The sequence below is a fragment of the Ensifer sp. ENS10 genome (assembly GCF_014852025.1).
GTDB lineage: Bacteria > Pseudomonadota > Alphaproteobacteria > Rhizobiales > Rhizobiaceae > Ensifer.
In genome coordinates, this window is sequence record NZ_JACVAS010000006.1 from 115344 (window position 1) to 169990 (window position 54647).

At 63.1% G+C, this 54647-nt stretch carries 60 protein-coding genes and 1 tRNA gene (2 of these 61 cut by a window edge); 37 read left to right on the forward strand and 24 right to left on the reverse strand.

Features of this window, described 5'->3' with window-relative positions:
* The 4 genes in view from IB265_RS21025 to sdhC are tightly spaced (at most 18 nt apart) and all read right to left on the reverse strand, a layout consistent with a single transcriptional unit that may run on beyond the window.
* Positions 1 to 276: the 5' portion of a succinate dehydrogenase iron-sulfur subunit gene (locus IB265_RS21025; protein ID WP_057254998.1), read on the reverse strand. The gene continues 504 nt to the left of window position 1, outside the view; only the first 276 of its 780 coding nucleotides appear in the window; its start codon is at positions 274 to 276; its stop codon lies beyond the left edge, outside the window.
* Positions 277 to 294: 18 nt separating this feature from the next.
* Positions 295 to 2136, reverse strand: coding sequence for a succinate dehydrogenase flavoprotein subunit (sdhA, locus tag IB265_RS21030; RefSeq protein WP_057254997.1), 1842 nt, complete (start codon positions 2134 to 2136; stop codon positions 295 to 297).
* Positions 2137 to 2143: 7 nt separating this feature from the next.
* Entirely contained in the window at positions 2144 to 2524 is a 381-nt protein-coding gene (gene sdhD, locus IB265_RS21035; protein ID WP_057254996.1) for a succinate dehydrogenase, hydrophobic membrane anchor protein, read from the reverse strand.
* Positions 2525 to 2542: 18 nt separating this feature from the next.
* Entirely contained in the window at positions 2543 to 2935 is a 393-nt protein-coding gene (gene sdhC, locus IB265_RS21040; RefSeq protein ID WP_034802580.1) for a succinate dehydrogenase, cytochrome b556 subunit, read from the reverse strand.
* Positions 2936 to 3240: 305 nt separating this feature from the next.
* On the opposite strand from sdhC, the gene IB265_RS21045 reads away from it, so the two are divergent.
* Entirely contained in the window at positions 3241 to 4074 is an 834-nt protein-coding gene (locus IB265_RS21045; protein ID WP_057254995.1) for a hypothetical protein, read from the forward strand.
* A 29-nt stretch (positions 4075 to 4103) separates the two neighbouring features.
* Here IB265_RS21045 and IB265_RS21050 read toward each other — a convergent pair whose 3' ends face one another.
* The 6 genes from IB265_RS21050 to tsaD form a co-directional block, all read right to left on the reverse strand.
* Positions 4104 to 4511: a DUF1761 domain-containing protein gene (locus IB265_RS21050; protein WP_057254994.1), complete on the reverse strand. Its 408-nt coding sequence runs from the start codon at positions 4509 to 4511 to the stop codon at positions 4104 to 4106.
* Positions 4512 to 4560: 49 nt separating this feature from the next.
* Entirely contained in the window at positions 4561 to 5226 is a 666-nt protein-coding gene (locus IB265_RS21055) for a methyltransferase (RefSeq protein WP_057254993.1), read from the reverse strand.
* 61 nt (positions 5227 to 5287) lie between these two features.
* Positions 5288 to 5719 carry an EVE domain-containing protein gene (locus IB265_RS21060; protein ID WP_057254992.1) on the reverse strand — a complete coding sequence of 144 codons (432 nt, stop codon included), beginning with the start codon at positions 5717 to 5719 and terminating at the stop codon, positions 5288 to 5290.
* A gap of 6 nt (positions 5720 to 5725) precedes the next feature.
* Positions 5726 to 6019 (reverse strand): YciI-like protein, encoded by a 294-nt coding sequence (locus IB265_RS21065; RefSeq protein ID WP_057254991.1) that lies wholly within the window; start codon positions 6017 to 6019, stop codon positions 5726 to 5728.
* Positions 6020 to 6097: 78 nt separating this feature from the next.
* Positions 6098 to 7099, reverse strand: a complete 1002-nt coding sequence (locus IB265_RS21070; protein ID WP_057254990.1) for an NAD(P)H-dependent glycerol-3-phosphate dehydrogenase — start codon at positions 7097 to 7099, stop codon at positions 6098 to 6100.
* Between the two features lie 23 nt (positions 7100 to 7122).
* Entirely contained in the window at positions 7123 to 8217 is a 1095-nt protein-coding gene (gene tsaD / locus IB265_RS21075; protein ID WP_057254989.1) for a tRNA (adenosine(37)-N6)-threonylcarbamoyltransferase complex transferase subunit TsaD, read from the reverse strand.
* A 74-nt stretch (positions 8218 to 8291) separates the two neighbouring features.
* Here tsaD and hemC point away from each other — a divergent pair, with 74 nt between their 5' ends.
* The 6 genes from hemC to IB265_RS21105 all read left to right on the forward strand — a co-directional run bounded on the left by hemC (position 8292) and on the right by IB265_RS21105 (position 14375).
* Positions 8292 to 9221 carry a hydroxymethylbilane synthase gene (hemC, locus tag IB265_RS21080; RefSeq protein WP_057254988.1) on the forward strand — a complete coding sequence of 310 codons (930 nt, stop codon included), beginning with the start codon at positions 8292 to 8294 and terminating at the stop codon, positions 9219 to 9221.
* A gap of 4 nt (positions 9222 to 9225) precedes the next feature.
* Entirely contained in the window at positions 9226 to 9939 is a 714-nt protein-coding gene (locus tag IB265_RS21085) for a uroporphyrinogen-III synthase (RefSeq protein WP_057254987.1), read from the forward strand.
* Positions 9940 to 10095: 156 nt separating this feature from the next.
* Complete coding sequence (locus IB265_RS21090; RefSeq protein ID WP_057254986.1) at positions 10096 to 11364, forward strand: mitofilin family membrane protein; 1269 nt, start codon at positions 10096 to 10098, stop codon at positions 11362 to 11364.
* A gap of 122 nt (positions 11365 to 11486) precedes the next feature.
* Complete coding sequence (locus IB265_RS21095) at positions 11487 to 13124, forward strand: heme biosynthesis protein HemY (protein ID WP_057254985.1); 1638 nt, start codon at positions 11487 to 11489, stop codon at positions 13122 to 13124.
* 26 nt (positions 13125 to 13150) lie between these two features.
* A complete protein-coding gene (locus IB265_RS21100; RefSeq protein WP_057254984.1) occupies positions 13151 to 13633 on the forward strand; it encodes a TerB family tellurite resistance protein in 483 nt (160 codons plus the stop codon).
* 1 nt (position 13634) lies between these two features.
* On the forward strand, positions 13635 to 14375 hold the full coding sequence (locus tag IB265_RS21105; protein WP_057254983.1) for a glutamine amidotransferase: 741 nt from the start codon (positions 13635 to 13637) through the stop codon (positions 14373 to 14375).
* Positions 14376 to 14435: 60 nt separating this feature from the next.
* On the opposite strand, the gene IB265_RS21110 is transcribed toward IB265_RS21105, so the two are convergent.
* Positions 14436 to 15677, reverse strand: coding sequence for an MFS transporter (locus IB265_RS21110; RefSeq protein ID WP_057254982.1), 1242 nt, complete (start codon positions 15675 to 15677; stop codon positions 14436 to 14438).
* A gap of 135 nt (positions 15678 to 15812) precedes the next feature.
* Between IB265_RS21110 and IB265_RS21115 the strand changes: the two genes are divergently transcribed.
* Positions 15813 to 16106, forward strand: a complete 294-nt coding sequence (locus IB265_RS21115; RefSeq protein WP_093233116.1) for a YggT family protein — start codon at positions 15813 to 15815, stop codon at positions 16104 to 16106.
* Positions 16107 to 16108: 2 nt separating this feature from the next.
* The gene (locus IB265_RS21120) at positions 16109 to 16426 is read left to right on the forward strand and encodes a DUF167 domain-containing protein (RefSeq protein WP_057254980.1); all 318 of its coding nucleotides are present in this window, start codon (positions 16109 to 16111) and stop codon (positions 16424 to 16426) included.
* A gap of 2 nt (positions 16427 to 16428) precedes the next feature.
* Here the strand turns inward: IB265_RS21120 and ppa are convergent, their stop codons facing one another.
* Entirely contained in the window at positions 16429 to 16962 is a 534-nt protein-coding gene (gene ppa, locus IB265_RS21125) for an inorganic diphosphatase (RefSeq protein WP_057254979.1), read from the reverse strand.
* A 161-nt stretch (positions 16963 to 17123) separates the two neighbouring features.
* Here ppa and IB265_RS21130 point away from each other — a divergent pair, with 161 nt between their 5' ends.
* Complete coding sequence (locus IB265_RS21130; protein ID WP_057254978.1) at positions 17124 to 17726, forward strand: hypothetical protein; 603 nt, start codon at positions 17124 to 17126, stop codon at positions 17724 to 17726.
* A 131-nt stretch (positions 17727 to 17857) separates the two neighbouring features.
* On the opposite strand, the gene IB265_RS21135 is transcribed toward IB265_RS21130, so the two are convergent.
* The 3 genes from IB265_RS21135 to IB265_RS21145 all read right to left on the reverse strand — a co-directional run bounded on the left by IB265_RS21135 (position 17858) and on the right by IB265_RS21145 (position 22160).
* Positions 17858 to 18364 (reverse strand): GNAT family N-acetyltransferase, encoded by a 507-nt coding sequence (locus IB265_RS21135; protein ID WP_057254977.1) that lies wholly within the window; start codon positions 18362 to 18364, stop codon positions 17858 to 17860.
* Positions 18365 to 18566: 202 nt separating this feature from the next.
* Positions 18567 to 20393, reverse strand: a complete 1827-nt coding sequence (typA, locus tag IB265_RS21140; RefSeq protein WP_057254976.1) for a translational GTPase TypA — start codon at positions 20391 to 20393, stop codon at positions 18567 to 18569.
* Positions 20394 to 20594: 201 nt separating this feature from the next.
* A complete protein-coding gene (locus IB265_RS21145) occupies positions 20595 to 22160 on the reverse strand; it encodes an alkaline phosphatase (protein WP_057254975.1) in 1566 nt (521 codons plus the stop codon).
* 262 nt (positions 22161 to 22422) lie between these two features.
* Here IB265_RS21145 and IB265_RS21150 point away from each other — a divergent pair, with 262 nt between their 5' ends.
* Entirely contained in the window at positions 22423 to 23733 is a 1311-nt protein-coding gene (locus IB265_RS21150; RefSeq protein WP_057255099.1) for an amidase, read from the forward strand.
* 486 nt (positions 23734 to 24219) lie between these two features.
* Here IB265_RS21150 and IB265_RS21155 read toward each other — a convergent pair whose 3' ends face one another.
* Complete coding sequence (locus IB265_RS21155) at positions 24220 to 24381, reverse strand: hypothetical protein (protein ID WP_192495158.1); 162 nt, start codon at positions 24379 to 24381, stop codon at positions 24220 to 24222.
* 241 nt (positions 24382 to 24622) lie between these two features.
* On the opposite strand from IB265_RS21155, the gene IB265_RS21160 reads away from it, so the two are divergent.
* The 6 genes from IB265_RS21160 (at position 24623) to IB265_RS21185 (ending at position 30014) form a co-directional block, all read left to right on the forward strand.
* A complete protein-coding gene (locus IB265_RS21160; protein WP_057255098.1) occupies positions 24623 to 25132 on the forward strand; it encodes a hypothetical protein in 510 nt (169 codons plus the stop codon).
* A gap of 160 nt (positions 25133 to 25292) precedes the next feature.
* A complete protein-coding gene (locus tag IB265_RS21165; RefSeq protein ID WP_057254974.1) occupies positions 25293 to 26426 on the forward strand; it encodes a PspA/IM30 family protein in 1134 nt (377 codons plus the stop codon).
* Between the two features lie 5 nt (positions 26427 to 26431).
* Positions 26432 to 27061 carry an OB-fold-containig protein gene (locus IB265_RS21170; RefSeq protein ID WP_057254973.1) on the forward strand — a complete coding sequence of 210 codons (630 nt, stop codon included), beginning with the start codon at positions 26432 to 26434 and terminating at the stop codon, positions 27059 to 27061.
* Positions 27062 to 27082: 21 nt separating this feature from the next.
* Positions 27083 to 28756, forward strand: a complete 1674-nt coding sequence (locus IB265_RS21175; protein WP_057254972.1) for a flotillin family protein — start codon at positions 27083 to 27085, stop codon at positions 28754 to 28756.
* Positions 28757 to 29107: 351 nt separating this feature from the next.
* Positions 29108 to 29371 (forward strand): hypothetical protein, encoded by a 264-nt coding sequence (locus tag IB265_RS21180; protein WP_057254971.1) that lies wholly within the window; start codon positions 29108 to 29110, stop codon positions 29369 to 29371.
* Positions 29372 to 29576: 205 nt separating this feature from the next.
* Positions 29577 to 30014 (forward strand): hypothetical protein, encoded by a 438-nt coding sequence (locus tag IB265_RS21185; RefSeq protein WP_309140417.1) that lies wholly within the window; start codon positions 29577 to 29579, stop codon positions 30012 to 30014.
* Between the two features lie 126 nt (positions 30015 to 30140).
* On the opposite strand, the gene IB265_RS21190 is transcribed toward IB265_RS21185, so the two are convergent.
* Positions 30141 to 30230 (reverse strand) — tRNA-Ser (locus tag IB265_RS21190).
* Positions 30231 to 30524: 294 nt separating this feature from the next.
* On the opposite strand from IB265_RS21190, the gene rplU reads away from it, so the two are divergent.
* The 4 genes from rplU to IB265_RS21210 all read left to right on the forward strand — a co-directional run bounded on the left by rplU (position 30525) and on the right by IB265_RS21210 (position 32542).
* Complete coding sequence (gene rplU, locus IB265_RS21195) at positions 30525 to 30899, forward strand: 50S ribosomal protein L21 (protein WP_057254969.1); 375 nt, start codon at positions 30525 to 30527, stop codon at positions 30897 to 30899.
* Between the two features lie 33 nt (positions 30900 to 30932).
* Positions 30933 to 31202: a 50S ribosomal protein L27 gene (gene rpmA / locus IB265_RS21200; protein ID WP_037470908.1), complete on the forward strand. Its 270-nt coding sequence runs from the start codon at positions 30933 to 30935 to the stop codon at positions 31200 to 31202.
* A 126-nt stretch (positions 31203 to 31328) separates the two neighbouring features.
* Positions 31329 to 31961: a GNAT family N-acetyltransferase gene (locus tag IB265_RS21205; RefSeq protein ID WP_034802649.1), complete on the forward strand. Its 633-nt coding sequence runs from the start codon at positions 31329 to 31331 to the stop codon at positions 31959 to 31961.
* Complete coding sequence (locus tag IB265_RS21210; RefSeq protein WP_057254968.1) at positions 31958 to 32542, forward strand: GNAT family N-acetyltransferase; 585 nt, start codon at positions 31958 to 31960, stop codon at positions 32540 to 32542. The genes IB265_RS21205 and IB265_RS21210 overlap by 4 nt, the downstream gene beginning before the upstream one ends.
* Before the next feature lie 39 nt (positions 32543 to 32581).
* Here IB265_RS21210 and IB265_RS21215 read toward each other — a convergent pair whose 3' ends face one another.
* Positions 32582 to 33442: an endonuclease/exonuclease/phosphatase family protein gene (locus IB265_RS21215; RefSeq protein ID WP_192495159.1), complete on the reverse strand. Its 861-nt coding sequence runs from the start codon at positions 33440 to 33442 to the stop codon at positions 32582 to 32584.
* Between the two features lie 85 nt (positions 33443 to 33527).
* On the opposite strand from IB265_RS21215, the gene obgE reads away from it, so the two are divergent.
* The 10 genes from obgE to IB265_RS21265 all read left to right on the forward strand — a co-directional run bounded on the left by obgE (position 33528) and on the right by IB265_RS21265 (position 43913).
* Entirely contained in the window at positions 33528 to 34550 is a 1023-nt protein-coding gene (gene obgE, locus IB265_RS21220; protein ID WP_057254966.1) for a GTPase ObgE, read from the forward strand.
* A gap of 1 nt (position 34551) precedes the next feature.
* Entirely contained in the window at positions 34552 to 35721 is a 1170-nt protein-coding gene (proB, locus tag IB265_RS21225) for a glutamate 5-kinase (RefSeq protein ID WP_057254965.1), read from the forward strand.
* Positions 35714 to 36997: a glutamate-5-semialdehyde dehydrogenase gene (locus IB265_RS21230; RefSeq protein WP_057254964.1), complete on the forward strand. Its 1284-nt coding sequence runs from the start codon at positions 35714 to 35716 to the stop codon at positions 36995 to 36997. The genes proB and IB265_RS21230 overlap by 8 nt, the downstream gene beginning before the upstream one ends.
* A gap of 16 nt (positions 36998 to 37013) precedes the next feature.
* Positions 37014 to 37622, forward strand: coding sequence for a nicotinate-nucleotide adenylyltransferase (locus IB265_RS21235; protein ID WP_082616199.1), 609 nt, complete (start codon positions 37014 to 37016; stop codon positions 37620 to 37622).
* A gap of 102 nt (positions 37623 to 37724) precedes the next feature.
* Positions 37725 to 38156, forward strand: coding sequence for a ribosome silencing factor (rsfS, locus tag IB265_RS21240; protein WP_057254963.1), 432 nt, complete (start codon positions 37725 to 37727; stop codon positions 38154 to 38156).
* Positions 38157 to 38416: 260 nt separating this feature from the next.
* Positions 38417 to 38899 (forward strand): 23S rRNA (pseudouridine(1915)-N(3))-methyltransferase RlmH, encoded by a 483-nt coding sequence (rlmH, locus tag IB265_RS21245; protein ID WP_057254962.1) that lies wholly within the window; start codon positions 38417 to 38419, stop codon positions 38897 to 38899.
* A gap of 163 nt (positions 38900 to 39062) precedes the next feature.
* Positions 39063 to 40460 carry a murein hydrolase activator EnvC gene (locus IB265_RS21250; protein WP_057255096.1) on the forward strand — a complete coding sequence of 466 codons (1398 nt, stop codon included), beginning with the start codon at positions 39063 to 39065 and terminating at the stop codon, positions 40458 to 40460.
* A complete protein-coding gene (locus IB265_RS21255) occupies positions 40450 to 41772 on the forward strand; it encodes a S41 family peptidase (RefSeq protein WP_057254961.1) in 1323 nt (440 codons plus the stop codon). Before IB265_RS21250 ends, IB265_RS21255 begins: the two co-directional genes overlap by 11 nt.
* Before the next feature lie 352 nt (positions 41773 to 42124).
* The gene (locus tag IB265_RS21260; protein WP_057254960.1) at positions 42125 to 43333 is read left to right on the forward strand and encodes a divergent polysaccharide deacetylase family protein; all 1209 of its coding nucleotides are present in this window, start codon (positions 42125 to 42127) and stop codon (positions 43331 to 43333) included.
* Between the two features lie 52 nt (positions 43334 to 43385).
* On the forward strand, positions 43386 to 43913 hold the full coding sequence (locus IB265_RS21265; protein WP_057254959.1) for an RNA pyrophosphohydrolase: 528 nt from the start codon (positions 43386 to 43388) through the stop codon (positions 43911 to 43913).
* An 87-nt stretch (positions 43914 to 44000) separates the two neighbouring features.
* Here the strand turns inward: IB265_RS21265 and bfr are convergent, their stop codons facing one another.
* Positions 44001 to 44492 (reverse strand): bacterioferritin, encoded by a 492-nt coding sequence (bfr, locus tag IB265_RS21270; protein ID WP_034802698.1) that lies wholly within the window; start codon positions 44490 to 44492, stop codon positions 44001 to 44003.
* A complete protein-coding gene (locus IB265_RS21275) occupies positions 44458 to 44718 on the reverse strand; it encodes a (2Fe-2S)-binding protein (protein ID WP_245295996.1) in 261 nt (86 codons plus the stop codon). Before IB265_RS21275 ends, bfr begins: the two co-directional genes overlap by 35 nt.
* On the opposite strand from IB265_RS21275, the gene IB265_RS37800 reads away from it, so the two are divergent.
* Positions 44617 to 44841 (forward strand): hypothetical protein, encoded by a 225-nt coding sequence (locus IB265_RS37800; RefSeq protein ID WP_244495724.1) that lies wholly within the window; start codon positions 44617 to 44619, stop codon positions 44839 to 44841. The two genes, IB265_RS21275 and IB265_RS37800, sit on opposite strands and share 102 nt — an antisense overlap.
* A gap of 298 nt (positions 44842 to 45139) precedes the next feature.
* Here IB265_RS37800 and IB265_RS21280 read toward each other — a convergent pair whose 3' ends face one another.
* Together IB265_RS21280 and IB265_RS21285 are read right to left on the reverse strand one after the other, a co-directional pair.
* Positions 45140 to 48499, reverse strand: coding sequence for an error-prone DNA polymerase (locus IB265_RS21280; RefSeq protein ID WP_057254957.1), 3360 nt, complete (start codon positions 48497 to 48499; stop codon positions 45140 to 45142).
* Positions 48496 to 50118 carry a DNA polymerase Y family protein gene (locus IB265_RS21285; RefSeq protein WP_156414738.1) on the reverse strand — a complete coding sequence of 541 codons (1623 nt, stop codon included), beginning with the start codon at positions 50116 to 50118 and terminating at the stop codon, positions 48496 to 48498. The genes IB265_RS21280 and IB265_RS21285 overlap by 4 nt, the downstream gene beginning before the upstream one ends.
* 968 nt (positions 50119 to 51086) lie before the next feature.
* Between IB265_RS21285 and IB265_RS21290 the strand changes: the two genes are divergently transcribed.
* Positions 51087 to 51521 carry a metallopeptidase family protein gene (locus IB265_RS21290; RefSeq protein WP_057254954.1) on the forward strand — a complete coding sequence of 145 codons (435 nt, stop codon included), beginning with the start codon at positions 51087 to 51089 and terminating at the stop codon, positions 51519 to 51521.
* Positions 51522 to 51743: 222 nt separating this feature from the next.
* On the opposite strand, the gene IB265_RS21295 is transcribed toward IB265_RS21290, so the two are convergent.
* Both IB265_RS21295 and IB265_RS21300 read right to left on the reverse strand, forming a co-directional pair.
* Entirely contained in the window at positions 51744 to 51950 is a 207-nt protein-coding gene (locus IB265_RS21295; protein WP_057254953.1) for a DUF1737 domain-containing protein, read from the reverse strand.
* Positions 51947 to 52852 (reverse strand): CoA ester lyase, encoded by a 906-nt coding sequence (locus tag IB265_RS21300; RefSeq protein ID WP_057254952.1) that lies wholly within the window; start codon positions 52850 to 52852, stop codon positions 51947 to 51949. The genes IB265_RS21295 and IB265_RS21300 overlap by 4 nt, the downstream gene beginning before the upstream one ends.
* Positions 52853 to 52977: 125 nt before the next feature.
* Here IB265_RS21300 and IB265_RS21305 point away from each other — a divergent pair, with 125 nt between their 5' ends.
* The 4 genes from IB265_RS21305 to IB265_RS21320 all read left to right on the forward strand — a co-directional run.
* The gene (locus IB265_RS21305) at positions 52978 to 53232 is read left to right on the forward strand and encodes a hypothetical protein (RefSeq protein ID WP_057254951.1); all 255 of its coding nucleotides are present in this window, start codon (positions 52978 to 52980) and stop codon (positions 53230 to 53232) included.
* Between the two features lie 188 nt (positions 53233 to 53420).
* A complete protein-coding gene (locus IB265_RS21310) occupies positions 53421 to 53852 on the forward strand; it encodes a glyoxalase/bleomycin resistance/extradiol dioxygenase family protein (RefSeq protein WP_057254950.1) in 432 nt (143 codons plus the stop codon).
* A gap of 154 nt (positions 53853 to 54006) precedes the next feature.
* Entirely contained in the window at positions 54007 to 54612 is a 606-nt protein-coding gene (gene leuD, locus IB265_RS21315) for a 3-isopropylmalate dehydratase small subunit (protein WP_057254949.1), read from the forward strand.
* A gap of 8 nt (positions 54613 to 54620) precedes the next feature.
* A protein-coding gene (locus IB265_RS21320; RefSeq protein WP_057254948.1) for a RidA family protein crosses the window boundary here: on the forward strand, positions 54621 to 54647 show its 5' end (the start). It continues 354 nt past the right edge of the window; the window shows 27 of its 381 coding nt (coding positions 1-27); it begins with the start codon at positions 54621 to 54623; its stop codon lies beyond the right edge, outside the window.

Below are 54647 nucleotides of genomic sequence, written 5' to 3' on the forward strand. Positions count from 1 at the left end.
GATGTTCATGGCGCAGGAGCCGCAGATGCCTTCGCGGCAGGAGCGGCGCAGCGTCAGCGTCGGGTCGATCTTGTTCTTGATGTAGAGCAGACCGTCGAGCACCATCGGGCCGCAATCGTCGACATCAATGTAGAAGGTGTCGATGCGCGGATTGGCGCCGTCATCCGGGTTCCAGCGGTAGATGCGGTATTCGCGAACGTTGGTCGCGCCCTGCGGCTTCGGCCAGACCTTGCCTTCCGTCATCTGCGAGTTCTTGGGGAGAGCGAGTTCAACCATGTGGCTTATTCCTCAAGATCAGTAGACGCGCGCCTTCGGCTCGATCTTCTTGGGATCGATGCCGTCGGCAATCAGGTCGGTATGAACGGGGCGGTAGTCGAGCTTGACGTCGCCGGCTTCGTTGACCCAGGCAAGCGTGTGCTTGCGCCAGTTGACGTCGTCGCGGCCGCCGAGAGCGCCTTCGGTGAAGTCCTCGCGGGCGTGCGACCCACGGCTCTCCTTGCGCGCTTCGGCGCCGTAGATCGTCGTGATGGCGTTGGCCATGAGGTTTTCGAGTTCCAGCGTCTCGACGAGGTCGGAGTTCCAGATCATCGAGCGGTCGGTGACCTTGATATCAGGCAGCTCCTTCCAGATCGCCGAGATGCGCTTGCAGCCCGATTCCAGCGATTCCTGGGTGCGGAACACGGCCGCGTCTTCCTGCATGGCGCGCTGCATCTTTTCGCGCAGCACCGCCGTCGGCGTGCTGCCATTGGCGTTACGCAGACGGTCGAAGCGGTCCATGATCCGGTCGCAGGCGGCCTTGTTGAGCTCCGGCACCGCCTCGTTGCGGTCGATCACCTGGCCGGCGCGGATGGCAGCGGCGCGGCCGAAGACCACGAGGTCGATCAGCGAGTTGGAACCGAGACGGTTGGCACCGTGCACCGAGGCGCAGCCGGCTTCGCCGACGGCCATCAGGCCGGGCGCGATGCGCTCCGGGTTTTGGGCATCGGCGTTCAGGACTTCGCCCCAGTAGTTGGTCGGCACGCCGCCCATGTTGTAGTGCACCGTCGGCAGAACCGGGATCGGCTCGCGCGTCACATCGACGCCGGCAAAGATCTTCGCCGATTCCGAGATGCCCGGCAGGCGCTCGTGCAGGACCGCCGGATCCAGGTGGTCGAGGTGCAGGAAGATGTGGTCCTTGTTCTTGCCGACGCCGCGGCCTTCGCGGATTTCCATCGTCATGCAGCGCGATACGACGTCACGCGAGGCAAGGTCCTTGGCCGAGGGCGCGTAGCGCTCCATGAAGCGCTCGCCTTCGGAGTTGACGAGGTAACCGCCTTCGCCGCGTGCGCCTTCGGTGATCAGGCAGCCCGCGCCGTAGATGCCGGTCGGGTGGAACTGGACGAATTCCATGTCCTGCAGCGGCAGGCCGGCGCGCGCGATCATACCACCGCCGTCACCGGTGCAGGTGTGCGCAGAGGTCGCCGAGAAATAGGCGCGGCCGTAGCCGCCGGTCGCCAGCACCACCATCTTGGCGGAAAAGCGATGGATCGTACCGTCGTCGAGGTTCCAGGCGACGACGCCGGTGCAGCGGCCGTCATCCGACATGATCAGGTCGAGCGCGAAATACTCGATGAAGAACTCGGCATTGTTCTTGAGCGACTGGCCATAGAGCGTGTGCAGGATCGCGTGGCCGGTACGGTCGGCAGCAGCACAGGTGCGCTGAACCGGCGGGCCTTCGCCGTAGTTCTGCATGTGGCCGCCGAAGGGCCGCTGGTAGATCTTGCCTTCGGCATTGCGCGAGAAAGGCACGCCGTAGTGCTCGAGCTCATAGACCGCCTTCGGCGCTTCCATGGCGAGATACTGCATGGCGTCGACGTCGCCGAGCCAATCGGAACCCTTGACGGTGTCGTAGAGGTGCCACTGCCAGCTGTCCGGCGTCATGTTCTGCAGCGAGGCAGCGATGCCGCCCTGGGCGGCAACCGTGTGCGAGCGGGTCGGGAAGACCTTGGTGATGCAGGCGGTCTTCAGACCCTGCTCTGCCATGCCGAGGGTGGCACGCAGACCGGCGCCGCCGGCGCCGACGACGACGACGTCGAAGGCGTGATCGACATATTCATAGGCCTTGCCGTTTGCAGCGGGTGAACTGTTCGATGCCATGGCGAAATTACCCTGCAAAAGCGATCTTCAGGATGGCGAAGAGACAGAGCCCACCAACCGCGATCGTGAAAAATGTATTGAGCATGAGAAGGACGATCTTCGTGCCTTCGCCATGCACGTAGTCTTCGATGATCACCTGCATGCCGAGCCGCATGTGGATGAGGCCCGAGAGCACGACAAGAGCCATGACGACGGCGACGAAGGGGTTCGCAAGCGCGGCGACGACGTCCGCGTGGGGCGCACCGGCGTAGCGAACGAGGAAGATGACGAAGAAGATCAACAGCGGAACGTTGGCGACCGCCGTCAGGCGCTGGCGCCAGAAGTGATCGGTGCCTTCCTTGGCCGAACCGAGGCCGCGGACCTTGCCGAGAGGTGTGCGCATATCCATGGGTGTCTTTCCTCTCAGTTAGCGGACGAGATAGCCGACAACCCAGATCAGCAGCGTCAGAGCCACCGAACCGATGATCGTCGCCTTGGCCATCTTGGTGGCGAAGTGCTTCTCGTAACCGTAGCCGAGATCCCAGGCAAAGTGGCGCAAGCCTCCGAGCATGTGGTGCACCAACGCCCAGGTATAGCCGAAGAGCACCAGCTTGCCGATCAGCGTGCCGAACAGCCAGCTGACCCAGTCGTAGTAGGCCGCACCCGACGCGGCGGCGATCAGCCACCAGGCAACGAGGATGGTGCCGAAGTAGAGCGCGCCGCCGGTGATGCGGTGCACAATGGACATGACCATCGTCGGGATCGGCTTATAGATTTGAAGATGCGGCGAGAGTGGCCGGCTTCTTGTGACATTCGTCATCGGAACCTCACGGAATGCCCGGATTTTCGCCCAAAAAACTGGACGAATTTAGTCCGGTATCGCACCTGATTGTGCGCAATTCAGTCATTCGGACCTTTAATCACCATAATGCTTAACGACAAGTGTGTTTGCGGTGCAAAATCAATTTAATCGATTAGACGAATTGCGCCATTTTCCAGCCTGCCGGAGACATGGGCATCCGTTAACGATAGCCGCAAAAAGCCAAGCAATTCCGTGACTTTCCCGCGAAAGTGGGCGAGAGTGATCTTAACCAATTGTTAAGTGTCCTCCGGAGGGCGAACAGAATGACTCTGTTCAAGGCAATCCATGCGACCAAAGTGCTAGCGCTCGCCGGCCTGGTCATCGTCACCACCTGCATCCCCTTGGAGGCCCGCGACTGGGGCGGAGCACGCGGCGTTCAGACACGAACCAACCATGTCCGCATGTATCAAGGTCGCCCCGGTCCGCGCTACGAGTTTGGCGGCATGGGCTACCGCAACGGCTGGAACCGCAATCGCATGCACCGTCGCGACTGGATGGCCAACGATGGGTTGCCGGACGTGAACACCCGCACCCGGCACGTTCGCCTTCCCCGATATCGCCCCTATCCCGGCCCCTACACCGGGCGCTGGGAGCATCGCGGCGGATGGGTTCGTGACAGGGCAGGCAACGACATCTGGACGTCCGGAGGCCGTCGCCACGATGGTCGACCACGCATCGCCAATGGACTGCCGGAAGTCGAGACACGCACGCGGCATGTTCGCCTCCCGCAGTATCGCCCATATCCCGGCCGCTATGCCGAGCACTGGGGAAGCGGCGGCGGATGGGTTCGCGACAGGGCCGGCCGCGAGATCTGGACGTCCGGTGGCCAGCGCCGCGACTATCGCCAGGGCTACTATGGCGGCGATGAATATCCAGACACCATCCCGGGCATCGGCACCTATGTCGGCGGCATTTCCGCCTATGTGGATCTCGGCAACGGCATCTATTTCAACCAGGAAGGCGACTATGGCTATGCCGACGACGGGCAGTCCGAATCGCCGCCGCAGACCAGACGCGGCAAGATCATCAATGTCACGCCGCAGACGATGAACGGCTCCTGCGCCTATGAACACGGCGTCTGCGTGATCCGGCGTTAGTCACGGCCCTGCCAGCCGGCTCAGCGCCATCACACACCCATGGCGCCGATGATCGTGCCCATTGCCAGAAGCACCAGCAGCCAGTGTCCGCCGTCGATCAGCGACAGGTCCCAACCGAAGCCCTGGTAGCGATGGTTGACGATGAGCGTCGTCGCGACGAAGCCGAGCCAGAGGAAGAAGGCCGAGACGACGCCATTGACGAGCGTGACCTCGCCCGGCCCGAGGTGGCCGACGACGCCGGCGACCATGGTCGCCATCACCAGTTCCGAGACGAAGGAAATGGCAAAGAGAACCGGCGACATTTGCGCAGCCGCGGGATCGATGCGCGCCGCCTTCATCCAGGGTTTGCCGAGAACGCCGTAGTAGATCGCGCCGATGACGAAGGCCGCAATGGCGGCGATCAGCACCGCCAGATAGTTCATGCCCGCAAATACCATGTTCGTTCCCCCGTTTTTGCGGGGATTGGAATCGAAGGCCTTTGGGCTGTCAACTGTCCGTGTTCGCAGTGCCCCCGAAGCGCCAGACCGTCGTGCACTTGACCTCGCTGTCCTCCAGCGCGCGGGTCACGGGAACCTCGTAGGTGGCAAGGGCCGTCATCATCTCGCGCGGGCAATAGGAACGGCCGGGGTCGCCGACGATCACTGTCGCCCCTTTCGCCGTCAGATCCGAAAACCACGGTTTCAGCCGGTCGGCAAAAGCCTTGTCGTAGAAGACGTCGCCGGCGAGGTAGACATCGGCGCCAAGTTCGCGACCGGTCACGTCCTCGTCCGTATAGGAAAGGGCGACGCCGTTGAGTTCGGCATTGAGACGGACGGCCGTTTTCGCCCAGGGATCAATATCGGCGGCAAGAACCGAAGCCGCCCCCGCCTTCATCGCGGCGATTGCCACCAGGCCCGAACCGGAGGCGAAGTCGACGACCTGCCTGCCGCGCACCGTTTCGGGATGATCAAGGATGTAGCGGGCAAGCCCCTGCCCGCCGGCCCAGGCAAAGGCCCAGAACGGCGGCGGCAGGCCGATTTCCTGCAATTCCTCCTCGGTCTTCAGCCAGAGTTCATGCGCCTCTGTTGCCAGATGCAGGCGCACCTCCGGCACGTGAGGCGGCGAAAGCACGCCGGTATTGGCGAGGATGAAACTTTCCGGATCGGTCTTCACGAAAACTCTCCGAGCCTATCCGAAAGGCGAAAGCGGTTTCCGGATAGGCGGAAAAACAAGATTACCGCGGAGGATTGTCGAGCCCGCCCATGCGGCAGACCTCAATCCATTCGTCCTCGGTCACCGGCTGCACCGACAGGCGCATGGAGGTGACGAGCGACATCTTGGCGAGCTTCGGATTGTCCTTGATCTCTTTCAATGTCACCGGACGCGGCATGTCGGCCACGGCGCGGATATCGACGCAATCCCAGCGGGCGTCACCCTCGGCGGTCGAATCCGGATGCGACAGCGCGCAGACCTCGGTAATGCCGACGATCTCCAGACCCTCGTTCGAGTGGTAGAAGAAGCCTTTGTCGCCGATCTGCATCGCCCGCATGTTGTTGCGCGCCAGATAGTTGCGCACGCCGGTCCATTCGGTGCCCTTGGCGCCCGCATCCTTCTGCATCTGCCAGGACCACTTGACCGGTTCGGATTTGTAGAGCCAATGCGCCATCGCGTCTCAGGCCTCCGGATTGTTGAAGACCCAGTTGAAGGCCTTGATCTCGACATTGGAGAAGAGGCCCGCCTTGGCATAGGGATCCGCTTCGGCAATGGCGCGGGCTTCCGCGATGGTCTCGGCCTTGACGATCACCAGGCTGCCGGTCGGCTTGCCGTCGTCACCCAGGAACGGGCCCGCCATCTTCAGAATGCCCTTGGCATTGAGATCATTGAGATAGGCGACATGATCGGGGCGGGTATCGAGCCGAAGCTGCAGCGCGCCGGGTTTGTCGGTGCAATGAAGTGCGAAGAGCATGCTTCCTCCTGAAGTTGTCGTTTGGCGCGGGATGCGAGCGGAAAACCGCTTTACACTTTTCCGCATCCCACTGCCGGATTATTCCTGGGTGATCGGGCGTGTCATCAATTGTTCGAGTGCGGTGCGGACATCGAGCTTGCCGTCGATGATCGCCGCCACCGCTTCGGTGATCGGCATCTCGACACCGAGATCATGGGCGACGCGCGCGGCGACCGACGCGGCAAAGGCGCCTTCGACCAGCTCGCCCTTGCCCCCATCGGCGCGGCCGTTCTGGCCGAGCGCGATGCCGAAGCGCAGATTGCGCGACTGGTGGCTGGTGGCCGTCAGCACGAGATCGCCGAGACCGGAGAGGCCGCGCACCGTGTCGGCTTCGCCACCCTCGGCGGCGATGAAGCGCGACATCTCGGCAAGGCCGCGCGAGATCAGCGCTGCGCGGGCGGAATCGCCGAGACCCGCACCCTCGACGATGCCGCAGGCAATCGCCAGCACGTTCTTGAGCGCGCCGCCGAGCTGCACCCCGATGCGATCCTGCGACGGGTAGAGCCGGAAGGTCGGGCCTGAAAGCACCTCTGCCAGCATCGTCGCCGTTTGAGCATCGGCGGCAGCGATTACCATCGCAGTCGGCAGGCCCTTGGCGATATCTGCGGCGAAACCGGGACCCGAGAGCACGCCGATCGAACGACCGGGCAATTCCTCCGCCAGAACGTCGGTCAGCAACCGGCCGGTCGCTTGCTCCATGCCCTTGGCACAGGTGACGATCGTAGCGGCTGCATTGATCTGCGGGCCATATTGCCGCGCCGCATCACGGTGCGCCTGGGACGGCATGGCGAACAGCACGACTTCGGCTTCGGCGAGAACGGAGACATCCGCCGTATGTTTCAGCGCCGGCGGCAGATCGATGCCCGGCAGGGCATCCTCGTTGCGGCCGGTATTGCCGCACGCTTCAGCAATCTCCTGCCGACGGGCGAGCAACGTCACGTCGCTGCCTGCCGCCGAGGCCGCAACCGCAGCCAAGGCAGTGCCAAAGGCGCCAGCGCCAACCACGACGATTTTCGGCCCGATCTTGGAGGTTTCGCTCATTCTTTATCCGTCACATTCTGGCATCATGCCTTGGCGCCGCGTTTGCCGGAGCCGAGCAGTGCCTGCGCTTGGGCGTCGAGCGGCCAGCGCGAGCGCGGCGCAACGTCGAGGCCATCGGCCACCATGCCCGCCGCCAGGCGCTCCGCACCGGCCCAGGCGATCATCGCCGCATTGTCAGTGCAGAGCGAAAGCGGCGGCGCAATAAAGTCGAAACCGGATTGCGCGCACAAGCTCTGCAGCGTCGAACGCAGCACCTGGTTAGCAGCAACGCCGCCGGCGACCACCAGGGCCGGGCGCACCACGCCGGCATGCTCCGCCTTGAAGCGCTTCAGCCCGCGCCCGACGCGATCCTTGAGCGTGCGCGAGATCGCCCGCTGGAAGGAAGCGCAGATATCGGCGATGTCCTGCTCCGTCACCGGCTCCAGCGATTGCGCCGCCTGGCGCACCGCCGTTTTCAGTCCCGAGAAGGAGAAATCGAGCCGGGCGTCACCGACGAGCGGGCGCGGAAAATCGAAACGCTGGGGATTGCCGGCGAGCGCCGCACGCTCGACCGCCGGACCACCCGGATAGGCAAGACCGAGCAGTTTCGCCGTCTTGTCGAAGGCCTCGCCAAGCGCATCGTCGATCGTCGTGCCCCAGCGCTCGTATTCGCCGACGCCCTTGACGAGGATAAGCTGCGTATGGCCGCCGGAGACGAGCAACATCAGATAGGGAAAGGAAAGTCCGTCCGTCAGCCGCGCCGTCAGCGCGTGGCCTTCGAGATGGTTGACGGCGTAGAGCGGCTTGCCTGTCGCGCGCGCGATCGCCTTGCCGGTCATCAGCCCGACGATCAGGCCGCCAATCAGACCGGGACCACTTGTCGCAGCGATCGCATCGATGTCGGCAAGCGTGACGCCGGCGCGCAGCAGCGCCTCCTCGATCAGCGTGTCGAGCGCTTCCACATGGGCGCGCGCGGCGATCTCCGGAACCACGCCGCCATAGGCGCTATGCTCTTCCAGCTGGCTCAGAACGACGTCGCCGAGAATGTGACCCTTGCCGTCGGAATCGCGCAAAATAACGGAAGCGGCGGTTTCGTCGCAGCTTGTTTCTATGCCGAGGATGCGCAGGGGCGGAGACATCAGAGTATACTCAAAGATTGCGGTCGCACCGAAAGGTGGGTACACGGAACTCCGGTAACAATGGATAGCCTTTGATGCAAACAAAACCTTTCCGGATCGGCACGCGCGGCAGTCCGCTGGCGCTCGCACAAGCCCATGAAACGCGCGATCGCCTCGCAGCGGCGCATGGTCTGGCGCCGGAAATGTTCGAGGTCGTCATTCTCTCGACCAAGGGCGACCGGATCACCGACCGCTCGCTCGCCGAGATCGGCGGCAAGGGCCTGTTCACCGAGGAGATCGAGCAGCAATTGCTGTCGGGCGAACTCGATTTCGCCGTGCATTCGTCCAAGGACATGCCGACGAAGCTGCCGGACGGGCTCTGTCTTTCCGCCTTCCTGCCGCGCGAGGACATTCGCGACGCCTTCATCGGCCGCACGGCACCGAAACTGATGGAACTGCCTGAAGGCGCCACTGTCGGTTCCTCGTCGCTGCGCCGCCAGGCGCTGATCCGCCGGCTGCGCCCGGATATCAACGTCATCACCTATCGCGGCCAGGTGGAAACGCGGCTAAGGAAGCTCGCCGAGGGCCAGGTGGATGCGACGCTGCTCGCCTATGCCGGCCTGAAGCGGCTCGGCATGACCGACGTTCCGACCGAACTGCTCGACCCGACGGATTTCCCCCCGGCCCCGGCGCAAGGCGCGATCTGCATCGAAAGCCGGATCGGCGACAGCCGCATCAACGATCTGCTCGCGGCCATCGACGACCAGCACACCCACGAGGCCGTTACCTGCGAGCGCGGTTTCCTTGCGACGCTTGACGGCTCCTGCCGCACGCCGATCGCCGGCCTCGCCACCTCGGATGGCACCCATCTCCGTTTTTCCGGCATGATCCTCACGCCCGACGGCCAGACCCATCATCGCGTCACGATCGAAGGCAGGGCCACCGACGCCGAAGCGCTCGGCAAGAAGGCCGGCGAGGAAATCCGCGCCAAGGCCGGCCCGGGCTTCTTTGCAAGCTGGACCTGAGCCGATGCGCGTGCTCGTCACCCGGCCGCTTCCCGCCGCCGAGGCGACGGCGCGTCGGCTGGAGGCTGCGGGCCACCAGCCGATCCTCCTGCCATTGATGCGGGCCATGCATCTGACCGCCGTTGCCGAAGCAGCGCTAGACATACCGTTTGAAGCCATTGTCTTGACCAGCGCCGAAGCGGTTCGGGTCCTCGCGACACTGGGCGGCAAATTGGAAAAGCATCTGAAAACCCCGTGCTTCTGCGTCGGCGAGGCGACTGCGCGGGCAGCACGAGAACTTGGCTTCACCGATCTCCGCATCGGCGATGGCACCGGCGAAGCGCTGGCCGGGCTGATTGTTTCGGCGGTCGGCACTTTGCCGAAACAGCCGCTGCTCTACCTGACCGGCTCTCCGCGCTCCGACGGCCTCGAAAGCACGCTCCGGCAACATGGCGTCGAGTATAGGACGGTCGAATGCTATCGCATGGAACCGACCGTGCAGCCGCCCGGTGCGCTGAAAGATCTCGCGCGAACCGACCGGCCCGACGCCGTTCTGCTCTATTCCCGGGAGACGGCTCGACGCCTGGCGGCATTGCTGCTGGAGGCCAGTCTGGACGCTGCGTCCTTCAGCCCGCGCTATCTCTGCCTGAGCGCTGCCGTCGCCGAGGCGCTGCCAAGCAACGTCATGGCGCAGATCGCCGCTAAGCCCGACGAAGAAAACCTTTTTAGTTTGATCTAAAATGGGATGAAGAAAAATGTTGGCGGTTTTCCGCCCGCATTCCACGTCACTCCAGGGCCGATTCAGCCAAAATCGAAACGCAGGGGCTTTCCCTCACCGTTCGGGCTGACTAGGTTTGAGAGAAGAGCCGACAGGAACCAACGGTAAGAGGTCACCATGGTATCGGAAAACCCGCCGCGCCGCTCGAAGTCCGAGAAGGAACCGCTGACGATCGACCTCGAAGCGGAAAAAACCGTTGCGGAACCGACTGAGGCCGAAACAACCCGCGAGACGGTGACGGACGTGGCAAGCGAAAGCCCGGCAAGCGACGCCAAGGCGGATGAGACGGCAACAGACAGCAGCGACGACAGCGCCGCTGGATCGCGCCTGGAAGAAGAGATCGAGGAGCAGCGTGCCGACGCGGCCGCAGCCGTCTTCGCCGAAGAACCGCCGCACGCGGCACAGGAGACGGAACCGGCCCCTCGACAGAAACCGGTGTCGAACTCCGGCGCGCTCGCCGCCGGTATCCTCGGTGGCCTTGTGACGCTGCTAGGCTTTGGCGGCCTGCAATATGCCGGCATCGTCCCCGGACTTGGCCCTGAGCGTGGCGTCGAGCAGAACATCTCCAGCGAACTGCAGGCACTGCGCGATCAGGTCGCAGCACTGCCCACGACCGCCGCAGTCGTCGACAACACGGCGCTCGAAGGCCGCATCGCCGCCCTCGAACAATCAGCCGCCCAACCGGGCACGAACGGCGCGCCGAGTGCCGAGGTCGAAACGCTGAAGGCGGAGATCGACAACCTTACCAAGGAACTAGCAGGGCTGAAGACGACACTCGCCGACGCCCAACAGACGGCGACAACGGAGAAGGCGGAACTGACGAGCCGCATCGAATCCGCCGAGCAGAAGCTCAACGAGCCGGTCAACGACATCCAGATGGCCAAGGCGGTCGCGGTCACCGCGCTGAAGTCGGCAATCGATCGCGGCGGCCCCTTCCTCGCCGAACTCGACGCGCTGCGCAGCATCGCACCGGACGAACAGGCCGTCGCCGCTCTGGCCCAGGACGCTCAGGTCGGCGTGCCGACCCGCTCCGATCTGCGGCGCGAGTTCCCGAAGACGGCCGACGCCATGCTCGACGCCCTCAATCAACCCGATCCGAACGAGGGCATCTTCGACCGGCTGGTGTCCAGCGCCATGTCCGGCATTCGCGTACGCCCTGTCGGCAGCGTCGAGGGTGAAACGCCCGAAGCCGTCATTGCCCGCATCGAGGACAAGCTGAACAATGGCGATCTCAAGGGCGCTGCCCTGGAGTGGGATGGCCTGCCGGATGCCGCCAAACCGGCGGGCGAGGCCTTCAAGGCCAAGCTCGACCAGCGTCTGCGTGTCGAAGCCGCGATCGATGCCGCCGTCGCCGCGACGATGGCAAAGCCGGGCACAGAGGGCTAGAGCGGGATGAGGAAAAGTGTATGCGGTTTTCCGCCCGCATCCCGCTCTAACTTATGGAAAACGATCACGTTTATGACTTTGGGTCGGCGACCCAAAATCATCGTGATCTGAGGGAACCAGATATGATCCGCATTCTGATTTTCATCCTGATCGTGCTTGGTCTCGGCCTCGGCTTCGCGTGGCTCGCGGACCGACCGGGTGAACTTTCGCTCGTCTGGCAAGGTCAGCTCATCGAGATGAGCCTGATGCGCGCCGCATCGCTCCTGATCTCGCTGATCGCAGCCGTGCTGATCGCCGTCTGGCTGGTACGCACCATCTGGCTCTCGCCTCACACCGTCACCCGTTATTTCCGCGCCCGCAAGCGCGACCGTGGCTACCAGGCGCTTTCGACCGGCCTGATCGCTGCCGGCGCGGGCGATGCCAATCTTGCCCGCAAGATGACCGCCCGCACCCGCGGATTGATCAGCGCCGACCAGGAGCCGCTGATCCACCTGCTCGAAGCGCAAACCGCCCTCATCGAAGGCAAGTACGATGACGCGCGCCGCAAGTTCGAGCTGATGGCCGACGATCCGGAGACCCGCGAACTCGGGCTTCGCGGCCTCTACCTCGAAGCCAAGCGCCTCGGTGCCCACGAGGCCGCCCGGCAATATGCCGAACGCGCCGCCGAGAAAGCACCGCATCTGCCCTGGGCGGCTCTCGCGACGCTCGACAGCCAGAGCCAGGCCGGACAGTGGGACGATGCTCTGCGTCTTCTCGACAAGAGCCGCGCCGCCCATGTGGTCGAACGCAAGGAGGCCGACCGTAAGAGGGCGGTGCTCTTGACCGCCCGGGCGATCACAAAGCTCGACGGCGACGTGAAGGGTGCCCGCGACGATGCGCTTGCCGCACTGAAGCTCGACGAACATCTGGTGCCGGCGGCGCTGACGGCCGCCAAGGCGCTGTTTCGCGAGGACAACCTGCGCAAGGGGACCTCGATCCTGGAGAAAAACTGGAAGCACGAGCCTCACCCGGACGTGGCGCGGCTTTACGTGCGTGCCCGCGGTGGCGACACCGCCGTCGACCGTCTGAAGCGGGCGCGCAAGCTTGAAGCCCTCAGGCCCAACAATGCCGTGGCGATGGCAGCTGTCGCCGAGGCCGCGCTCGAAGCGCGCGAACTGCTTCTGGCCCGCACCAAGGCGGAAGCCGCCGCCAGGCTCGATCCGACCGAGAGCGTCTTCCTGTTGCTCGCTGACATAGAAGAAGCCGACACCGGCGACGAGGGCCGCATCCGCCACTGGATGGCGCAGGCCCTGCGCAGCCCACGGGATCCGGCCTGGACTGCCGACGGCGTGACGTCGCCGACCTGGCTGCCGGTCTCGCCCGTCAGCGGACGGCTCGATGCGTTCGAATGGAAAGCGCCGCCGCATACGCTTTCGGCGACCGTCGACCACGACCAATCGAATGCCGACGAAGCGATCCGCAGTCTGCCGCCGGTGGCCGCGGAGCCGCGTGCGCATGAACCGGCCCCCGTAGCCCGCCGCAGCGAAGCGCCCGTCATCCTCGAGGCCGAACGGGAACCGCAACCGATCAAGGTCACGGAGCGCAAACCGTCCGAGCCGATCGCCGACAAGACTCCGGTCAAGAAGACGGAGAAGGAAGAGGTTACCAACGGCGAGCACATGCCTGATCCCTTCTTCGGCCGTCCGCCGGATGATCCCGGCGTGCGCGATCCAGCTACCGGCGAGAAGGCGCCGGAAAAGGCTAGTTTCCGACTGTTCTGAACTCTCAAGGGGCTGTGGCAGAATACATGTTTGAACGCTTACGGACGTTTCTCGACGGCCTGACCGGCCCGGCGACGCGGATAGAGCACGGCGATCCACGCGTGGCGGTCATCGCCCTCTGTTTCCAGGTCATGGAAGCCGACGGCCGGATCCTTGCGTCCGAACGGCGCAAGATGCGATCGGTCATCAAGCAACACTACAAGCTCGACGATGCCTCGCTTGCCGCGCTGATCGAAGCGGGCAAGACTGCCGAAAGCGAGGCGATCGATTACTACCAGTTCACCGCCGAGCTCAAGCGCCACCTCTCGGAGGAACAGCGCATCGAACTCGTCGGCATGCTCTGGGATATCGTCTATGCCGACGGCAAACGCAGCGAAATGGAAGACCACGTGATCTGGCGCATCGCCGATCTGCTCGCCGTCTCCGGGCGCGACCGGGTGTTGCAGCGGCAGGAGGCCGCAGCGAGAAGCGACACCGTCGAGGACGCCGAGCCGCAACAGGAAACCTGAAATGCCGATGCCGGACACAAGCGCGCGAAAACCAGTCTTGATCATCCTGCATCAGGAGCGGTCGAGTGCCGGCCGTGTCGGCCAGATTCTGGAGCAGAAGGGCTTTCGGCTCGACATCCGCCGGCCGGCCCTTGGCGATGACCTGCCGCCGACCCTGGAGCATCATAGCGGCACGATCATTTTTGGCGGTCCGATGAGCGCCAATGACGAGGAAGAGTTTGTCCGCCGCGAGATCGACTGGCTGTCCGTGCCGCTCAAGGAGAACAAGCCCTATCTCGGCATCTGCCTCGGCGCGCAGATGCTGGCGCGCAATCTCGGCGGCTCCGTGGCGCCGCATCACGAAGGCATGACCGAGATCGGCTGGTATCCGCTGATCGCAACCGATGCCGGCAAGGCGCTGATGGACTGGCCTGACATGGTCTACCATTTCCACCGCGAAGGTTTCGACCTGCCTGCCGGGGCCGAGTTGCTCGCAACCGGTAACACCTACCCCAACCAAGCCTTCCGCTATGGCGACAATGCCTGGGGCATTCAGTTCCACGGCGAGCTGACACGCGCGATGATGCACCGCTGGGTCGTGCACGGCGCGCACCGGTTCGAGATGCCGGGCGCCCAGGTGGGCAAGGCGCATCTCGACGGCCGCATGCAGCACGACGGACCGCTGCGCACCTGGATGGAAAACTTCCTGGAACTGATCTTCCTGCGCGATGAGCGGCCGGAAGCAATTCCAGGAAAAGTGTAGAGCGGTTTTCCGTCCGGAATTGCCTGGCTCAAAGGAGCAGCCTGACGACGCGCAGCCCGCCTACTTGTGGTGGTCGGGCACGTCGAGCGTGTCGATCTTGCGCAATTGCGGGAAGCCGAGCGCCCAGAGCCCTGACACGAGCAACGTGCCCATGCCGCCGAAGACCACCGCAAAGACGGCGCCGAAGCCGGATGCCATCATGCCGGCGCGAAACTCGCCAAGTTCGTTCGACGCGCCGATGAAGACCATGTTGACGGCGTTGACCCGGCCGCGCAGCTCGTCCGGCGTCCAGAGCGTGATCAGGATTTCGCGCACATAAACCGAGATCATATCGGCAGCGCCCATGACGACGAGCGCGGCGATCGAGATCCACGGCGTCGCCGAAAGACCGAAGACAACGGTACCGAGCCCGAAGAGCGCGACACCGGTGAACATGTAGAAACCGGCGCGGTGGCGGATCGGATGCGCCGCGAGCCAGACCGCCATACTGACGGCACCGATACCCGGAGCGGCGCGCAAGAGGCCGAGACCCCAAGGACCGAGATCGAGGATGTCGCGGGCAAAGACCGGCATCAGTGCGACCGCGCCGCCGAGCAGTACCGCGAAGAGATCGAGCGATATCGCGCCCAGAACCACCTTTTCGGCCTTGATGTAGCGGAAACCGGCGGTGATCGTCTCCCAGCTCTGGGCGGAGGCTTGCGTGCGGGTCGCGGGCTTCGGGATGGCAAAGACCATGAGCGCGGATGCCAGGAAGAAGCAGACGCCGACGGCATAGGGAACGACGGCGCCGAGCGCATAGATCAAGCCGCCGGCAACGGGGCCAACGATCATCGCCGTCTGCCAGGACGTCGAATTCCAGGCGATCGCATTGGGCAGATCTTCGGGCGGCACGAGATTGGGCGCCAGTGACTGGGACGCGGGCGCCAGGAAGGCGCGTTCGATGCCGAAGACGACCAGGATCGCATAGACCGGCCAGGGTGAAAACAATCCGGATACCGTCAGAAGCAGCAATGCCGTCGCGCAGAGCGTGCTGATGACCATGCAGATCCCCATGATCATGCGCCGGTTGTAGCGGTCCGCAGCCGCGCCAGTGACGAGGATCAGCACCAGTGACGGCAGAAACTGGAAGAGGCCGATCAGGCCGAGATCGAACGGGTCACGCGTAAGGTCATAGATCTGCCAGCCGACTGCGACAGAAATGATCTGGATCGCGAAGTACGCCAGGAAGCGCGAGAAGAAATAGCGGCGATAGCCGACATGCCGAAAGGCGGCAAAACGATGCGAGGCATGAACGGCGGACATGCGGAAGGGGGCTCCTGCTGAGGCTCGGTTATCGTGCGGTCCCATGTTAAACATGATCGCGCCCGATAAACCGGCGTACTTGCTCGTTTAGGTCTCAATGTCTACATGTCTGTCAATAACGATTTGGAGACCGGCATGCTTGCTGTCATCGGCACCTTGAACTTCATCATCAACATCGCGTGGTTTCTGGTCATCGCGTCGGCCATCTTTTCCTGGCTCTACGCGTTCAACGTCATCAACGTGAACAACCAGGCGATCAACATGATCGGCCGCTCGCTCTATCAGCTGACGGAGCCGCTCTATCGCCCGATCCGCCGCGTGCTGCCCGACATGGGCGGCGTGGACCTGTCGCCCCTGGTGGTGCTGGTGATCCTCTATTTCATCCAGCTCTTCCTGAACACGACGGTCGCGCAGGCGCTGCTTGGCTGACGATGGCCAATCCGGCCTTCACCGCGCATGGCGACCACGTTCGCCTGACGGTACGCTTGACGCCGAACGGCGGCCGCGATGCCATTGATGGCTTGGAAGCGGCTGCCGACGGGGAAGAACATTTGAAAGTGCGCGTCAGCGCGGTTCCGGAAAAAGGCAAGGCCAACCAGGCGCTGATTGCCTTTCTTTCGAAGAAGCTCGGGCTTGCCAAGAGCAAGCTTTCCCTCATCTCAGGCGAAACGCAGCGCAAAAAAATCCTCCGGATCGATGGCGACCCGGAGGATTTGATAGAGCGACTTGCACAGTTGGTCGGCAAGTAAACTTACTTGGCGCCCTTGGCGCGCTCGACGGCTTCCTTGATCAGCTGCCTTGCGACGGAAGCATCCTTCCAACCAAAAATCTTCACCCACTTGCCGGGCTCCAGATCCTTGTAGTGCTCGAAGAAGTGCTCGATCTGCTTGAGCGTGATTTCCGGCAGGTCGGTGTATTCGTGCACCTTGTCGTAGCGCTGCGTCAGGTGAGCCGACGGAACCGCGATGATCTTTTCGTCCTGGCCGGAATTGTCTTCCATCATCATCACGCCGATCGGGCGGACATTGATGACGCAGCCCGGAACGAGCGGGCGGGTGTTGCAGATCAGAACGTCGATCGGATCGCCGTCGTCCGAGAGCGTGTGCGGCACAAAGCCGTAGTTACCCGGATAGGTCATCGGCGTGTAGAGGAAGCGGTCGACGACCAGCGTGCCGGCTTCCTTGTCCATCTCGTACTTGATCGGATGGCCGCCGACCGGAACTTCAACGATGACGTTGACATCTTCTGGTGGATTCTTTCCGATGGAAATCGCGTCGATGCGCATGGATCTACTCCAGGGTCAGTTTGAGAAGTTTGCCCCGTCGGATAAAGGGAAACATGCCGCGATGCAACATAACTTTCGTCCGAAATGCAGATTCAACCGGTCGTTTTGTCATCACCGAACGACCCGCATGATCGTCAAAATCTCGTTCGAGGGAGATCACGATGAACGGAAAGGTTGCATGCCTGTCGCTGGTCCTGTTGTCCGCCGGACCCGCGGTGGCCAATGAGAGCGTCTATGTCAACGTCAGCCGCGAAAAGTGCAAGACGATTAAAGAGGAGCCGGGCAGGTACTCCCTGATGACCTGCCCGGGCCATGGCGATTATCCGGCTCATTTCAAGGAGATGGATATCCGCCAGAGCTTCTCCTTCGGTCACCTCAACGAGCGCTACCGCAACGAGGCGTTCGAAACCTTCATCCCCTTCAACCACGCCGGCGCCACAGTGGAATGGCGCATTGTCAAAGGCGGCACCCCGGTCGCGACGATCCTGCGCTGGTTCATCGAGAACCCCGACCCGGCGACGGGAGCATCGGCACCGGCGCTTGAAGGGCAGGTTCTCGTCGTCTCCACGGTAGCCCAGAAGGACGACGGCAAGGGCTGCGTCGCCGGCTATGTCGATGCGCTCGCCAATCCCGATCCCAACGCGCTCGCCCGCAAGATCGCCGACGAGGTGGCGCCGACCTTCCGCTGTGGCGTCGACAAGGCGGTCTACCATGGCACGCAAGGCGACAAGGCAAGCGCACCGCGCAACGAACTGCCGGAATAGCGGCTGATCTCAAGCGGAAGCGGGAAAGCCTAGAGCGCCGTGCGTTCAAATGAACGCACAAAGGACGCTCTAGCACTTTGATTCTAGAGCATCTTTCCGCCTCCAGTGATTCCACTTGAGAGCGGGATGCTCTAGTTCCAGGCGAAGCCGACCTTCTTCAGGTGCTTGTCGCCGAAATCTTCCATGCCTTCGGCGATATCCGTGCCGCCGGCGCCCTGGAAGAACTGGTAGGCGTGTTCGCTATCCTCGAGGCACCAGACGACGAGGCCGCGGCAGCCGAGCGAACGCAACAGGCTCTTGGCTTCGCCGAAGAGAATGCGCCCGAGACCGATGCCCTGATATTCCGGCCGGAGATAGATCTCGTAGATCTCGCCCTCCTGCGGCAGGGCCTTGGCGCGGCTGAGGCCGAGCGTGGCGTAACCGGCAATGGTTCCGGCCACGTCGACGACGAGCAGCGTGGCAGGCCCGCGCGTCGCCTTGCGCCACCAGACCTCGTCGCGGCGGTTGACCATCTGAACCAGGGGACGGTGGGGGATGAGACCGCCATAGGCTTGCAGCCACGAAACGCGGTGCACATCGGCAATTGCCGACGCTTCCTGCGGCTCTCCGGGCCGAATCTCTATCGAAACAGTCTTCATGACTCGCGACTCTAAACGCACACAAGGCGAACAGGAATCCCGCCCGGTTGCCGGCCAGCGTTAACCCACAGGCAACTTTAACGGCACCCTATGGAAGGTTAACGCCTTTTTAACTTTATCCGCAAGTCGCCCATCCGTGGCACACACAGCAAAAAACCCCGGATCGCTCCGGGGTTTTTTCAGGCTCGGTAATGTCAGAAGCTTAAGCCGCGCCGGCAGTGCGGGCCTTTTCGAAGCGCTTGCGGTCGTTCGGGTCGAGATGCATCTTGCGCAGACGGATCGACTTCGGCGTCACTTCGACGAGCTCGTCGTCCTGGATCCAGGAGAGCGCGCGCTCCAGCGTCATGCGGATCGGCGGCGTCAGGCGAACGGCTTCGTCCTTGCCGGCGGCGCGCATGTTGGTGAGCTTCTTGCCCTTCAGCACGTTCACTTCCAGATCGTTGTCGCGGGTGTGGATGCCGATGATCATGCCGGCATAGACCTTCTCGCCAGCATCGATGATCATCGGGCCGCGGTCTTCCAGGTTGAACATCGCATAGGCAACCGATTCACCGGCATCGTTCGACAAGAGAACGCCGTTGACGCGGCCACCGATCTCGCCCTTGTAAGGCTGGTAGGCGTGGAACAGGCGGTTCATGATCGCCGTGCCGCGGGTGTCGGTCAGAAGTTCCGACTGGTAGCCGATGAGGCCGCGGGTCGGAGCGAAGAACACCAGGCGGACGCGGTTGCCGCCGGACGGACGCAGCTCGACCATCTCGGCCTTGCGCTCCGACATCTTCTGCACGACGACGCCGGAATGCTCTTCGTCAACGTCGATGACGACTTCTTCGATCGGCTCGAGCATCTGGCCGTTGTCGTCCTTGTGCATGACGACGCGCGGACGCGACACGGCAAGCTCGAAGCCTTCGCGGCGCATGGTTTCGATCAGAACGGCGAGCTGCAGTTCGCCGCGGCCGGACACGAAGAACGAATCCTTCTCGGAGGATTCTTCGATCTTCAGCGCAACGTTGCCTTCGGCTTCCTTGAACAGGCGGTCGCGGATGACGCGGCTGGTGACCTTGTCGCCTTCGGTGCCGGCAAGCGGGCTGTCGTTGACGATGAACGACATGGTGACGGTCGGCGGGTCGATCGGCTGGGCGGTCAGCGCTTCGGCAACGGACGGATCACAGAACGTGTCGGCGACGGTGCCCTTGGTGAGACCGGCGATCGCAACGATGTCACCGGCATGCGCTTCTTCGATCGGCTGACGCTCGATGCCGCGGAAGGCGAGGATCTTCGAGATACGGCCATTTTCCAGCAGCTTGCCGTCCTGGCCCAGAACCTTGACGGCCTGGTTCGGCTTCAGCGAACCCGAATGAACGCGGCCGGTGATGATGCGGCCGAGGAAGGGGTTGGCTTCGAGGATCGTGCCGATCATGCGGAACGGGCCTTCGGCAACCGTCGGCTCGGGAACGTGCTTCAGCACGAGATCGAGCAGCGGCGCCATGCCCTGGTCCTTCGGACCTTCCGGGGCGACGTTCATCCAGCCATCGCGGCCCGAACCGTAGAGGATCGGGAAGTCGAGCTGCTCGTCGGAGGCGTCGAGGTTGGCGAAGAGGTCGAAGACTTCGTTGATGACTTCTTCGTGGCGACCATCCGGACGGTCGATCTTGTTGATCGCGACGATCGGCTTCAGGCCGACCTTCAGCGCCTTGCCGACGACGAACTTCGTCTGCGGCATCGGGCCTTCGGAAGCGTCGACGAGAACGATGGCACCATCCACCATCGACAGGATGCGCTCGACTTCACCGCCGAAGTCGGCGTGGCCGGGGGTGTCGACGATGTTGATGCGCACGCCCTTCCACTCGACCGAGGTCGCCTTGGCAAGAATGGTGATGCCGCGCTCTTTTTCGATGTCGTTGGAGTCCATGACGCGTTCGGCAACGCGCTGGTTTTCGCGGAACGAGCCCGACTGCTTCAGGAGCTCGTCAACAAGGGTCGTTTTCCCATGGTCAACGTGCGCGATAATCGCGATGTTACGAATGCTCATTTTTCGTCTCGGAAGGTTTAGGGCACGCCCCGATGGGCCACGCCGCTTTTTCAATGGTCGGGCTCATACAGGTTTTTTTGCGATTGCGAAAGGGGGGCGCGCGCAAGAGCCTGACCCCGAAGTCCCGGCAGGCCATGGGTTTGCCACTGGAAAGGGCCTTGCCAGCAGGGTTTGGAAAGGGATCTGTGAGGGCCCGAACGCTCATGCGACGGCAGCCGGATCGAGCGTCACCCGCCACAGTTCCTGGTCCTGCCGATCCATCAGCCGCACCGTCATCTGCTTCGTCTGGCCGTTGATATCGACGATGCCGAAGAACTGCAGGCCGGCCGAAGGCGGCAGGTTGCTGTCGACGCCGCCGCCAGACGCCTTGATGAAGCGGACATCGGGGCCGAACGTCATGTCCAGCTCCTTCGGCCCATAGGTGCCGGAATGCAGGGGACCGGAGACGAACTCCCAGAACGGGAGGAAATCCTTGAACGCCGCCCGTGACGGATCGTAGTGATGCGCCGCCGTGTAATGGACATCAGCCGTCAGCCAGACGAGGTTGTCGATCGCATTGTCCCTGATGAAGCGCAGCAGATCCGCAAACTCGGTCTCCCGGCCCATGGGCGGGCCATCGTCGCCGTTGGCGATCGCATCGGATCCGCGCCGGTTGGCATAGTCGTCCCAGACGACGAGGCCGATCGGCATGTCGCAGGCAATCACCTTCCACACGGCACGCGAGGCGGCAAGCTCCCGCTTCAGCCAGTCCGCCTGCCGCCAGCCGAACAGCGCGCCGCCACCGTCTTTGCCCTGGTTGGCGCCGCGATAGGAGCGCAGGTCGACGAAGAACACATCTAGCAGCGGCCCATAGCCGACCTTGCGGAAGATGCGGCCGGGCTGCGTCGCGACGTTGCGTATCGGCGTCATCTCGTGGAACGCGCGGGCTGCCCGTTCCGCGTAGACGGCGACGTCCTTTTCCGGATAGCGGGCATCGTCGCGAAGGTCGGTCGAAGCCGACCAGTTGTTCAAGACCTCATGATCGTCCCATTGATAAAAGGTGGGACAGACGGCATTCAGCTGCCGCACATGATCGTCGAGCAGATTGTATTTCCATTGCCCGCGATATTCCTCGAGCGTTCGCGCCACGTCACGCTTTTCATGGGTCACCACCCGGTTCTTCCAGACGCCGCCGTCGCGCAGCTGGATCTCGTCAGGAATAGGATTGTCGGCATAGATCGTATCGCCGGAATGGATGAAAAAATCCGGCTCATGCAGCCGCATGGTCGAATAGGTCTTCATGCCGACATCATCGATTCCCCAGCCCTGGCCGGCGGTATCGCCGGACCAGACGAAGCGGACCGAGCGCTTGCGCAAGGGTGCTGTGCGAAACCGGCCGGTGACCGGTTCGGAGACCCGGTTGACATCATAAAGATCGGTGGCGGTGAACCGGTAGAAGATGTCGTGGTCCGGCAGCAATCCGTCGAGCGAACACTTGATCGCACAATCCGTCTGCGGCGTCGCTGTGAGATCGGCAAGGCGAACCGGATTGGAGAAGCTCTCGGTGGTCGAATACTCGACCGACACCTTCGACGGTCGATCCACCCGCGTCCAGATCATGCCGGAGGACGTATCGACATCGCCCGATTGCACGCCATGTATGAACTCCGGCCGGCCGTAGCCTCTCGCATAGAAGGGTGTCGCAAGACCGGACGAGGCCACGAAGCCCGCGGCACCGGCGGAAAGCAGGAAAGAACGCCGGGAAAGCGTCTTGAGGATATCGGCCAAACAGACCTCCGATTCGGCAGCGCGACCGCGCGTGCCGGACCTTTGGTCATGCCGATGTCAGCGACGTAACAACGGCATGAAACTATTTGAACGGTTTGGCGACAGTTCAGTGAAGGTTGGGGCACTTCGCTCTGCATCGGAGCAATGGCTTTCGCTGCCAATGCTGCTATCAAAGTAGATAGCCCGGCAGCTTTCGCGAATCCGGGCAATGATCCCGCCTCATGCCGCCGCGCGGCGACACCGATATCGACAGGTCATCATCGTGTCTCACTTCGCCAACACGCCCGCCCGCGATCGCCTGGAACAGATCCTGAGCCGGGTCAACGATCGCCGGCACGAAGAAAAGGCCTTCGTGCGCCTCTATGCGGAACGTGCCCGCGCGGAAGCTGATGCCGCCGACCGCCGGCGGCAAGACGGCGCGAGCCTTGGTGCGCTCGACGGCAAGATCGTTTCGATCAAGGATCTCTTCGACGTGGCGGGCGAGCAAACGCTTGCCGGTTCCATCATCCGTCGCGATGCGGCACCGGCCCAAAGAGACGCGCTCGTCGTCCAGCGGCTGCGCGCCGCGGGTGCCGTAATCATCGGCAAGACCCACATGACCGAGTTCGCCTTCACCGCGGTCGGCCTCAACCCGCACTATCCGGTGCCCGGAAACGCCACCGACCAGCGGCTCATCCCCGGCGGCTCGTCTTCCGGTGCCGGGGTTTCGGCGGCCGAAGACACCTGCGACATCGCCATCGGTTCCGACACCGGCGGCTCGATACGAATCCCCGCAGCGCTCAACGGCATCGTCGGCTTCAAACCGACGGCCAGCCGCGTTCCGCTCGATGGTTCCTTTCCGCTGTCGCCGAGCCTCGATTCGCTCGGGCCGCTCGCCCGAACCGTTGCCGATTGCGCGATAACAGACGCCGTGATGGCCGGTGAGCAACCGATACCGCCTGTCGCCCGCCCGATTGCAGGACTTCGCATCGGTATTCCCCGGGGAAGGCTGCTCGAAGAGCTCTCGCCCGAAATCGCCAATGCCTTTGCCGCAAGCCTCGACCGGCTGGCCAAGGCGGGCGCCGAGATCGTCGACTGTACACTCGATGACTTGATTGAGCGGCTTGCCGAAGCAACGCGAATCGGCTCGATCGCCGGCCTGGAAGCAAGCCGCATCCATGCCGGCTGGCTAAATGACGATGGTGCTCCCGTCGATGACAGGGTCAAGCTCCCGCTTCGCCGCCGCCTCACCGTACGGGATGCAGCCATCTCGGCCCTGTTGGAAACTCGGCGCGCACTCGCCGCCGCCATGGACGAGCGGCTTTCGCCCTTCGATCTCATCGCACTGCCGACGACACCGATCGCCGCCGTGCCGATCGCCAGCGTCGAAACGGACGTGGCGGAATACAACCGCGTCGAGGGACTGCTCCTACGCAATTGCCAGGTTGCCAACCAGTTCGATCTCAACGCCATCACCCTGCCGATGCCGGGTCTCGTGCGGCCGGCCGGACTGATGCTGGTTGGGCGAAACGGAACCGATGCGACCGTACTGGCCTCAGCCCTTTCGGCCGAGGCGCTGCTTCAGGAAAATTGAGCGTCGCCCGATGGTCATCGAATGAAACACCGGCCTGTAAACAGGCCGGTTCAGCAGTCGCTGTCGATAAGGACATCGAGCGGGCACGAATCCCGTCGAAATCGGACCCCGCAACGCCCTGTTCTCTACGGCCGATCGCTCGCGCCTTGATGCGCCAAGCATGCCGAGTGAAGTGCGCGCCGATTTTGCGACAGCGATATGCGATGAAGCAGAATTGATCGCGGCGCGCTTTAGCGTGAGCGCTTCAAGGCCCGAAGGATCAGCCAGACGGGTACGCCGATGATCAGCAGCGCCATGACCATATGCCAGATAGAAAATGTCATGCTCATACGCCTCCCCTAGCGCTGGCGATAAGCGGCCGCGAACTCTCCCGAAATCCGACGCGTCGCCGATTGGAACCCGGCCAGAATAGGATATCCATGATTCGATTCGCAACCGATGCTGGATTACGTTCCAAGAATACTTCGTGGAGGAGACACGCTCCGCTCAATGCATCGTTTCGCCGGAGATCTCGTCGCGGAGGATGCGGAAGGCATCTTCAAGCGCGGCGACCAGGACATCGGTCAGTTCGTCGCCGTCATTGTTCGCGAGATAGAGGGCAACCATCGAATCGGATGGGTCGCGGTAATGCTCGATATCGTTTGACATATCATTGTCCTTCATTCGCCGTGTCACATCCCGGCCATTGCGGTGACGATAGGCGAAGGGACTTGCGTAAAGCTGGATGCATGACGTCCGGCGAAGGGCACAGCATGCAGCCTCGCGTTATTCTCCATGTGCTCCCTAACGGGATCGACCGACAAAGGATAGAGGATAGCGACCTATTTCGCTCGCGCCGGGCGCGCGGGCACGCTAGAGCATGGCGCGGACGAACGGCGCGGGAATGAGCATGTCGAAGAAAACCAAGAGCGACGAAACCGCTGACGTGCAGCGCCTGAAGCTCGATTTTCCCGATATCCACGCCGATCTCATGGCCGGCCGCATTCCGTCTCTGCGCAAGGCGCTTGTTGCGGCAGGGCTCAAGGACGAGCGCACCCGCCTCGACAAACTCAAGAATTCCTGGACCAAGGCAAGCCCCGCCGAGCGTGAGACTTTCCTGAAGTGGCTGAGCAGCAATGGCGCCGTGGAAATGGCCTCCGCACAAGCAGAAAACGATCCGCCGCTCGTGGCGCACCAAGCCGCGGCGATTGCCAGCGGTCGCTATCTGCTTCCTGAAACGATCGCCGAAATCCGCACCATCATGAACCGCCGGCGGATGCGCGCGAACGACATCATGGCCGAGATGGGTTTTGCAGGCGACGACATGTCCCTCACCCGCGCTTTGTCCAAGGGCGCAAGCCTGCGACTGTCCGTCATCGCCGCGCTGGAAACCTGGCTCCGCAACAACGCGGTGGATTGAGTCCGCCGGGCGATTTCGCACCTCCGGCGTCACCCTCCTCCGCCGGTCCCGACCCGCTTTTCGAGCGCAACGGTCGTGGCCGCGTTCAATGTAAGAAAATTACAACCTAAAACTGAGCCGATCCTTGAAAGCACAAAAGCGGTGCTTTATGTAATGGATTATGGCTCAGAGCAACCACACGTCGATCTTGTGCTACGACCTCGCGCCTGACGAGGAGGCCAGACACGCGCTGGAGGAAACCTTCGTCGCCTACGCCAATATGCTCGCAATGCTCGATGAACTCGCCGGAGAAAAGGCGGGGGCCAACCTCGTAACACTGCACGAGCTTGCCTACGAAACGGTCCGCGAGCGTACGGGGCTTCCGGCACGGATGGTCACGCTCGGACTGCGCGACTTCGCGGCGAACCGGGGACAGGCGGCCAACGCCGAAAGGCTGCCGCTGGACGACAAGCTTTTTGCAATCAAGGGACCGTCGGATCTGACCGTCGCCACCGTGCGCGGTCGCGTCGCCATCCCCTACGATGTCGCCGGCTATTCGCCCGGCACCTTGAATATCTTCGCCGCCCAGCTCGTTGCACAAGACGGCGGCTATCAGATCCACATCGGCGTCACCACGCATTCCGACCGAACGGAGAAGAAAATGATGACGAATGAAGGCATCCTATCGCGCATGGGCCGCTTGATCGCCGGTCTCGCCAATGCCGCCGTCGACAAGGCGGAAGGCAGCAACAAGATCGTGATCGTCGAACAGGCGCTCCGCGAAATCGACGCCGCCGCCGAAGAAGCCCGGGTCGATATCGGACAGGCGCGTGCCGAGGAATACCGCATCCTCAGCCGCCGCGACGAAATCGGCGCCGATCTCACGAAACTGGACGAAAAGATCCGGACCGCGATCTCCGCCGCCCGAGAGGACCTCGCCAAAGCCGGCGTCGCACGCCAGATCGATCTGGAATCGCAGCTTGCCGCTCTGGACAAGGCGCTGGCCGGCGCCCGCACCGATCTCGAAGAGGGCCAGCAGGCGCTCCAGGCGGTCCTCGCCACCCGCCGCGAAGCCGAAGCGCGGCTCGCCGATCTCAAGCGCAGCATCGCCCAGTTCCCCGAGAGCAAGGCTTCAGGCCTGGCAAAGGCCAGCCCCGTTGATGGTGCAGCCCGTGCCGCCGCCGCCGTCTCCCGCGCCACCGGGGTTCCGGGCGGAAATCACAGCGACAGTGTAGAACTGGACGAACTCGACCGCCTGCATCGCGACCGGGCGATCGAGGCAAGGCTGGCCGAGTTCAAGGCAAAGCAGCACTAACGCCCATGCTGTTCTTCCTCGCCCCGGAATCCCTGCCATTCGCGATTGCGGCGGTGATGCTGGCCGCCTTCACCGGCATCGAGATCCTCTGCCTGCTGCTCGGCTTTTCGCTGGGCGAGGCGATCGACAAGGCCTGGCTGGACGACCACAACGCGCTCGGCGGACTGATGTCCTGGTTCAATGTCGGCGGCGTGCCGCTGCTTGTTCTGCTGATGCTTTTCCTCGGCCTCTTCGCCATGACCGGGTTTGTCATTCAGGCGGTGGCAGGAGCCCTGTGGGCGCCGCTGCCGACGCTTGCCGCGGCCCTGCCGGCGCTCGCCTTCTCGCTACCCGCAGTTCGCGCGTCGAGCCGGTGGGTGGCGAAGATCGTCCCGCGTGACGAAAGCTATGTCGTCGACCTCGGCGATTTCGTCGGCCGCAGCGGCGAAGTCACCGTCGGTCCGCTGGACCAGGGCCTGCCGGGACGCATCCGCCTCAAGGATCGCCACGGCAACTGGCACGTACTGCGCGCACGGGCCGCCCGCAACGAGCAGCCGATCGCCATCGGCGCACAGGTACTGATCGTTGATCGCGCATCAGACATTTTTATTGCGATATCCGCGCCGTCGGACCTGCTGACGCCGCCCAATCCTTAATCCTTCCTCATCGGAGCAACCATGTTTTACGAACTCTTGGTGCCGGCCGGCATCGGCATCGTCCTGATCCTCGGCATCGGCTTTGTTCTTGCATCGCTCTATACCCGCTCGAGCCGGGATGAAGCCTATGTGCGCACCGGCCTCGGCGGCCAGAAGGTGGTCCTCGACGGAGGCTCCATCGTGCTGCCTATCTTCCACTCGATCGCCCGCGTCAACTTGAAGACGCTCCGCCTCGAGGTCCGCCGCGGCGAAGGCGACGCGCTGATCACCAAGGATCGTATGCGCGTCGATATCGGCGCGGAATTCTATGTCCGCGTGAAACCCGATGCCTCCTCGATCGCGCTTGCGGCCCAGACGCTCGGCGACCGCACCAATGACGCGGAGCAACTGCGCGTGCTGATCGAGGCGAAGTTCGTCGACGGCCTGCGCTCGGTTGCCGCCACCATGAGCCTCGACGCGCTGCAGGAGCAGCGCATGGATTTCGTCAAGGCGGTGCAGGAAGCAGTCGGCGCCGACCTGCAGTCGAACGGCCTCGAGCTCGAATCGGTCTCGCTGACCCGCCTCGACCAGACGGATATCAAGCATTTCAACGCCAACAACTTCTTCGACGCCCATGGTCTGGCGGCGCTGACCCGCATCACCGAGGGCCGCAAGAAGGAGCGCAACGAGATCGTCCGCGACACCGAAGTCGCCATCGCCCAGAAGGACCTGGAAGCGCGCCAGCAATCGCTGGCGATCGAGCGCACCAAGCGCGAGGCGGAACTGAACCAGGAGCGCGACATCGCCAACAAGTCGGCCGCCACCCGGGCCGAAACCGCGCAGCAGGAGCAGGCCGCCAAGCGCGCGGAAGAAGAAGCCCGCATTGCCACCGAACAGGCGATTGCCGAGCGCGAGGCGACCGCCAAGCAGGTTCGTGAAAACGCCAACATCGACGCGACCCGGTCTGTTCAGCAGCGCGACACGGAAGCCAAGCGCGACCTGCAGATCGTCTCTCAGGAAAGCGCCATCGCCGTCGCCAACAAAAGCCGCGAGGAATCGGAAGCCAAGGCCAAGGCCGAAAACGCCCGCGCCCTGGCGATTGCCGCAGAAGAAAAGGTCGAAACCGCAAAGGCCGTGGAAATCGCCGAACGCGAACGCCAGATCGCCGTCATCGACGCCCGCAAGAACGCCGAAACCGAAGCAACGGCCGTGACCGTTGGCGCCGAAGCCGAAAAGCAGGCGGCCCTCGACCAGGCCGATGCGATCAAGACGCTCGCCACCGCCGAAGCCGAAGCGGCCATCATCAAGGCCAAGGGCGTGCTCGAAACCGGCAAGGCCGCGGCCGAAAGCGAGGCCCTGCTCAACGAAGCCCGCAACAAGCTGAGCTCCGCCATCATCGAGTTCGAGATCCTACGCGAGCGCATCCGCATCATTCCCGAAGCGCTGGCTGAAGCGGTCAAGCCGATCGAGAAGATCTCCGACATCCGCATCTTCGACACCGGCGGCATGCTCGGCCGCGGTGCAGGCGGCGAAGGCGCCAAGAACGGCATCGGCCTCGGCGACGGCCTTGCGGGCCAGCTACTCGCCTACCAGGCCAACAAGCCGGTCCTCGACCAGCTGCTGAAGGAGGCCGGCTTCAACGGCGAGAACGCCATTTCCTCGCTGCTCGGCGACCTACAGGCCCCGGCACCTGCGGAGAAAGCACCGAAGAAGTAAGGCAAGACTGACAAGATCCCTGACCCCTCGTGGGGCCGGGGATCCGACTGTGAGCAGTCACCGACGCTGCCGCTCCGACCGGGAAATCCGGCCTACGAGCTGGAGAACGTCCGCCCGCCTCGCTCCCTTTTTAGCGACAGGCCATGGGTCGGTCAAAATGCGGGCGCACCGTGGCGCGTGTTGCTTGCCCCGAGCGCCGCTGTTTCCGCAAGTTGCCGAGAACTGGGCAAATACATCCACAAGTGCTAATATTTTCGCGCCGAGGGTTCCAGACGAACCGGTCTCGCAGCCGATAATCAGACAAACGCGAATTGTTTGCAGCCAATTGCCGCGCCGTCGGGCGACCGCTCCATGAGTGCTGTCGATGTCCGACGACATCAACGTGGAGGAAAAGCCAATGGCCTGGAGGAGATCTCAGGCGGGTTCGACAAGGTAGGCAGCACGGCCGGGCAACTGTCTGCCGAGCAAAAGGCAGCCCTTTCGGCACTGGTCGGGCCGATGATGCCGACGCTCAACGGGCTGTTCGACAAGGTGTTGGCCATCCCCGGCGTTTCAGACATCCTAAAGCCGACGATCGACGCATTGAAGGCCAAGCTCGCCGGCCTGTCGGCCTGACAGAGCGGCTAGAGAGAGAGAGAGAGAGAGAGAGAGAGAGAGAGAGAGAGAGAGAGAGAGAGAGAGAGAGAGAGACCGCCGGCCTTTTGCGCGCTGCGCGGACCGGCGGCAATTGTCATCGACAAAATCGAACGAAGGAGGATCAGCCATGGCTGACAAATCGACATTCACCTCGGAAGAATGGACGCTGCTCTTGGAGAGCGTGATGATGGCCGGCATTGCCGTGACGGCGGCAGAGCCGAGCGGCCTCTGGGGTATGCTGAAGGAGGGCATCGCCAATAGCAGCGCGCTTCTGCAGGCAAAATCGGATGCCGCAAATCCTCTTGTCAAAGCGCTTGTCGCCGACTTCGAAACCTCGGAAGGACGGACCGCCGCCCGCGACGGCCTGCAGGCAAAACTCAAAGGTACCAAGCCCCAAGAAATGAAGACTCGTTGCATTGAAACGCTGCGGCAGGCCCGAACCACCGTCGAGACCAAGGCGCCCGGCGACGCCGGGGCATTCGCCGCATGGCTGTACCAGATCAGCCAACGGGTGGCAGAGGCCGCCAAGGAAGGTGGCTTCATGGGCTTTGGCGGCGTTGCGGTGAGCGACGCGGAGAAAGCTACCTTGTCGGAAATATCGGTAGCTCTGAAAGTCGCCTGACGCAGGCCCTGCCGGAGCAGGTCACGTCGTGCAACGGGCCTTTGACGGAACTACGAGATTCGCGCCGCCATCTCTGGCCGTTTGACGAACTGCGGCATGATTGCGACGATTGAGTCGAAGAAAATATGGCGGAGAGGGTGGGATTCGAACCCACGGTACGGTTGCCCGTACGCCGCATTTCGAGTGCGGTGCTTTCGACCACTCAGCCACCTCTCCGCTTTGCTGGTCGGCGCTTGGTTAGCGCGGTCGGGTTCATAGCGGCAGATTCGGGTGCTGGCAAGTGCCTGTTTGAAGAATATGTAACGGCTCTGTTGCTTTCGCCTTGACACACACGCGCGATTCCTTGTAATCCGCGCAATGAAGTGGTGTGGCCTGGCCATTCCGCATCGGGTGTGATTTGCGCCCTTTCACCGGTGGATATCCTTTTGGGCATTCCACTCAACTGTCGACTGACAAAAAGACGGCCTTGTCCTCGGGCAGAGAGCCGGATCGAACATGAAAGGATAAAAAATGTTCGCAGTCATCAAGACCGGCGGTAAGCAGTACCGCGTGGCCGCCAACGACGTCCTCACCATCGAAAAGCTGGAAGGCGTTGCAGGCGACAAGATCGAATTCACCGAGATCCTGATGGTCGGCGTTGGCGCCGATGCAACCATCGGTGCTCCGTTTGTCGAAGGCGCCGTTGTCAGCGCTGAAGTTGTGGAACAGGGTCGCGCCAAGAAGGTCATCGCCTTCAAGAAGCGTCGCCGCCAGAACTCCAAGCGCTCGCGCGGTCACCGCCAGCACCAGACGACCGTCCGCATCCTGGACATCGCTGCTGCCGGTGGCAAGGCGAAGAAGGCTTCGAAGAAGACCGAAGCTGCCGCCGAAGCCGCTGCAAACTGAGTTCAGGGATCTAAGGTTTAAAGGAGAACACCAATGGCACACAAAAAAGCTGGCGGTTCGTCGCGTAACGGTCGCGATTCTGAGTCCAAGCGCCTTGGCGTGAAGAAGTTCGGCGGCGAAAACGTCGTTGCAGGCAACATCATCGTGCGCCAGCGCGGCACGAAGTGGCATCCGGGCGCCAATGTCGGCCTCGGTAAGGACCACACGATTTTTGCACTTACGGCCGGCAATGTGGACTTCCGTACGAAGGCCAATGGCCGCGTGTACGTGTCTGTAATGCCGAAAGCCGAAGCAGCGGAATAAGCCGGTAGCGCTCTAAAACAGCCGGCGTCTCATCGACCCGGCTGACGCACCTGATGGTTCCAAGCCAGACTTCAAAGGGGAGATGGGGCAATACCCAACTCCCCTTTTTCGTTTCTGGAGGAAACCATGCAAACCGAGTTGTTGAGGGAAGACCAATCCCGGTCTCCCGAGCAGAGGCTGAGGCCCCAACGGTCAAGGACCGATTGCCCGATATTGTTGTCACCCAGGCTCGTTCTGCGCGCGCCCCATGAAGACGATATCGACGCCCTTGCCCATCTTGCCAACAATGCCAATGTCGCGACCATGGTCTCGCGCATGCCGCACCCGTATACGACGGCCGATGCCGCCGACTTCGTGCGACGCGCGAAAGCCGGCACGATTGGCAAGTGCGTCTACGCGATTACCAAGGCGGACAATGGCGCATTTCTCGGTTGCTGCGGTATCGAGCCGCATCCCGACGGCAAGACGGCGGAACTTGGCTATTGGCTGGGCGAACCATACTGGAACCAGGGCTATGCCACCGAGGCGGCCCAGGTCCTGACCGACATGGCCTTCCGCACCCGCGATATCGACCAGATCGATGCGCGCTGCCGGGTCATGAACCTCGCATCCCGCCGGGTCATCCAGAAGTGCGGCTTCCAGTTCCAGGGAAGCGGCATGGTCGGCAGCCTGGCGCTCGGCGGCTCGATCGCTGTCGAATGGTACCGGCTCGACCGCAAGACCTGGGTCTCCTTGAGAAGCTGGGGAGGCATGCGATGAACGCGCTCGTTTCCGAACGCCAGCGGGTCGTCGCCCGCCCCGGTCCCGGGCCCTGCCCGGTCATCGAGACGAAGCGTCTTGTCCTGCGCCCGCACCGGCGAAATGACGCCGAGGCGATCGCCCAGTCGCTCGGCGATTTCCAGGTGGCGCGCATGCTTGCGCGCGTTCCGGCGCCCTACGACCTGCAGGATGCGCTCGACTGGCTGACGGCGCAGACCTCAGGCCTGACGCCCGACTGGACATTCGCCGTCACCACTGGCGACGACGTGCATATCGGTTGCGTCGGCATCGAGCTCAGGCACGGCCAATGGAATGTCGGCTACTGGCTGAACCGCTTCTACTGGGGCAAGGGTATTGCCTCCGAGGCGGTCTATGCCGCGGTCGAGCGCTTCTTCCGCCGCATGCCGGAAACGATGCTGCATTCCGGCGTCTTTGCCGACAATCCGGGCTCGCTGAAGGTGCAGGAAAAGATCGGCTTTCAGATCACCGGCTGCACCCAGGTCTATGCGCTCGCCCGCAACGCCATGGTCGCGCATATCGAAACCCGGCTGACCGCTGCCGATCTGCACCGACCGCATTGAACGACATCCCCCGCGAAGCTCGCCTTTGCGGGGGATTTTTCATGAAAGCGTGAAGCCGACTGGCAGGTGATCGGAGCCCTTGGCGTCATATTCCGTCCAGGCGTCCGTCAACCGCGGAACGAGGCCGGCGCTTAAGAAACAATAGTCGAGGTGCATGCGTTTTTCGGGGTTTTCGGGATGAATCCAGCTATAGCTTTCCGGCGTCAGTCGACCGAGATGGGCAAGCACGTCGACCGGATTCTCAAGCCGCAGCGAACGGCCATAGTAGGCATCGCGCGCACCCACCATGGCACAATATTCCGGCGTCTCCAGCTCCATGTTGAAATCGCCCATGACGACGAAGTCCTCCGGATGCGGCGGCTCGGCAAGGCCGAAATCGACCGCCCCGGTGATCGCGCCACCTTCGAGCGGATAGCCGAGCAACCGGTCCTTCAGGTAGCGGATCTGGGCGATGCGCTCGGCGGGAAGCACATGATCGAGATGCACGGAATAGACCCGGAGCGGACCGCCGGGCGTCGCGATCAACGCTTCGGTCGCACCGCGCTGCAGGTTCATCGGGCTGATCGTGCGGGTGCGTGGCAGGGGGATCAGCCGCGTCGCAAGGATCGGCCAGCGCGACAGGATCATGTTGCCGAACTGGAAGCGGCGGCTGACGGGGCGGCCATCTTCGATCGTCGAGCCGACGTCGATATCGCAGGGCGCGTGAAAGGCCGCGAAATGACCCGGGAACAACTTTTCGAAGCGGGCGACGAGATCGACGTGATCGTTGCGATGAAAACCGCGCGTTACTTCCTGCAACGCAATGATGTCGGCGTCCCCGACCGAGGCCGCGATGCGTTCGGGGTCGAAGCGGCCGTCGAGACCGATGCCGTATTGGATGTTGTAGCTGACGAACCGCACGATATTCTTTGACCTCCGAATAAACCGCCTATATCGATGGCGGCAAATTAAGACCGCGCACCTACACCGAACAGATGGCAGCCCAATGAAATTTCTCGACGAAACGAAAGTCTATATCCGCTCCGGCGACGGCGGCGCAGGCGCCGTCTCGTTCCGGCGCGAGAAGTTCATCGAGTTCGGCGGACCGGACGGCGGCGATGGCGGTCGCGGCGGCGATGTCTGGGTGGAGGCCGTCAACGGTCTCAACACCCTGATCGACTTCCGCTACCAGCAGCACTTCAAGGCCAAGACCGGCCAGCACGGCATGGGTCGCAACCGCACCGGCGCCGGCGGCGACGACGTGACGCTGAAGGTGCCGGTCGGCACCCAGATCTTCGAGGAAGACAACGAGACGCTGATCGTCGACATGGTGGCCGAAGGCCAGCGCTACCGGCTGGCCGCCGGCGGCAATGGCGGCTTCGGCAACGCCCGCTTCAAGTCGTCCACCAACCAGGCGCCGAACTGGGCCAATCCAGGCCTCGAAGGCGATGAGAAGACCCTCTGGCTGCGGCTGAAGCTGATCGCCGACGCCGGTCTGGTCGGCCTGCCGAATGCCGGCAAGTCGACCTTCCTCGCCGCCTGCACCCGTGCGCGTCCGAAGATCGCCAACTACCCGTTCACGACGCTCCATCCCAATCTCGGCGTCGCGACCATCGACGGCAACGAATTCATCATCGCCGATATCCCGGGTCTGATCGAAGGCGCGCATGAGGGTGTGGGCATCGGCGACCGCTTCCTCGGCCATGTCGAGCGCACCCGCGTGCTGCTGCATCTGGTTTCCGCCCAGGAAGAAGATGTCGCCAAGGCCTATAAGACGGTGAAGTACGAGCTCGAAGCCTATGGCGGCGGCCTCGAGGACAAGCCGCAGATCGTCGCGCTGTCGCAGATCGACGTGCTCGACGAGGACGAATTGAAGGTGAAGGCCAAGGCGCTGGCAAAGGCCTGTGGCGAACAGCCCCTTCTGCTTTCCGCCGCAGTCGGCAAGGGCATGACCGAGGCGCTGAGGGCGCTGCGCAGCGTCATCGTCGCCGCCAAGGCCGGCGAAGGCTTCGGCGAGGAGAACCTCTAAGATGACCAAGACCCGCAAGCCGCTTTTGAAGTATCGCCGGGTCGTCATCAAGATCGGGTCGGCATTGCTGGTCGACCGCGCCACCGGGCTGAAGAAAGCCTGGCTCGACGCGATGTGCACCGATATCGCCAATCTCAAGGCCAAGGGCGTCGAAGTGCTGGTCGTCTCCTCGGGCGCGATCGCGCTCGGCCGCAGCGTGCTCAACGTGCCGGCGGGCGCGCTCAAACTGGAAGAAAGCCAGGCCGCCGCCGCCGTCGGCCAGATCGCGCTGGCGCGCGCCTGGTCGGAGAGCCTCTCGACCGATGCGATCGTCGCTGGCCAGGTGCTGCTGACGCTCGGCGACACCGAGGAGCGCCGCCGTTATCTCAATGCCCGCGCCACCATCAACCAGCTGCTGAAGCTCGGTGCCGTGCCGATCATCAACGAGAACGACACGGTCGCAACGACCGAAATCCGCTATGGCGACAATGATCGCCTCGCCGCCCGAGTCGCCACCATGGTCGGCGCCGACCTTCTGGTGCTGCTCTCCGACATCGACGGGCTCTATACCGCCCCGCCGCATCTCGACCCGAATGCCCGCTTCCTCGAAACGATCGCCGAGATCACGCCGGAGATCGAGGCCATGGCCGGTGGTGCCGCGTCCGAGCTTTCGCGTGGCGGCATGCGCACCAAGATCGATGCCGGCAAGATCGCGACGACCGCCGGCTGCGCCATGATCATCGCCTCCGGCAAGCCCAACCATCCGCTCGCAGCAATCGAAGAAGGCGCCCGCTCCTCCTGGTTTGCCCCCTCGGGTTCACCGGTGACCGCGCGCAAGACCTGGATTGCCGGGCAATTGCTGCCCGCCGGAACGCTCAGCGTCGACGCCGGCGCCGAAGAGGCGCTGCGCTCTGGCAAGAGCCTGCTGCCGGCCGGCGTTCGCGACGTCACCGGCAGCTTCAGCCGCGGCGATACCATCGCTATTCTCGGCACATCGGGCCGCGAGATCGCCCGCGGTCTCGCCGGCTACGACGCCGACGAAGCGCGCCAGATCGCCGGCAAGAAGTCGGCCGAGATCGCTGCGATCCTCGGCTATGCCGGCCGCGCCGCCATGGTGCATCGCGACGATATGGTGATGACCGGAAAACGCGCCCAAGAAGAGGGCAGCCGGAAGGATGAGGTCCATGCTTGACGAGGTGAAGAACAAGGACGACGTCGAGAGCGTCATGCTGGAAATCGGCCGCAGGGCCAAGGCCGCCAGCCGACCGCTTGCCGTCGCCGGCGCCGAGCGCAAGCATGCCGCCTTGATCGCCATGGCCGACGCGATCGTCGCGCGCATGGGCGAGATTCTGGCGGCCAATGCCATCGACCTGGAAAATGCCCGCGAGACCGGCGTCGCCAGCGCCTTCATCGACCGCCTGACGCTCACCGAAGGCCGCATCCGCGACATGGCGAACGGCATCCGCGCCATCGCCGAGTTCAAGGACCCGGTCGGCGACGTGATTGCCGAATGGGACCGGCCGAACGGCCTACACATCGAGCGCGTGCGCACCCCGCTCGGCGTCATCGGCGTCATCTATGAAAGCCGGCCCAACGTGACGGCAGACGCCGGCGCGCTCTGCCTCAAGGCCGGCAATGCCGTGATCCTGCGCGGCGGCTCCGACAGTTTCCATTCCTCGGGCGCCATCCACGCCTGCCTCGTCGAGGGCCTCAGGGCCGCGGGCCTGCCCGAGCACGCGATCCAGATGGTGCCGGTCGCCGACCGCGCCGCCGTCGGCGCCATGCTTGCTGGTCTTGGCGGCGCAATCGACGTCATCGTGCCACGCGGCGGAAAGAGCCTGGTTGCCCGCGTCCAGAATGAAGCGCGCGTGCCGGTCTTTGCTCATCTCGAAGGTCTCTGCCACATCTATGTCGACGCTTCGGCCGACCTTGCCATGGCGGAAAAGATCGTCGTCAACGCCAAGATGCGGCGTACCGGCATCTGTGGCGCGGCCGAAACGCTGCTGATCGACCGCAACGACGCCGAGCGGCTGGTCAAGCCACTGTTGAGCGCCCTACTTGCGACCGGCTGCGAAGTGCGTGTGTCGGATGAGCTCGCAGGCTCAGTCGACGGACTGAAGGCCGCGACCGACGAAGACTGGGCAACGGAATACCTCGACGCCATCATCTCGGTGAAGCTAGTGGACGGCATCTCGGGCGCCATCGAGCACATCGCCACCTGGTCGTCGGCCCATACTGAGGCCGTCATCGCCGAGGATGCTGCGGTGGTCGAGCGTTTCTTTGCGGAGATCGATTCCGCGATCCTCCTGCACAACGCCTCGACCCAGTTTGCCGATGGCGGTGAGTTCGGCATGGGCGGCGAGATCGGCATCGCGACGGGCAAGATGCACGCGCGCGGACCAGTCGGTGTCGAGCAACTGACCTCCTTCAAGTATCGGGTGCGTGGTGCTGGACAGGTCAGGCCCTGAAGTGACCGCGGGCAAGGTGAACGCCCGCTACCTGCGCATGCCCCATGTCGAGAGCGGCATGGTGGTCGGCCTCTTCGGCGGATCCTTCAATCCGCCGCACGAGGGCCATGTGCTGGTCGCCGACACGGCGATCCAGCGGTTGGGGCTCGACCAGCTCTGGTGGATGGTGACGCCCGGCAATCCGCTGAAAGACCACAACAACCTGGCGCCGCTCGCAGACCGCATCGCCATGAGCGAGAAGATCGCACCCAACCCGCGCATCAAGGTGACCGCCTTCGAACAGGCGCTCGGCCAAAGCTACACCGCTCGCACGCTGGAGACGGTGCGCGCCCGCAACCGCGATATCCACTTCGTCTGGATCATGGGCGCCGACAACCTGAAGAGCTTTCACCGCTGGCAGAACTGGCAGAAGATCGCCCGCACCTTCCCGATCGCCGTCATCGATCGGCCGGGCTCGACGCTCGCCTATCTCTCCTCGCGCATGGCCAGGACCTTCGACTATGCCCGCATCGACGAGGACGACGCCCGCCGTCTGGCCTATCACGCAGCCCCCGCCTGGACCTTCATCCATGGGCCTCGCTCATCGATGAGCTCGACCGCGCTTCGGGCGGTGAAGCCTACGTGAATTCCCATGATTCACTTCTCCTGTCTTGAAACCGCTACGGTTTGATGCCTACATTCACTAACGGTTCGATCTTTGTTCGAATCGATAGTGCCTGTTCTGTTCATGTGGAAAGGAAAGACCCTGACAACAGCACACGCCAAGGGATATGCGGTCTCCGCGTTCCCGCGCAGCACGGGATCTAGCGACGAAGCCGCTGTCCGTGCGCTTCAACTGGTCCTCGAAAGCCTAGAGGACTCGAAGGCAGAAGATATCGTCAGCATCAACATTGCCGGAAAATCGGCGCTGGGAGACTTCATGGTCGTTGTCTCCGGGCGATCGACGAGGCATGTGATGGCCATTGCCGATCACCTGACGACCGACCTGAAAGACGGGGGCTTTGGCAATGCCCGTGTCGAAGGTCTGGAAGGCGGTGACTGGGTGCTGATCGACACCGGCGATGTGATCGTTCACATCTTCCGGCCGGAGATCCGGGAGTTCTACAACATCGAGAGGATGTGGGCGGCTCCTGAGATCGAGGACGGCACCTTGCATTGAGACCGACCGGGTCGCCGCGCAGCTGAGTGCCGGACGAGCCGAGATGCGGTCATGCATGAATTTGAAGGGCTGGCGCCGCTCGCGGCGTTGTCAGCCGGAAGTTTGTTGCGACTGATCGTAACCTTTTGGGCTCGTTATCCGGACCAGGCGCGAACGACGCTGCAAGGCTCCATGGACGCGGCATAAGATTCTCCTTGAATCGATCCGATTTCAGGAACTATGCAGTGTGCGTTGCAGCGCAAGCGAGGACGGGTAAGGTCATGCGTATCGGACTTTTCGCAGTCGGCCGCCTCAAGGCGGGGCCGGAAAAGGATCTCGCGGCCCGTTATCTCGATCGCTTTTCCAAGGCCGGTCCGGCGATCGGTCTGGAACTTTCCCGCGTCGTCGAAGTCAACGAAAGCCGTGCCTCCAATGCCGACACGCGCAAGCGGGAAGAAGCCTCCCAGCTTGAGAAGGCGCTTGCCGAAGGCAGCCTGCTCGTGCTTCTCGACGAACGTGGCAAGGCGCTCGATTCCGAAGGCTTTGCATCGCTCCTCGGTACGTTCCGCGACAGCGGCAAGCGCGACCTGATGATTGCGATCGGCGGCGCCGACGGCCTCGACCCGAGCCTTCACGCCCGCGCCGATGCGGTGCTCAACCTTGGAAAGATGACCTGGCCGCACCAGCTCGTGCGCATCCTGATTGCCGAGCAGCTTTACCGCGCCGTCACCATTCTCTCCGGCCACCCCTATCATCGGGTCTAGGCCAGGTGGGCCGTTTTCCGCGGGATACTTCACCCGGCAACACGCACCGATAACGAGAATATGCTTGGTCGTGCGCGACAAATCAGATTAGGTTTTTTCTTCATAATTCCGGATGGACGCACGCGAACCGATGACGCGCCGAGGCAGGACCAGCGCTTTCAGCATGGGAAGAGACGACGCAGGACGGCTTGCCCGTAAAGCGGCGGCCTTTGCGCTCGCGCTGGCGATCGGCCTGCCGGCCGGCGCCCAGGAGGTCACGCCGCCCGGCGCCTCGATGGCCGGCCAGGAACAGGGGCCGCCCGATCCTGCCGCCGACCTCACCCTTCGCCGCAACAACACGCGCAGCGAACTCGACGCGCTTTCGAAGACCATCACGCTGTCGCAGGAGCGCGCCAACGCGCTGACCGAGACCATCGCCGAGATCGACAAGACCAACGAGACGCTGCGCGCTGCGATCGTCGATTCCGCCAAGAAGCGCCAGGGTCTTGAGCAACAGATCGTCGACGGCGAGAAGAAACTGAGCGATCTGCGAACCAAGGAGGACGCCGTCCGAAAGTCCCTGCACTCGCGCCGCGGGGTACTTGCTGAGGTTCTCGCCGCGCTGCAGCGGATGGGACGCAACCCGCCGCCAGCGATCCTGGTGACGCCGGAGGATGCGCTGTCCTCGGTGCGAAGCGCCATTCTGCTCGGCGCCGTCGTACCCGGTCTTCGCAAGGAAACCGAAAACCTGGTGGCCGACCTCAAGGCATTGGCCGACATTCGCGCTGGCATCGACCGGCAGCGTGAAGAGCTGACCGCGACGATGACGGCCAATGTCGAAGAAGAGCGCCGCATGTCGATGCTGGTCGCCGAAAAGGAGAAGCTGCGCCAGTCGCGCGCCAGCGAGCTCGCCGCCGAGCAGCGCAAGGCGCAAGAACTTGCCAGCCAGGCCACCAATCTCCAGGGCCTGATCGGCTCGCTCGAAAGCCAGATCGCCTCTGTTCGAGAGGCCGCAGAAGCAGCCCGCGCCCAGGAGCAAGAGCGCCTGCGCATGAGCGAGGCCGAGCGCGAAGCGGCACGCGAGTTGGCCCGCAATGCCGTGCCCGACAAAAACCGCATTGCGCCAGCATACGTGTTTTCGGAGCTGAGGAATAAGCTTGCCTATCCGGCCGCGGGATCGCTTTTGCGAAAGTTTGGTGATGCCGATGGCACGGGGCACTCCCTGCAAGGGATCATGCTGGAAACCAATCCCGGCGCGCTGGTGACTGCGCCGTCAGATGGCTGGATCGTCTATGCAGGCAATTTCCGCAGTTATGGGCAGATGATCATTCTCAATCCTGGTGACGGCTACCATGTGGTGCTGTCCGGCATGGAGACGGTGAGCGTGCAGACCGGACAATTCGTCGTGGCGGGTGAACCGCTGGCGACGATGGGCGCAAAAAGAGTCGCAAGTGCTGCGGCCTTGGCGCTGGAAACGGACCGGCCGACGCTTTACATTGAATTCCGAAAAGACGGAAAACCGGTTGATTCCCGACCGTGGTGGACCGCAGCAGAGGTTGGAAAGGCGCGAAATGATACGTAGGGCTTCACTTGTTCTGGTCGGAGCGCTCATGGGCGCGACCGCGATGGGCGTGGTTTATTCGGCTGTCGTTCCGGCCGTCGCTGCCAACACCTCGACCTATCGCGAACTGGCAATTTTCGGCGACGTATTCGAACGCGTGCGCGCGCAATATGTGACGCCGCCGCAGGACGACAAGCTGATCGAGAACGCCATCAATGGCATGCTCTCCTCGCTTGATCCGCATTCGAGCTACATGAACTCGGCCGACGCCGAGGACATGCGCACCCAGACCCGCGGTGAGTTCGGCGGTCTCGGCATCGAAGTCACGATGGAAGACGACCTCGTCAAGGTGACGAGCCCGATCGACGACACGCCTGCGGCTCGCGCCGGCGTGCTTGCCGGCGACTTCATATCGAAGATTGACGGTGCGGACGTTCGTGGCCTGAAGCTCGAAGACGCCGTTGAAAAGATGCGCGGCGCCGTCGGCACCCCGATCAAGCTGACGATCCTGCGCAAGGGTGCGGACAAGCCGATCGAACTGACGATCGTTCGCGACGTCATCGCCGTTCGCGCCGTCAAGGTTCGCACCGAAGGCGACGTCGGCTACCTGCGCGTCATCTCCTTCACCGAGAAGACCTATGACGACCTGAAGAAGGGCATCGAGAAGATCAAGGCGGAAGTGCCGGCCGACAAGCTCAAGGGCTATGTGCTCGACCTGCGCCTCAATCCGGGTGGCCTGCTCGACCAGGCGATCAACGTCTCCGACGCCTTCCTGGAGCGTGGCGAGGTCGTTTCGACCCGCGGCCGCAACCCGGACGAAACCCGCCGCTTCAACGCGACGCCGGGCGACCTGACCGATGGCAAGCCGGTGATCGTGCTCGTCAACGGCGGCTCGGCTTCCGCTTCGGAAATCGTCGCCGGCGCCCTGCAGGATCTGAAGCGCGCAACCGTTCTCGGCACGCGCTCCTTCGGCAAGGGTTCGGTCCAGACGATCATCCCGCTCGGCGAAGCTGGTGCGCTGCGTCTGACGACGGCGCTCTACTACACGCCGTCGGGAAAATCGATCCAGGGCACGGGCATCTCGCCCGACATCAAGGTCGAACAGCCGCTGCCGCCGGAACTGCTCGGCAAGGTCGAGGCTCAGGGCGAATCCGACCTGCGCGGTCACATCCAGGGTCAGAGCGAGACCGACGAAGGTTCGGGCTCGGTCGCCTATGTGCCGCCGGAAACAAAGGACGACCTGCAGCTCAACTACGCACTCGACCTGTTGCGTGGCAAGAAGACGGATCCGACCTTCCCGGCCAACCCGGAACAGGCGCAGCTCAAGAAGTAAGCCTGCAGGGTATGCAATTGAGAGCGCCGCGTGTTCGAAAGAACACGCGGCGCTCTGCATTTCAGTAAGGCGCATCCTCCGCCCTAGGCAGATGCACTGGTCAACGCGACACCGCTAAATTATAGGGGTACAGGCGCTGTCGCGGCCACTGATTCTCAGACCACCGGCGCGCTAAGGGAAGAACAGGCGAAGCGTCTCAGCGCCGCCTCGCACTGCAGCGCCGCGCGTCCTGCTCGATGCGCGAAGGTCGCTGCAGCACTTTGAATTGCTGCGTGTTTTGTCCTTTGATCGACTATGATCATAGGCAGGCGTGCAGAAGCGGCAACATCGCACAGATCGACCGAGGCTCCGTTTGGGAACTGATCTCAATGCCCCCCTGGGCCAGAACCGGCGGGTAAAGCCAGCGGCGAAGCGCAATCCCCGACGCATGCTCGGGTTCTCTCTACTCGGTCTCTGTATTGCGTCGGTCGTCGGACTGTCGCTGTGGGGCACCCTTGCGCCTGATGGGCTGAAGCGCGGTCAGACCGAAACAGCGGCGAGCGAGAGTGCGAAGGGCACCGACGAGAAACCAGCGAAGGCAGATAATGGCCAATCGGGCGTAGGCGGAACGATGAAGCCGGGGACCGCCTATTCCGGCGCCGACGTCGAACATACGCTCACCGATGACGGTTCCACCGTTACCACGTTTTCGCCGCGCGGCCGCGACGGCAAGGGCCCTGCCCTCATCAATGTCGGTCCGATCCGCGGCCAGGATCCGCGCATGGCGGCCATGCCCAATGACGATCTCCTGGAAGAGAGCCCCGCCGGGCGCCTGCCGATCACCGGTCCGGACGGGCTGCGCCCGATGGATCAATATGCGCGGCCCTGGTCCGGCGCGCGCGGCACCCGCATCGCGCTGGTCGTCGGCGGTCTCGGCCTCAGCCAGACCGGAACGCAGAGGGCGATCCGCGACCTGCCGGGCGAAGTGACGCTGGGCTTTGCTACCGCCGGAAACAGCCTGCAGCGCTGGATGCAGGAGGCACGCCGAAGCGGCCATGAGATCCTGCTGCAGGTGCCGATGGAGCCGTTCGACTATCCGGCCAATGATCCCGGTCCCAACGCCTTGCGCATCGGTCTCGGCGCCAAGAAGAACCTGACCGAACTGCACCGCAACCTCGCCGAGATCACCAATTATACCGGCATCATGAATTATCTCGGCGGCCGCTTCCTGTCGGATGCCGATGCGCTGGAGCCGGTCATGCGCGATCTCGGCAAGCGCGGCCTGCTGTTCCTCGACGACGGTACCTCGGCGCAATCGCTCTCGGGCAAGCTCGCCGATGCCTTCGATGTGCCGCATGGCTTTGCCGACCTGACACTCGACACGGAGCTCAGCCGCAGCGCGATCCTGAAGAAGCTCGACGAGCTCGAGCGCATTGCGCGCCGCAATGGCACCGCCATCGGCGTCGCCTCCGCCTTCGACGAAAGCGTCGGCGCGATTGCCTCCTGGATCGGCGAGGCACAGGGGCGCGGCATCGAGATCGTCGGCGTTTCCGCGCTCGTCAAGGATCCGCAACAGAACTAGGTTACAGCCATCCCGACAGGATGATTTGACGATTGTAAAGAAGAGGCAGCCGATGAGCAAAGACAAGGACAAACAACTCAGAGCGGAGGACCTTCCCTATCGTCCTTGCGTAGGGGTCATGGTGCTGAACCGCGCGGGTCTCGTCTGGGCTGGACATCGCATCGCCGTCGGCAATTCCGAATATGATGGCTCGCCGCAGCAATGGCAGATGCCGCAGGGCGGCATCGACAAGGGTGAGGATCCGCTGAAGGCCGCCTATCGCGAACTCTACGAAGAAACCGGCATGAGCACAGTGTCGCTGCTCGCCGAAGCGCCCGGCTGGATCAACTACGATCTGCCCGAGCACCTGATCGGCATCGGTCTCAAGGGCAAGTATCGCGGCCAGACACAACGCTGGTATGCCTTCCGCTTCGAGGGCGAGGAGAACGAAATCGCCATCAACCCGCCGCCGGGCGGGCATGAGCCGGAGTTCGACGCCTGGGAGTGGAAACCGATGCGCGAACTGCCGGAACTGATCGTGCCGTTCAAGCGCAAGGTCTACGAGGAGGTCGTCACGGCCTTCGCGCATCTCGCGCCGTAAGGCGTGTGGCGCAAAAGTGCGCAGCAGTTCTCACTGACAAAAAAGCCGGCGAGATCGCCGGCCTTTCTTTCAAATATTGCGCCGAACTCAGTCGGCTTCGGCCTCGTTGGCCGGGGCAGCGTTGAGCTGGCCGTATTTCTCTTCGCCGATCTTGTCGAGCAGCTCGAGCTGGGTTTCCAGGAAGTCGATGTGGCCCTCTTCGTCGGCGAGCAGTTCTTCGAAGAGCTTCATGGAGACATAGTCTCCAGCGGCGTGACAGATGTCGCGTGATTTCTTGTAGGCGGTGCGGGCGTCGTATTCGCCGGCGAGGTCGGCCTTCAGCACTTCCTTGACGTTCTGGCCGATGCGCAACGGCGCAACCGTCTGCAGGTTGGGGTGGCCTTCAAGGAAGATGATGCGCGCAACGAGCTTGTCGGCATGCTGCATCTCCTCGATGGATTCTGCGCGCTCCTTCTTGGCGAGAAGCGTGTAACCCCAGTCTTCGAGGAGGCGGTAATGCAGCCAATACTGGTTGACGGCACCGAGTTCGAGATAGAGCGCTTCGTTAAGCTGCTCGATGACTTTTTTGTCGCCTTTCAAGATCCGCCCTCCGATTATCCTCATGGAATTGTTTGAGGCGGGTCATGAAATCAAATATCTCGGCGTCCGTCGAGTCGCGGTGCGCGTGATATTGCTCGGTGGTGCGGATGATGATGTCGACGACATTGGGGAAGCAACCGCAGCAACGGCCGCGCTTTTCCATCGCGTGATAGACTTTCGCCGGCACGATCAGCTGCCAACAGTCCTCGTCGAGGAGGCCGATGATCGTATCCTCGATCTCTTTTTCCGTGATGAAATTGCAGCTGCAAACCAGCATGTCGTCTCGCCTGTCGTACGCAACGCCCTGTATCAGCGCATAAAGCAAAACAGGACATTTAGTGTCAACTAAAAACTCCGCGAGCGGAAGTTGCAGGTCGATTAGAACGACTCTAAACTTGACAAAAAACTTCGTCTTTTCAGAATTTTAGAGAAACGTGAACGACTATTCTTGTAAACCAGAGGTCGATCATGCCGCGCGTTTCCTGCGACATTTTTACACACCGCAGGCGCTACCCTACTATGAAGAGCCCGACTGTGGCCTCACACATGATGATCCGGACCGTTCCGGACCTAGGTAAGTTGATCTGCTTTTTCCTCGAAAGGCCCACCCGGCTGCCCGTTGAAGCAGCGAGGGTCGGACCCTCCCTTCAATGGAAATTGCGCCCCTTCGGCATCACGTCTGCCACCTCGGCCGTCGTCTGTTCCGGGCTGCCACCGGAACGCCGCACCGTGGCCAGGCGCAGATCGCCCTGCGCCTTCTTCTCGCGCGCGTCGCCGGTGGGCCTCAGCGCTTCATCGGCACGGTCGCTTGCGCCGAACCGCCGCGCCTCCGTGCGCAACAGTCCCAGCATCGGCGTGATGTCCTCGATGTGTTCGGCGACCACGTGGATGACGCTGCTTTCGCGCTGCAGCCGGCCGCGGATCTTGACCAACCGCGCGCCCATGACCACCGGGCGATAGGTCGCAAACACCTTCGGCCAGACGATCGCATTGGCAACGCCGGTTTCGTCCTCGATCGTCATGAAGATGACGCCCTTGGCGGAGCCCGGACGCTGGCGAACGAGCACCAACCCGGCGACGGTTATCCGCCGCCCGACCGGGGCGGTCGCAAGCGTGCGGCTGGTGACGATGCCCTGTTCGGAAAGCGTCTCTCGCAGGAAGGAGACCGGATGCGCCTTGAGCGAGAAGGAGAGATAACGATAATCGTTGATCACCTGCTCGCCCGGCAACATCTCCGGCAGGATCATGGCTGGCTCCGGCCGCAATTCCGCCCTCGCCGCGCCTTCGAAGAGCGGCAGCCTTTCGGCAGCACTCTTTTCGTCCAGCGCCTTTACCGCCCAGAGCGCCTTGCGGCGATCGAGCCCGATCGAACGGAAAGCGTCCGCATCGGCGAGCCTTTCGAGCGCGGAGCGGGAGAGACCCGAGCGCAGCCAGAGGTCACGGACCGTCCCGTAACCGGTACCCCGGTTGGCGACGAGTTTCTTCTCGATCTCTTCTTGGTTCAGCCCCTTGATCGAATTGAAGCCGAGGCGCATCGCCTTGTCAGTCTTGATCACGTCCTCCATTTCGCGATGACGCGGCTCGATGGCACCCTTATCGAGGCCGCCGTCTTCGAGATCGGCATCCCAGACCGAATGATTGATGTCGACGGGTCGCACCCGGACCCCATGCTCGCGCGCGTCGCGCACCAGTTGCCCGGGCGCGTAAAAGCCCATCGGCTGCGAGTTCAGAAGGGCGGCACAGAAGACATCCGGATAATAGGTCTTCAGCCAGGACGAGACATAGACCAAGAGCGCGAAGGACGCGGCATGACTTTCGGGAAAGCCATATTCGCCGAAACCTTCGATCTGCTTGAAGCAGCGCTCGGCGAAATCGCGCGGATATTTGTTCTTGACCATGCCTTCGATCATCTTCTCGTGGAAGGTATGGATGGTGCCGGTGCGCTTGAAGGTCGCCATGGCGCGACGCAGCCGATCGGCCTCACTGGGTGAGAAACCGGCGGCGGTGATGGCGATCTGCATCGCCTGCTCCTGGAACAGCGGCACGCCGAGCGTCCGCTCCAGCACGACCTTCAGCTCAGGGCTTGGATATTCGATGGGGATATTGCGTGCGCGCTGCTCGCGCCGCTTCAGATAGGGATGCACCATGTTGCCCTGGATCGGCCCGGGCCGGACGATCGCCACCTCGATGACGAGATCATAGAAGATGCGCGGCTTCAGCCGTGGCAGCATGCTCATCTGCGCCCGGCTTTCGATCTGGAAGACGCCGATCGTATCGGCGCGGCATATCATGTCGTAGACGGCTTTCTGCTCATCCTTGAAGAGCTGGTGCAGGTTTTTCCGCTCGCCGTAATGCCGGTCGAGAAGCTCGAAGGCGCGGGCGATGCAGGTGAGCATGCCGAGCGCCAACACGTCGATCTTCAGGATCTTCAGCGTGTCGAGATCGTCCTTGTCCCACTCGATCATGTAGCGGTCGGGCATTGCCGTGTTCATGATCGGCACGACCTCGTCGAGCCGGTCGCGGGTAATAACGAAGCCCCCGACATGCTGCGAAAGATGGCGCGGGAAGCTCATCAGTTCGGTGGCATAGTCGAGCACCTTCACCGTCGTCGGATCCTTCGTATCGAGCCCGGCAGCCTGCGCCTCACGCTCCGAGAGATCGGCGACCGACCAGCCCCAGACCGAACCGGCAAGCGCCGATTGCACGTCTTCTGAGAACCCGAAAGCCTTGGCAGTCTCGCGGCCGGCCGAGCGCGCCCGATAGCTGATGACGGCGGCCGTCAGCCCCGCATGCTCCTTGCCGTAGGTGCGGTAGATATGCTGGATCACCTCTTCCCGCTTCTCGTGCTCGAAATCGACGTCGATATCCGGCGGCTCGTCGCGCTCGGTCGAGAGGAAGCGGTCGAAGAGCAGGGTGGTCGAAAGCGGATCGACTTCGGTGATCCTCAGACAGTAACAGACGGTGGAATTCGCCGCCGAGCCGCGGCCCTGGCAGAGGATTTCGGCCTTGCGCGCAAACTGCATGATATTGCGCACCGTCAGGAAATAGGGCTCGTAACGCTTGCTGGCGATCAGCTCGAGCTCGTACTCGATCTGCGTCGAAACCTTCTGCGAAATGCCCTCGGGATAGCGCTCGTGCGCGCCTTGCATCGTCAGCCGCCTAAGGGTCTGCGTCGGCGTCTCGCCCGGAATGCTTTCATCCGGATACTGATATTCGAGATCCGACAGCGAGAACTTCAGCCTCCCGAAGAAATGCCCGGTATTGGCGATCGCTTCCGGATAGTCGCGGAAGATGCGCGCCATTTCGGCGGGCGTCTTCAGATGCCGCTCGGCATTGGCATGCAACCGGTAGCCTGCGGTCGCGATCGTCACATGCTCGCGGATGGCGGTGACGACATCGGCGAGCGGCCGTCGCGCGGCGACATGAAACAGCGGACTGTTGGTGGCGACGAGCTTGATCGCGGCATGGCGGGCAATGGTCGCAAGTCCGGCGAAGGCAAGCTGGTCGAAGCCGTCATAGCGCGGCACCAGCGCCAGATAGAGCCGGTCGGCAAAATGCGGCTTCAGCCGCCTGAGGAAATCGGCAAGCAGGGTTGCCTCCGGCGCGCCGATCACCGGATCCGGCAGCACGACGAGCAACAGGTCCTCGCCCCACTCGACGAGATCGGCTTCATAGAGCGTGCAGGTGCCCTTCTTGGCGCGCAGGTTTCCAGCACTCAGCATCCGGCAGAGATTGCCCCAGCCGCGGCGATTGCAGGGATAGGCGAGCACGTCGGGCAGGTCCTCCGCAAAGGAGAGCCGCGCGCCGGGCTGAAAGGCGTATTTCTCCACCTTGGCCTGCGCATGCGCGCGCACCACGCCGGCAACCGTATTGCGGTCAGCAATGCCAAGGCCGCCAATGTTAAGACGGCTCGCCGCAACCACCATCTCGCCCGGATGAGACGCGCCTTCGAGGAAGGAGAAATTCGACCAGGCGCCGATCTCGAAATAGGGGACAGCGTCGCTCATGCGAAGACTCCATGCATGAACCAGCGCGGCGGGGCGCTCGCACCATAATGCCCCTCGCGAAACAGCCAGAACCGCCGGCCGCGTTCGTCTTCCACCCGAAAATAATCGCGCTCCATCGCCGGCTCGCCGTCGAGCCACCACTCGCCGGCGATCCGCTCCGGCCCCTCGGCCCGTGCGATGCGGTGCAGCGTGCGCCGCCAGCGGAAGCTTCTCGGCGGCCCCTCCGGCACCTCGGCCACCGCCTCCACCGGCTCGGGGCTTGGAAAGAGCCGCTGCGGCCGAGCCGCCGCGGCAAGCAGGATCGCGGGAATGTTTTGCGCAGGCGCCTCGGCCTTGCCCATGAGCGCGAGATCCGTGAGTGGGCGGAAGCTTGCCGCCCGCTCCGGCACGTGGCTTTCCGAAAGAGCCGGCACCAGCAGGCTCTCCGCCCCGAACCTTGCCATCACCCGGTCGGCAAAGGCCGCAAGCGGGCGCTCGCGATCCGGCGTGCCGGAGAAATCCTCCTGCATCACCTCGTATTTTTCGCTCTTCGGCACCGAGAGCCTGAGGATTTCGAAGCCGAAGCCGGCATCGAGATCCTCGTGCACCGCCTGCAGCCGTTCACGGAAGAGACCGGCGACGCGCCGCGGCTCGTTGAGCGGCGAGGACGTGCCGGCGGCGATGCGGAAGACCGCGCCATCGACGCGGAAAAGCAGAAGCTCGAACAGACGCCCGCCCTGCCCACGCTTTTCCAGTTCCGGCTTCAGCCGCATCGCCAGCTCTTCCGTCAAGCCGAGAATATCGTCTTCGCCCTGGACCGGTTCGCCGAGACGGCGCTCCACTGAGAGGGCGGCGACGGGCAACCGCGGCGACAGTGGCTCATCCTCCCGCCCGAGCGCCTGATCGAGGCGCAGAAGCAGGGTCGCGCCGAACCGGCGGGCAAGCGGCGCGCGCGGCGCCTCGACGATGTCGCCGACCTGCTTGAGCCCGACCCGGCCAAGCGTTTCGATCGTCTCCCGCGGCAGCCGGAGCGCCGCCATCGGCAGCGGCGCCAGCACCCGCGCCGCCTCGTCCGGGGCAAGAATGCCGTCGGAGCCGAACCGCGCCACCGCCCAGGAGAGCCCGGCGGACGAGGAGATCGCCGCGCGGGCCTCGACCCCCAGATGAAAGAGGCGGGCGAGCAGATCGTCGAACAGCGCCTTTTCCCCGCCGAGAAGATGGGCGCAGCCGGTGATGTCGAGAAAGAGGCCGCTGTCGCCATCGAGCGCGACGAGCGGCGTATAGCGGCAACACCAATCCGCAAGCCCTTCGAGCAGGGCCCGATCGGCGGCGGGATCGGCCGGCAGCACGTCGATCTCGGGACACATGGCCCGGGCTTCGGCAACACCCTGGCCGATGTGAAAACCCGCTTTTTCGGCGTAACCGTCGAGCGCGACGAGGCGCATCGCGCTCTTCACCTTGTCAGCGAAGACGACAGGCGGATGCTCAGGACGCCCGCGGGAAAGCCACGAGTTCCCCCAGCGTTTGCGGGCGACCCGATCGGCCGGGAGATGCGGAAAGGCGAGCGACAGAATGCGCTGGTTCTGGATCTGCCGCAGCAGCGGCTGGTAGGGGCTCGACGGGGTAAAGGCGGCGGTCATGGGGGTTCCACTCCAGCAGGAAGCCGAGCGGCGCAGGAGCCCTGCTCTTCTCGGCGATGACATGAAAGACGGGATGGCCGATGCTGCCGCGAAGCATCGATCCATCCGGTAGGGGACGCTCGCGCGCCGGCGCCGGCTCGACGAGGAAGCGGAAGAAGGCGCTGCTCGCCTCCTCGTGCCCGGACTGGCGCAGGAGCAGAAGGGAACATGGCCCGCGCGTGAGCGAACATGCAGGCGCCGGCTCTCGCTGAGCGCAAGAGCTGCGGGATTGCCGCGAATTTCCAGGATGACGGCACAGAAGCTCGGGACGGAAAGCGCCGCCTCGGCGATCCAGAGCGCGTCCTTCACCGTGCGCGGCAGGCTGAAGACGAGGCCGCGGACATCGAGCCCATAGGCCTTGAGACCCAATCCATAGGGCAGGCCCGCCTCGTTGGAAGCCATCGACTGGCTGATCCAGAGAACCGGAGCTGCCGGCTCGCCTTTTTCCAGGCGCGCCTGCTGGCAGAGCACGCTGAGTGCCGCGGCAAAACCGGCGGCAGCGCCGGCATCGCGCGTCTCGGCATTGCGGATTTCCGTCATGCCTTCGAGCGGTAGGCCGCCTTCGAGAAGCGTGTCCAGATCCGCAACCCCGAGCGCAAGCGCCCGACGGCCAGGCTCATCTTCCTCGCGCTGACGGAAGCCGCCGGGATCGGCCGCCTTGGCGGCGCGCACGACGCCCGGAAGCCGACGGTTTTCGATCCTGGCTATGGTCTCTCGGAGCGAAAGTACCGTCTCCCGCTCCACGGCTTTGTCGGCCATGACGGTCAACTCCCATCATAAATGTTCATGTTATGTTCTATTAGATTCCAGAGCTTCCTAAATGAGTCAACAGCCAATTCTAAGAATTTATTCCTGTCCCCATGCCCGCGGAATTCAACACTCGAAAAACACTGGCAAAATCGCTATATGGAGGGCAACAAGGAGTGCCTATGGCCCGCATTGACCAGACCGATGATTGGCGGGAACGCCACGCACCGACGCTTACCACTTTTGAACAGCTCGCACTGGAAGCCTACGGCCACCTGCCGCAGGAATTCCGCCAGCTGACGACCGACCTCATCATCGAAGTTGCCGACTTCCCGAGCGACGACATTTTCGAGGACATGGCACTGGAAACGCCTTTCGACCTGCTCGGCCTTTTCGAGGGCCGTGGCATCAGCGAGCGCTTCACCATGGAAACCGGCCAGTTTCCAAACCGCATCACCCTCTATCGCCGCCCGATCATCGACTATTGGGCTGAGAACGAGGAGACGCTGGGTGACATCATCACCCATGTCCTGATCCATGAGATCGGCCATCACTTCGGCCTTTCCGACGACGACATGGAGCGGATCGAAGCCAGCGTCGAGCACGTCGGCGGCTAACCCGTTTTATCTGCCCCTCATCCGCCTGCCGGCACCTTCTCCCCGCAAGCGGGGCGAAGGAGACTCGCGGTACCGTTCGCATCCCAATCGGAGCACGGGTTAACCGATACCAGAAAACAGGCCTCACACGCCGATTGCGAGCATCAACCGCGTCCCCTCGCCCCGCCTGCGGGGAGAGGGTTAGGGTGAGGGGCAAACTTGCACGACGGCAAACAGCCTCGACTACTGTTCCGACAGCTTGATATCCGGGGTGTAATCCTTGCCCTCGACCTCCTTGAACACCGCCTGGCCGCACTGCATGTGCTGCGTATCGGCATTGAAGGCATAGGTGGGCGAGCCGTGCAGGCTCCAGCCCTGGTTCAGCGCTGCCGTCACCTTGTGACAGAAGGAAGCGTCGTCGGGACCGGTCAGGAAGCGATAGAGTTTCAAGATCTTGTCTTTCGTTTTTCGATGAGATCCGCCTTGGCGGCGAGCATCACGGCCTGATCGAGGTGCAGCCGCTCGACCATCCGTCCGTTGAGATTGATGACGCCCTTGCCGGCGTTTTCCGAGAGCGCAAAGGCAGCGATGATCGCGCGCGCCTCGTCGACGGCGATCTGCTCGACGCCGAAACGTTCGTTCGCCGGGCCGATCTGGGCCGGGTGGATCAGCATCTTGCCGTCATAGCCCATGTCGCGGCCCTGCCGGCATTCCTCGTCGAATCCATCAGCGTCGCGAAAATCGTTGAACACGGCGTCGATGACGTCGAGCCCGCCGCCGCGCGCCGCCAGCAGGATCTGCATCAGCCAGGGGATCAGATAGGGACGGCCGGGGCGATCCGGAACGCCGGTGTCCTTGCGCAGGTCGTTGAGACCAACGACGAAACAATCGAGCCGGCCGCCGAAGGTGCGGCCGGTCTCGGCGATAAGAGGCGCGTTGATGACACCGCGCGGCGTCTCGATCATCGCCCAGAGACGCAGCGTCTCCGGCGCATCGTTTTCGGCCAGCCAGTCGGCCGCCGCCTGGATATCCGCCGGGCTTTCGACCTTCGGCAGAAGAATGGCGTCGGGCTTCGCCGCAAGCACCGCGGCGAGATCGTCCTGGCCAAAGCCGGAACCGAGCGCATTGATGCGGATGACGATCTCACAATCCGGCCGGTTCGTCGTCAGATGCCGAACCAGCGCCTCGCGTGCTTCCATCTTGCGCTCAGGCGCAACCGCATCCTCGAGATCGAAGATCGCGGCATCGGTCGCGAGTTCAGCGACCTTGGCAAGCGCGCGGGCATTGTCGGCCGGCACCGATAGCACCGAGCGACGCAGGCGCACCGGGTGATGTTCGATCGATTTGCTCATGTTTCAGTTGTGCCCGCCTTTGCCTCGTTCCGCAAGACGAGGCGAACCGCCGCACCCCTTTCGCAAAGCCGCCTCTTGCAAGTGCGGGGAGGAGCCCCCACATCGCCATCAGAAAGGTGACGATTATGCAAAGCATTCGCTCTGTTCTCTTCACGGCCGCAGCCCTGACCATCACGTTTGCGGCCTTCGTTCTGACCGCCTCGCTGGCGCTGGCACTGGCCGGCATCGCCGCCGTCGTCGTGATCGGCAGCGCGATTGCCGCCCGGCTGAACCTCAGGCCGGCCCGCGCCACCGCCCGTCCGGCCGCCGCCGCTGCCGCCCACGGCCAGCGCGAGATGCGCATCTGGAACGACGGTCGCGGCACGATCATCGACCTCTGATCCCGGCGATCGTAGTGATCCGCAATCGGGCCGATCCGTAATCGGCTCGAAGCCTTTTGCTGTTTCTCGAGAGCTGCCATTCAGCCGGCTGCGAAATTTTTCCATCCCCGTGTCGGATCCATCGCTCCATGTCCGTCCTTGAGGCAGGCCAGCACGGTCCTGGCTCTTCGAACAGGATGGAGAACGACATGGACACTGAGACGCAGCAAACCGAAACGAAGCAGCCGGCACCGGTCCTGAACGGGCTTCTGCCCTATCTTCAGGTCGATGGCGCCGCCAAGGCATCCGAATTCTACCAGCGCGCCTTCGGCGCCAAGGAGGTCAACCGGCATCCGCTCGACGAGCAGGGCCGGACGATGCACATCCATCTCTACGTCAACGGCAGCTCGCTGATGCTGGCGGATGCCTATCCGGAATATGGCCATCCGCTGGAAAAGCCGCAGGCCTTTACCTTGACGCTCACCGTCGAGGACATCGATGCCTGGTGGGACCGCGCCGTTGCCGCCGGCGCCGAGGTGGTGATGCCGATCGAGGTGATGTTCTGGGGCGACCGCTACGGCCAGCTCCGCGATCCCTTCGGCGTTCTCTGGGCCATGAACAGCCCGGTGAAGGCAGGCTGAGGCTTCCCGACAATCGAAATCCGGGCGAAGCTTTCACCGGGCGGGCATTTTCACCCGCCCGGCGAAGCGTGTTTGGATAGATTTTCCTTCATTTCGGCGCAAAACTCATCTAAACGCTAGCGCAACATTCTTCTGAAATCGAAGGCCTGAAGTTATGGAAAAATTCGTCAAGCTCACCGGTGTCGCCGCCCCCCTCCCCGTCGTCAACATCGACACGGACATGATCATTCCGAAGGATTACCTGAAGACGATCAAGCGCACCGGCCTAGGCAAGGGTCTTTTCGCCGAAGCCCGCTACAATGAGGATGGCTCGGTCAACCCGGACTTCGTGCTCAACAAACCCGCCTACCAGAACGCCAAGATCCTGGTTGCCGGCGACAACTTCGGCTGCGGCTCCTCGCGCGAGCATGCCCCCTGGGCGCTGCTCGACTTCGGCATCCGCTGCGTGATCTCCACGTCCTTTGCCGACATCTTCTACAACAACTGTTTTAAGAACGGCATTCTGCCGATCGTCGTCAGCCAGGCCGACCTCGACAAGCTGATGGACGACGCTTCGCGCGGCTCCAACGCCATCCTCTCGGTCGACCTGGAATCCCAGGAAATCACCGGCCCGGACGGCGGCTCGGTCAAGTTCGAGGTCGATGCCTTCAAGCGCCACTGCCTGCTGAACGGCCTCGACGATATCGGCCTGACGCTGGAAAAGGCAACCGCGATCGACAGCTTCGAGAAGACGGTCGGCGCCTCGCGCCCCTGGGCTTAAAGCGAGACATGGCGCGCAAGCTCATCTCTTCGGGT

Excerpts from the sequence above, each read along its gene's own strand:
- IB265_RS21305 (WP_057254951.1), top strand. The coding sequence starts at position 52,978 with ATGCAAAGCATTCGCTCTGTTCTCTTCACGGCCGCAGCCCTGACCATC.
- typA (WP_057254976.1), bottom strand. The coding sequence starts at position 20,393 with ATGAGCATTCGTAACATCGCGATTATCGCGCACGTTGACCATGGGAAA.
- IB265_RS21180 (WP_057254971.1), top strand. The coding sequence starts at position 29,108 with ATGAGTGCTGTCGATGTCCGACGACATCAACGTGGAGGAAAAGCCAAT.
- IB265_RS21120 (WP_057254980.1), top strand. The coding sequence starts at position 16,109 with ATGGCCAATCCGGCCTTCACCGCGCATGGCGACCACGTTCGCCTGACG.
- IB265_RS21300 (WP_057254952.1), bottom strand. The coding sequence starts at position 52,852 with ATGAGCAAATCGATCGAACATCACCCGGTGCGCCTGCGTCGCTCGGTG.
- proB (WP_057254965.1), top strand. The coding sequence starts at position 34,552 with ATGACCAAGACCCGCAAGCCGCTTTTGAAGTATCGCCGGGTCGTCATC.
- obgE (WP_057254966.1), top strand. The coding sequence starts at position 33,528 with ATGAAATTTCTCGACGAAACGAAAGTCTATATCCGCTCCGGCGACGGC.
- IB265_RS21290 (WP_057254954.1), top strand. The coding sequence starts at position 51,087 with ATGGCCCGCATTGACCAGACCGATGATTGGCGGGAACGCCACGCACCG.
- IB265_RS21105 (WP_057254983.1), top strand. The coding sequence starts at position 13,635 with ATGCCGATGCCGGACACAAGCGCGCGAAAACCAGTCTTGATCATCCTG.
- IB265_RS21185 (WP_309140417.1), top strand. The coding sequence starts at position 29,577 with ATGATGGCCGGCATTGCCGTGACGGCGGCAGAGCCGAGCGGCCTCTGG.
- IB265_RS21210 (WP_057254968.1), top strand. The coding sequence starts at position 31,958 with ATGAACGCGCTCGTTTCCGAACGCCAGCGGGTCGTCGCCCGCCCCGGT.
- IB265_RS21310 (WP_057254950.1), top strand. The coding sequence starts at position 53,421 with ATGGACACTGAGACGCAGCAAACCGAAACGAAGCAGCCGGCACCGGTC.
- IB265_RS21115 (WP_093233116.1), top strand. The coding sequence starts at position 15,813 with ATGCTTGCTGTCATCGGCACCTTGAACTTCATCATCAACATCGCGTGG.
- rpmA (WP_037470908.1), top strand. The coding sequence starts at position 30,933 with ATGGCACACAAAAAAGCTGGCGGTTCGTCGCGTAACGGTCGCGATTCT.
- IB265_RS21100 (WP_057254984.1), top strand. The coding sequence starts at position 13,151 with ATGTTTGAACGCTTACGGACGTTTCTCGACGGCCTGACCGGCCCGGCG.
- IB265_RS21065 (WP_057254991.1), bottom strand. The coding sequence starts at position 6,019 with ATGCTCTTCGCACTTCATTGCACCGACAAACCCGGCGCGCTGCAGCTT.
- IB265_RS21175 (WP_057254972.1), top strand. The coding sequence starts at position 27,083 with ATGTTTTACGAACTCTTGGTGCCGGCCGGCATCGGCATCGTCCTGATC.
- IB265_RS21280 (WP_057254957.1), bottom strand. The coding sequence starts at position 48,499 with ATGAGCGACGCTGTCCCCTATTTCGAGATCGGCGCCTGGTCGAATTTC.
- IB265_RS21050 (WP_057254994.1), bottom strand. The coding sequence starts at position 4,511 with ATGGTATTTGCGGGCATGAACTATCTGGCGGTGCTGATCGCCGCCATT.
- IB265_RS21170 (WP_057254973.1), top strand. The coding sequence starts at position 26,432 with ATGCTGTTCTTCCTCGCCCCGGAATCCCTGCCATTCGCGATTGCGGCG.
- IB265_RS21085 (WP_057254987.1), top strand. The coding sequence starts at position 9,226 with ATGCGCGTGCTCGTCACCCGGCCGCTTCCCGCCGCCGAGGCGACGGCG.
- IB265_RS21110 (WP_057254982.1), bottom strand. The coding sequence starts at position 15,677 with ATGTCCGCCGTTCATGCCTCGCATCGTTTTGCCGCCTTTCGGCATGTC.
- IB265_RS21250 (WP_057255096.1), top strand. The coding sequence starts at position 39,063 with ATGGGAAGAGACGACGCAGGACGGCTTGCCCGTAAAGCGGCGGCCTTT.
- IB265_RS21070 (WP_057254990.1), bottom strand. The coding sequence starts at position 7,099 with ATGAGCGAAACCTCCAAGATCGGGCCGAAAATCGTCGTGGTTGGCGCT.
- IB265_RS21230 (WP_057254964.1), top strand. The coding sequence starts at position 35,714 with ATGCTTGACGAGGTGAAGAACAAGGACGACGTCGAGAGCGTCATGCTG.
- IB265_RS21090 (WP_057254986.1), top strand. The coding sequence starts at position 10,096 with ATGGTATCGGAAAACCCGCCGCGCCGCTCGAAGTCCGAGAAGGAACCG.
- sdhC (WP_034802580.1), bottom strand. The coding sequence starts at position 2,935 with ATGACGAATGTCACAAGAAGCCGGCCACTCTCGCCGCATCTTCAAATC.
- IB265_RS21265 (WP_057254959.1), top strand. The coding sequence starts at position 43,386 with ATGAGCAAAGACAAGGACAAACAACTCAGAGCGGAGGACCTTCCCTAT.
- hemC (WP_057254988.1), top strand. The coding sequence starts at position 8,292 with ATGCAAACAAAACCTTTCCGGATCGGCACGCGCGGCAGTCCGCTGGCG.
- IB265_RS21095 (WP_057254985.1), top strand. The coding sequence starts at position 11,487 with ATGATCCGCATTCTGATTTTCATCCTGATCGTGCTTGGTCTCGGCCTC.
- IB265_RS21165 (WP_057254974.1), top strand. The coding sequence starts at position 25,293 with ATGGCTCAGAGCAACCACACGTCGATCTTGTGCTACGACCTCGCGCCT.
- IB265_RS21205 (WP_034802649.1), top strand. The coding sequence starts at position 31,329 with ATGCAAACCGAGTTGTTGAGGGAAGACCAATCCCGGTCTCCCGAGCAG.
- ppa (WP_057254979.1), bottom strand. The coding sequence starts at position 16,962 with ATGCGCATCGACGCGATTTCCATCGGAAAGAATCCACCAGAAGATGTC.
- tsaD (WP_057254989.1), bottom strand. The coding sequence starts at position 8,217 with ATGTCTCCGCCCCTGCGCATCCTCGGCATAGAAACAAGCTGCGACGAA.
- leuD (WP_057254949.1), top strand. The coding sequence starts at position 54,007 with ATGGAAAAATTCGTCAAGCTCACCGGTGTCGCCGCCCCCCTCCCCGTC.
- IB265_RS21255 (WP_057254961.1), top strand. The coding sequence starts at position 40,450 with ATGATACGTAGGGCTTCACTTGTTCTGGTCGGAGCGCTCATGGGCGCG.
- IB265_RS21135 (WP_057254977.1), bottom strand. The coding sequence starts at position 18,364 with ATGAAGACTGTTTCGATAGAGATTCGGCCCGGAGAGCCGCAGGAAGCG.
- sdhD (WP_057254996.1), bottom strand. The coding sequence starts at position 2,524 with ATGGATATGCGCACACCTCTCGGCAAGGTCCGCGGCCTCGGTTCGGCC.
- sdhA (WP_057254997.1), bottom strand. The coding sequence starts at position 2,136 with ATGGCATCGAACAGTTCACCCGCTGCAAACGGCAAGGCCTATGAATAT.
- rlmH (WP_057254962.1), top strand. The coding sequence starts at position 38,417 with ATGCGTATCGGACTTTTCGCAGTCGGCCGCCTCAAGGCGGGGCCGGAA.
- IB265_RS21130 (WP_057254978.1), top strand. The coding sequence starts at position 17,124 with ATGAACGGAAAGGTTGCATGCCTGTCGCTGGTCCTGTTGTCCGCCGGA.
- IB265_RS21160 (WP_057255098.1), top strand. The coding sequence starts at position 24,623 with ATGTCGAAGAAAACCAAGAGCGACGAAACCGCTGACGTGCAGCGCCTG.
- IB265_RS21155 (WP_192495158.1), bottom strand. The coding sequence starts at position 24,381 with ATGTCAAACGATATCGAGCATTACCGCGACCCATCCGATTCGATGGTT.
- IB265_RS21060 (WP_057254992.1), bottom strand. The coding sequence starts at position 5,719 with ATGGCGCATTGGCTCTACAAATCCGAACCGGTCAAGTGGTCCTGGCAG.
- rsfS (WP_057254963.1), top strand. The coding sequence starts at position 37,725 with ATGTGGAAAGGAAAGACCCTGACAACAGCACACGCCAAGGGATATGCG.
- IB265_RS21045 (WP_057254995.1), top strand. The coding sequence starts at position 3,241 with ATGACTCTGTTCAAGGCAATCCATGCGACCAAAGTGCTAGCGCTCGCC.
- IB265_RS21285 (WP_156414738.1), bottom strand. The coding sequence starts at position 50,118 with ATGACCGCCGCCTTTACCCCGTCGAGCCCCTACCAGCCGCTGCTGCGG.
- rplU (WP_057254969.1), top strand. The coding sequence starts at position 30,525 with ATGTTCGCAGTCATCAAGACCGGCGGTAAGCAGTACCGCGTGGCCGCC.